Source organism: Hymenobacter ruricola, assembly GCF_015694525.1.
Lineage (GTDB): Bacteria > Bacteroidota > Bacteroidia > Cytophagales > Hymenobacteraceae > Hymenobacter > Hymenobacter ruricola.
Genome location: NZ_JADQDM010000010.1, coordinates 115,344 through 157,995, shown reverse-complemented (window position 1 = coordinate 157,995; position 42,652 = coordinate 115,344). Strand labels below are relative to the sequence as shown.

Below are 42,652 nucleotides of genomic sequence, written 5' to 3'. Positions count from 1 at the left end.
ACGCCCCGCTCTTTTTTGCTGTCATTACAGAAGAAATATACGTCCTTCTTCTGTCCATCATTCCTAGACCACCTCAACCATTCCCCCATAGGTGGGGTCGGTGTTGTAGAAGTTGGTGGCGTGTACGTTGATGCGTTTGGGGAAAAATACGGCCTGCATTTTAAGTGGGTTCCCGCTGGGCAGAGACATCTGGTAGTAAAAGTTCGACAAGGTGTGGTCCAACGCTCCCGGTTGAAAGCTTGCGGCGTTGCTATAAAAATCAGTGTTCACATTTTTGGGAAAGCTCAGGCCGGGAGGATGGATGCCATCTTCTTGTGGCCATGGGTTACTACCATTAAGGTCATAATAATCAGGTGACTGTATGTTGACATCATTATCAAATCCAGCAAAAATGACCAAGACTTTCAAGACTCCCCGTGGTGTGAGGGCACCGCCATAAGTGCTGGATTTTGCCGGAGTGCCGCCGGGAGGAATAGCACTGACTTGAGAGGTCCTTGTTCCGCCACCGGCCGGCGCGCCGGTAAGCATACTGCCCGCCGGTGGCAGCGTTGGGTAACAGTTAGTGTAATGTGGGCCGGGAAGCCCATCACCGGGTTCCTGCGCTTGGACGCTGGCATTAGGTAGCAGGCCCGTCAAGAGCAGCACCAGTGGGGAAAAAAACCGGGTAAAGTGCCTCATAGTCGTGTGGGGTTTGAAGGTGGATGAAACAGGAGAACCTATTTTATTTCTAGGCGCAGGGTCTGGGCGGTGCGGCGCAGTGGGTCGGCGACGCGCAGCAGGTAGAGGCCGGCGGGCAAGCCGCTTAGGGAAAGGCGGGCGCGGGGCCCGCCAGCGAGCGCGCCGGTTCTCACTTGGCGGCCCAGCATATCGAAGAGCATCCAACTGCCACCGAGCGGGCGGGCATCCCCGGCCTCCAACGTTACCTCGCCGGCGGTGGGGTTGGGGTAGGCCGTGAGGCGGGCCGCTACCTCGGCGGGGGCGCGGGTGGGCAGCAGGCGGTCCCAGTTGCGGTAAGCAAAGAAGATTTGGTCGCCCCCGCCGACGGTGCCCTGGTCGGTGCCGGCGGCCACCACGTAGTGCCCGGCCGGGGTCAGGGCCAGGCCGGCCACGTTCTCGTCGCTTCGCAGGCTCACCAGCAGTGTGTCGCGCAGGCGGTTGCCGTTGCGGTCGACCAGCACCAACGACAGGTCGTTGTCGTGGCCGTTGTAGCGCGTGCCGGCGGCCAGGTAATTGCCATTGGGCAACTCCACGAGGCGGCTCAAGCCCAGGCCGACGCCGGCTAGCTGGTAGGACCGGCTCCAGAGGCTGTCGCCCTGCACGGTGAGCTCGGTGATGCTGCCGCCGATGCCCAGCAGGTTGCCCCGGGAATTGAGTTGCAGCCGGCCGGGGAAGAAGCGCCCCCGCAGGCGCTCGAATTGGTACACCCCCTGCTCATTGACCGTGATGTATTTGGTGCGCTGGGCGGGAAACGTGTTCGGCGCGGAAATGACCAGGTAGCCGTTGGGTACGGCCACCAGGTTTTGCAGCGACCCCTGGACGGTGGGGCTGTAGGTAACGACCGCGGCCAGGAGCAAGGCGCCGGCAGGAGAGTACTTGAATAACGTGGGCAGGGCAGCCATATCACCGACGGCCACATAAGAACCGTCGTTGCCCAGCACCAGGGTGGCCAGGGCGCTGGCGTTGGCACCAGAGCTGCGCACGGTGCGGGTCCAGAGCGTGTCGCCGGTGGCGGTAAGCTTGACCAGCAGCCCTTGGTTTACCGAAAAGCCACTGACCGGAAAGGTAACGGCCGAGACGACGAGGTTGCCGGCCGCGTCGACAATCAGGCCCCGGGGGTAGAGGACCTGGACCTGGCGGAAGTTCCAGCGCTTGGTCCAGACGGTGTCGCCCTGGTAGGTGAGCTTGCTCAGGTACAGGCTTTGGTCGGGCAAGGAGGTTTGGTTGCCCGACTTGCCCGCCGTGACGAAGCCCCCGGCCACGGGCACCATGTACTCGGCCGTTTCGTCGTTGCCGGCCGTGCCCACCGTGCGCTGCCACAGGAACTGCGCCCGCGCCGGGGCCGCGCCCAGCAAGGCGGTCAGCAGCAAACAAAAGGAAAGTAGTTTTTTCATGGGGTCGGAAGTGAATGGAGGGAAACAGCAGGATTAGGCGATTTCAATGCGCAGTGTCTGGGTGGTGTGGCGCTGGGAATCGGTGACGCGCAGCAGGTAAAGACCAGTAGAGCGAACGGCTAGCGCGAGGCGGGCGCGGGCCTGCCCCGGCAACTGACCGGTTTGCACCGGGCGGCCCAGCACATCATAGAGCACCCAGGCGCCGGTGAGAAGGTGGGCGTCGCCCGCTTCGAGGGTGAGCTCGCCGGCGGTGGGGTTGGGGTAGGCGGCGAGGCGGGCGGCCACCTCAGTTGGGGCTCGGGTAGGGAGCAGGCGGTCCCAGTTGCGGTAAGCGAAAAAGAGTTGGTCGCCCCCGCCGACGGTGCCCCGGTCGGTGCCGGCGGCCACCACGTAGTGCCCGGCCGGCGTGAGGGCCAGGCCGGCCACGTTTTCGTCGCTTTGCAGGCTCACCAGCAGCGTGTCGCGCAGGCGCACCCCGTTGCGGTCGGTCAGCACCAGGGCCAGGTCGTTGTCGTGGCCGTTGTAGCGCGTGCCGGCGGCCAGGTAGTTGCCGTTGGGCAACTCCACCAGGCGGCTCAGGCCCAGGCCGACGCCGAACTGCTGGTAAGACCGGCTCCAGAGGCTGTCGCCCTGCACGGTGAGTTCGGTGATGCTGCCGCCGATGCCCAGCAGGTTGCCCCGGGAATTGAGTTGCAGCCGGCCGGGGAAGAAGCGCCCCCGCAGGCGCTCGAATTGGTACACCCCCTGCTCATTGACGGTGATGTACTTGGTGCGCTGGGCGGGAAACGTGTTCGGCGCGGAAATGACCAGGTAGCCGTTGGGCACGGCCACCAGGTTTTGCAGCGACCCTTGGACGGTGGGGCTGTACGTGAGGACCTGGGCCAGCAGCAGGGCCCCGGTGGGGGAGTACTTGAACAAGGTGGGCAGCGTGGCCAAATCGCCGATGGCCACGTAGGAGCCGTCGTTGCCCAGCACCAGGGTGGCCAGACCGCTCACGTTGGTGCCGCTGCTGGCCACGGTGCGGGTCCAGAGCGTGTCACCGCTGGGCGTAAGCTTGACCAACAGCCCTTGGCGCGGGAGAGAGGAATTGGGCGGAAAGGTAATGGCCGACACGACGAGGTTGCCGGCCGCGTCCACAATCAAGCCTTCGGGGTAGAAGACTTTGACCTGGCGGAAGTTCCAGCGCTTGGTCCAGACGGTGTCGCCCTGGTAAGTGAGCTTGCTCAGGTAGAGGCTTTGGTCGGGCACGGTGGTCTGGTTGCCGGACTTGCCCGCCGTGACGAAGCCCCCGGCCACGGGCACCATGAACTCGGCCGTTTCGTCGTTGCCGGCCGTGCCCACCGTGCGCTGCCACAGGAATTGCGCCCGCGCCGCGGGAGCCGCGCCCAGCAACAGGCAACCACTGAGGAAAAAGAGCAACAGGTGATAAGGATGTTTCATAAAAAGGGGAAAAGGTGAAGCAGCGACGAGCAACGCCCGCCGAAAACGAACGGATGCCAACACCGGAGGGCCGCCAATGGCAGCCCCGGGAAGCGAAAGCAAAGCCCAAAAAGAAAACGTTACGGGTCGGAAGCCGACAAGCAGCGTGCAAACGAAGGTGCACGAACGCTAAGTGCTCGGCCAAAAGGCGCCGAGAGCCGAGAGTTCGGTAGAAAACTCGGGATGGCCAGGGCGGTGGAAGGCGCCCGGGCCGGCCGCAACGGAAAGACGCTGGCCAGCAGGCCAAATATATCCCAAAAGAGCTGATATATGCTATGATGAAATAAAAACTTCACAAAGAGTTTTTCGCCTCCCCTAATGCCGAAAAAAAGCGCTACCATTACGGGCCGTCCGCTACTCGTCCGGTGTCACTTTCTTACCTCTACACGTTATGGATGCCCGCGAAGAGAAACAATACGCCATGACCACCGTGCTGGTCCAGTTCCTGGCCGATAACGCCGAGGCCATTGGTGCCAGCGAAGTGGCCGCCGACATCCCGCCGGCCTACCAGCGCCTGACGGCCGCCGTGGGCGCCGCCCCCGTCAACACCAAACCTACCACCGCCCAGGCCACCAGCGCCCGCACCGCCCTGCGCAAGGCCCTGCCCGTGGTGCTGGGCCCCCTCACCAGCATCGCCACCAAAACCAACGACCCCGCCCTGCGCGCCCGCGCCACCCTCAACGACGGCCAGCTGCGCAAAATGCGGCCCGAAGAGCTGCGCGACGTGGCCGGGGCCCTGCTCGACACCGCCGACGCCCGCGCCACCGAACTGAAACCCTAAGGCCTCGGCCCGGCGCTGCTGGAGCAGCTGCGGGGCCTGCACACCGCCTTTGCCGGCACCGTGCGCGGCACCAGCACCCTCATCGACCAGCGCAGCCAGGGCAACGAAGCCGCTTCCGACCTGCTGAGCGAGCTGATGCAGCAGATTTACGAACTCGACAAACCCATGGCCGTGTTTCGCCTGCTGCACCCCACCCTCCATTCGGCCTACAAAAAGGCCCGCCGCGTGGGCCGCGTCGGCCGCAAAAACAAAGGCGGCGACCCCGGCGCCATATCTGCCGCCTAAAGCCCGCCCGTTTGGGCAAGCCCAGTAGCAAGAAGCCCCGGCCGCAACGGCAGCCGGGGCTTTTTTCAGATTTCGCTACTTTTGAGAAATCCCTATTGCCCGCAGTTGACGCCAACGGATGCTCTGTTTTGCTCAGCGCAGTGCTTTTAGGCTGCCCCACGATGAAAATAGAACGATTAGAGTTGCACAATTTTCGGTTTTTTGCCAAGGGCACCTTCTCGTTTCCCGCCCCGTTCACAGTACTGATTGGCGAAAACGGACGCGGCAAATCGGCCTTGTTGCACGGGCTTCGCATCGCGGCAGGTGCTTGGCTGTTGGGCTTTAAGGAAACCGAGCGGCTACACATCGAGCCGGAAGACATTCGGCGAGTGGAAACGGATACGCGGTTCGTGCCGCAGTTTCCGGCGGTGGTACGGGCCACGGGGATAGTAGAGAACCAACTGGTGACGTGGGCCCGGCAGCGCAACGATTTTAAAGGCGGCCTGGGCCGCACCGGCTGGGCCGAAGCCAAATCCCTCATCGACTTGGCCCGGCACAGCGACGAGCAAACCAACGCGGCCCGTCAGGAAATTGCCTTGCCGGTACTGGTATACTTCAGCACGGCCCGGCTGTGGGTGGGGGCCAAGAAGGCAGTGGCGCTGAAAACCAAGGGCTCTAAAATCCAGGATGGCTACGCCCAAGCCCTCACGCCCGACCACAAGCGTAGCGGGCCTGCCAGCCGCACGGTAGCCTTGGGCTGGATGAAGAAGATGTATCTGAAAATGCTGGAGGAGCAAGCCGCCAGTTTTCAGACCCTCAATTATGAAGGCCCTGCCAGCCTTTCAGAATTAGAGAAGATGAAACAACTTTTTGGGCATTCTGCCGCCGCTGTGCTGCTTGGCGCCGTGTTCCAGGCCATTACTACGTGCGTGCCTGACTGGACTTACCTGAGTTGGGATTTGGAAAACGACGACCTCTCCGGCCTCTACCGCCGCCCGGATGCTGAGCCCGAGCGCGTGCCGCTTTACTATTTGAGCGACGGCTTGCGCACGATGGCCGGCATGGTGGCCGAAATTGCTTACCGCTGTGCCATCCTCAACGGGCATTTGGGGGCCGCTGCCATCCGCGAAAGCAGGGGAGTGGTGCTCATCGATGAGCTGGACATGCACCTGCACCCCAACTGGCAGCGCCATGTGGTGCGTGACCTGAAACTCGCCTTTCCGAACTTGCAATTCGTGGTGACCACACACTCGCCGTTTATCGTGCAGTCACTCGACAGCCTGGAACTCATCAACCTAGACCATCCCAGCGATGTGCAGCCCAAAGACCTGCGATTGGAAGAAGTAGCGACCGAAGTGATGAACGTGGACAGCGCCTTGAGCATTGAAAATGAACAGGCCGAGCAGCAAGCATTAGGGTATTTGCAGCGCCTGCACGCCGCTGACCAAGCCACCAGCGTCGAGTTGGCTACCTTAGAAGAAGCCGTTGCTAACCCAGGGCTGCGCGCCATTCTGCGCATGGAGCGTTTGCTGAAGGAAGCCAAGTCATAACCGCTCAGATAAATATGCGTCCTGTAGAGCGCGGCCCCATCCCCGTCCTGGCCGATGGCACCACCAAAACGGTTAAAGATTACAAAGACTGGCGTTTTGATTTAATTAATCAAATCGGGAAGTATTGTAGCTATTGCAATATGCCCTTGTACGACAGCCCCCAGGTGGAGCACGTCGCTCCGAAGTCGCCAGTCCCCGGGCTGGCATTGGCATGGGATAACATGCTGCTAGCTTGTGGGGCCTGCAATTCCATTAAGAACGATAGGTCGTGCTCGTCTGCCACGCACTTTCTGCCCGATTACCACAACACGCATTTAGCCTTTGCGCAGGCAGTGCGTTCCCACCGCAAGTTGCCGGCAAGCAGCGCTGCGGTCGTCGTGCCACGCCCCGGATTGCCTGCGCTCAAGTTTCCCAAGGCCAGTGCCACAATCGCGTTATGCGGCTTGGCCCGTGTCGAACAAACCGCCACACAGATGCGGCGGGCCTCCGATTTGCGATGGCTCTACCGATTTGAAGCGTGTGAGTTAGCTACTCGCTACCGCGCCGCGTGGGATGCACTGCCTGCCGCTTTCGAAGCTCAATTTCTCGCCTGCTTGCACGACTTGGCGCGGGCGATTGGTTTCTTTTCGGTGTGGTTTGACTCCTTTTATGACGTGGTGCCTGTCAAGCAGATGCTCATTGGAGCCTTTCCCCACACGGCGAATTGCTTCCCTGCCCCTAGCTACGACCCCGTCGTACGGGTAACCGGCGACTTGTAGCCGCTGCTACTTCAGCGCCTCAAACGTGTACTGCGCGTCGGCCCAAAAGGCGTCGAGGGCGATGATGCGGGGCTTGAAAAACGAAATCAGCTTCGGCCAGTCGTCGCGGTTGAACACATTTACCGGGCTGAGGTCGGTGTAGATGCAGCTCAGCGGCAGGCCCTGCGCGTCAATCATGTCCGGGTCCCACACCCATTCCTCGCCCAGCGTTTCGTGCAGCACGGTTTTCAACTCCCGAAACTGCTCAAAAAACAGCTCCCGAATGCCTGCGTCCGGGTGGTTCATCTCAATGGCAACGTAGGCGCGGCGGTTGTCGGCCTGCATCCGGAAATACAGGTGCTTGATGCCCGTTTTGTAGTTAATCCAGTTGGTCGTTTCGCCTTCGGCCGAGGGCACCGGAGCCATGTATTGCCCAAAAGCCGTCCAGAAGGCCTGGCGCAGCTGGGTGGCTTCCGCTTTGCTATACATTGGATTTGATTATGAATTAAAAATTATGAATTATGAATTCGATGGCAGGGCCGCTAGCCCCAATTCATAATTCATAATTACTAATTCATAATTATAAGGGCGTTGCCCACCAGCCGGCTTCGTTGCTCTGGATGGCCACGCCGCCCGCGTTGTGGTAGTATTCCTGCACGCACTCCTTGAAGCCGGGGTTGTTGGTGCTGGCAAAGCACACGGCGTGGTCGGCGGTGGGCAGCGGGCCGGTGTGCACGGCAAACACGCTGCCGCGCTCGGCCTTGGTGATGATGAGGTAAGTCGTGTCGTTGAGCTTGCCCAGGCTCGCGTCGAACACCTGCCCGTAGGCGTTGTCCGGCGTCACTTCCACCCGGTAGGCGGCGTTGCCGGCCGGGTGCTGCAGGATGCCGGCCTGCCCGTTTTTGTCGCAGCTCAGCAGCCCCAGCGCGCTCGCCGAAGCAACGATGACAGTGGCCAGTCGGCACAGAAAGTAAGGAGTGCGTTTCATAAGCAGTAAAGCAAAAGGTGACTACCCGGCCCGGGCCCCGCCGCCCGGCCACGAATGGGCCGCACCGGCCGCCCATCCGAAATTTCAGGTCCAAGATAATCTGTTTTTACTTCCATTTCATGAAGTGGCCAAAAAAAGCGGGCCGGCCGGGGCCCACCCCAGCCGGCCCGAAGCCTCTTCAATGGCCGGTAAGGCCGTATTTTTCCGCTTATTGCTGCGCGGCGGCCACCTTGCTTTGCAGGAAGCCCACCAGCACCTCCAGCCCTTTCTCGAAGTGGCGGTTGTTGGGAATCACGATGTCGGCGTAGTGCTTGTAGGGGGCAATGAACCGCTCGTAGGTAGGCGCCACGTGGTGGGTGTAGCGGTACAGCACGTCGGCCAGGTCGTAGCCCCGCTCGTCGCGGTCGCGGATGATGCGGCGGTGCAGCTTCACGTGCTCCTGGGCGTCGATGTATACCTTGAGGTCGAGCAGCTCGGCAATTTCCTTGAAGTGAAACACGAAAATGCCCTCCACCACCACAATGGGCGCCGGCCGAAACACGAGCTCTTTGGGTGTGGCCGCGGCGTTGTTGAAGGTGTATTCCTTGCGGCGCACCTCGTGGCCCTGGCTGATGCGCAGCACGTCGTCGGCATAGGCCACGGCGTCGATGCTGGCGGGCAGGTCAAAGTTTTCCACGCCCTGGTCGTCGCGCAGTTGCTTTTCGCGCGGGTGGTAGTAGTTGTCCTGCGAAATCAGGCAAATCTGCTCTTCGGGGAAGGCGGCCAGGAGCCGGCGCAAAAACGTGGTTTTACCAGAAGCGCTGCCGCCGGTGATGCCAATTAGATACGGGGTGTGCATAGCAGGCAAAGGTAACGCGTGGCGCAATGAGGAACGAAAATAAAGAACGTCATGCTGAGCGCAGCCGAAGCATCTCGCGTGCCGCCACCAATCAGTTAGCATTGCGGTAGAGATGCTTCGGCTGCGCTCAGCATGACGTTCTTTTTCCTCTATTTATAGATTAAGCGGAGCGTAAAAACGCCAACAGCCCCGCCACGGCCCGCGCCCGGTGGCTGATGCGGTTTTTCTCGGCCCCGCTCATTTCGGCGAAGGTCCGTCCGTCGCCTTCGGCCGGCACAAACACCGGGTCGTAGCCAAAGCCGCCCGCGCCGCGGGCCTCCTCCGTGATGTGGCCCCGCACCTCGCCCGCAAACTCGTGCACGCGGCCATCGGCCCGGGCCAGGGCCACCACCGTGCGGAACCGCGCCGAGCGGTCGGCGGCGCCGCGCAGCTCCTGCAGCAGCTTGGCCACGTTGTCTTCGGCCCGGCGCTGGGGCCCGGCGTAGCGCGCCGAGTACACGCCCGGCTCGCCGTTGAGGGCGGTCACCTCCAGCCCGGTATCATCGGCGAAGCAGGCCACGCCGTAGTGCTGGCGCACGTATTCGGCCTTCTGGCGGGCGTTGCCTTCCAGCGTGTCCTGGGTTTCGGGCAGCTCTTCGGCGCAGTCAATGTCGGCCAGGCTCAGCAGCGTGAGGCCGGCCGGCAGCAGCGGCCGGATTTCAGCGAGCTTGTGGGCGTTATTGGAGGCGAAGCAGAGTTGGGTGAGCACAGGGGCTGGAAAAATTAGGTGGAAAAAAGAACGTCATGCTGAGCGCAGCCGAAGCATCTCTACCGCGCAAGTAAATAAATTACTCGTGCACGCGAGATGCTTCGGCTGCGCTCAGCATGACGTTCAGATATACGTTCTAAAAAACAGTTGCCTACCGAAACATCGACTTGATGGTGCCCCAGGAGCGCTGCACGGCGCTGGGCGTGCCGGCCAGCACCGTGAGGTAGCTCTGGTCGCCGTTGGGGCCGTGCACCGTGAGGCGGTACGTGAAGGGCCCCCCGGCCGAAGGCGTGGGCGTGCCGGGCGTGCTGCCGGGCACCGTGCGAAACACGTTGGCGTCGTAGTACTGGTAGCGGCGCTGCCCGTTGGGCACCACGCTCGCCACGGTGGAGTAGCCGGTGTCGGTGGCCGATTTGCGGGCCAGCTCGAAGCCGGTGACGTCGGCTTCGGTGCTCACTTCCCAATCCACGCGCACCCGCGTGTTTTCGTAGGCGGCGCTGAAGGTGAGGAGCGACGCGGCCACGGCCCACACGGCGCTGCACAGCACCAGCAGCAGAGCTGCGGGGCCGGAGCGGCGGAACAGACGGCGAACGAGTACGGGTTTCAGCACGCGCGACGGGCCAGCCCCGAAGGAGGGCCGGATTCAAATGTACAAACCTTTTCAGAAAGTCAACAGGCTCAGTCGCACGGCTTGGCAAAGCCGGGCCGCCGGAAAATGTTGGCGCCGGGGTTGGGTATTTCCGAGCTAAGCCGTACTTTTGCAGTCCCTTCCGCAAAATCGGCAGGGTTCAACCGGTAAAACCGACCCCTCGATATGAAAAAGGACACCCACCCCGAGTACCAGGAAGTCGTATTCCAGGACTCTTCTTCGGATTTCAAGTTCATCACCCGCTCCACGATGAAGCCGACCGACACCATTACGATGGAAGACGGCAAGACGTACCCGCTGGTGAAAATTGAAGTGAGCTCGGCCTCGCACCCCTTCTACACCGGCAAAAACATGTTCATCGACACGGCCGGCCGCGTGGAGAAATTCCGCAGCCGCTACGCCAAGAAAGAGCAGAACAGCGCCAACAAAGAATAGCTTTCTTTTGAGCTGTTAGCCTTTAGCTAATAGCCGTTAGCTTTTTGAAAACTCCTTCCGGTGCCGCCGGGAGGAGTTTTTTTATGCCAGCTGCGAAAGCGGCGGCTGTAAATTTGCCTCTTACAAAAGCTAACAGCTAGCAGCTATTAGCTAACAGCTAAAACAATGCGCGTTCTGCTTTTCGACGACCCGGCCATTCGGCCGCACCTGCTGCCTTTCACCTTCACGCGGCCCGTGGCGGCGCTGCGCTGCGGCATCCTCACGCTGGCCGAAAAGTGGCAGCGCCGCCTGGGCGTAGAGGCCGTGGGCTACCTCACGCAGCCTTACCTGCAAGCCAAGTTTCCGGCGGGCGACGTGAGCGGCGCGGCGCTCATCGTCAACGGCGCGGTGTGCCCCGACGACCTGCTGACCCGGCAGGTGCAGGCCCTGCGGCCCGGCCAGGCCCTGTATTGCGACGAACTGCTGGTAGCGGCCCACGTGGCCGATGCCTCGCTGGTGGCCGAGCTCATTCAGGACGGCATCCCCGAAACCCGGCAGGTGGCCGAGCCCGTGACGGTGATTGACCGGCCGTGGCAGCTGTTTCTGCGCAACGGCGTGGAAATCCGCCGCGACTTTGCGCTGCTGACCCAGGGCCGCACTTCGCAGCCCGTCGGCGACGCGCACACCATCGTGTACGGGGCCGAAAACATCTTCATTGAGCCCGGAGTGAAAATCCGGGCCGCCATTCTCAATGCCGAGGACGGCCCCATTTACCTGGGCAAAAATTCGCAGGTGCACGAAGGCGCTGTCATTAGAGGCCCGCTGGCCTTGTGCGAGGGCTCGCACATCAACGCCGGCGCCAAAATGCGTGGCGACAATACGGTGGGTCCTTTCTCGAAAGTGGGCGGCGAAGTGGGCAACAGCATCCTGCTGGGCTACAGCAACAAGGGCCACGACGGCTACCTGGGCAACTCCGTCATCGGCGAGTGGTGCAATCTGGGGGCCGACACCAACACCTCCAACCTCAAAAACAACTACGCGCCCGTCAAAATTTGGAGCCACGCCGCGAGCCGCTTCGTGGACACCGGCCAGACCTTCTGCGGCCTGATGATGGGCGACCACAGCAAGTGCGGCATCAACACCATGTTCAATACCGGCACGGTGGTGGGCGTGGGGGCCAACATTTTCGGGGCCGGCTTCCCGCGCACGTTCATCCCAAGCTTCAGCTGGGGCGGCGCGGCGGGCTTTGAAACCTTCAAGCTGCACAAAGTAGCGGAAGTGGCCGAGCGCGTGATGGCCCGCCGCAACCTGCTGTATGATGCCGTGGAGCAAGGTATTATGAAGGAGGTGTTTGCGGCGACGGAGGGGGACCGGATTTGGGAGAAGGCGAAGTAGAATGAAGCCGTACCGCGTCGAATATGTGCAATTAGCGGGTTGGGAAGCCGACGAGGTAGGACTATGGGTGACTGAAAACGACGAATGGCTACTGCTCCGCTACATTCCAAACGATTATAGGATTGACGGCTACGTGTTAGTAGTGAAGGAGCACATCGTATCGCGCAAGCCGCACCGCGACCGAAAGCAAGTAGAACAGGTGCTAAAGCTGAAAGGCATTCGGCCCGAAGTGCCGCCAGAGTTTACTTTTTTAGGATTGGTGGAAATGATACGCTGGGTGGAGCAGCATTATGGCTTAGTGGAATTTACAGACGAAGAAGAATGCAGCTTTTTTGGCTGGGTGAATGAAGCCGACGCGGTGCATTTGTGGATGAACACACTCTCGCCAAACTGTACGGTGCGCGTGCGCGATAACGGCAACCCGCCTTTCGTGCTTTCAGAAATTCAACTCGTCCGCTTCGATTCCGATTATTTCAATTCCCTCAAGCTGCTCTGGCAACACAAGTCGCGTCAGAAACTTTTGAAACCAAGCGACAATTAAACGCCCGTGCTTTTCAACGACATTCCCAACCAGTCCGCCGTCAAAGCCCTGCTGCGCCAATCCGTGCAGCGGCAGCACGTGGCGCACGCCCAACTGTTCCGGGGTAGCGAGGGCGGCGCGGCGCTGGCCCTGGCCCTCGCCTACGCCCAGTACCTGAACTGCGAAGACCGCGCCCCCGGCGCCGACGACAGCTGCGGCCACTGCCCGGCCTGCACCAAAACCGCCAAGCTGGCCCACCCCGACCTGAACTTCATCATGCCCGTGACCACCACCAAAACGGTGGCCAAGGACGCGGTGAGCAGCAAATTCATGGCCGAGTGGCGCACCTTCGTGCTCGACAACCCCTACCAGGGCCTCAACGACTGGATGCAGCACATCGGGGCCGAAAACAAGCAGGGCAACATCAGCAAGGACGAAGCCGTGCAAATCCTGAAGCTGGTGAGCCTGAAAGCCTTCGAGGCGCGCTTCAAAATCGTTATTCTCTGGCTGCCCGAGCTCATGCACCCCGCCGCCGCCAACGCCGTGCTCAAACTGCTGGAAGAGCCGCCGCCCGCCACCATTTTCCTGCTGGTGAGCCACGCGCCCGAGCAGCTGCTGCCCACCATTATGAGCCGGGTGCAGCCGGTGGTGGTGCGCCCGTTTTCCGAAGACGACATCACGGCTTACTTGCACGCCCACTACAAAGTGCCCGAAGCCAAGGCCCGCCAGGTTGCCCAACTGGCCGAGGGCAGCCTCGGCGCCGCCCTGGCCAGCCGCGACGCCAACGCCGACCACGACTACTTCGAGTTCTTCGTGAAATGGATGCGCCTGTCCTACAGCCAAAAGGCGGCCGACATCCTCAAGCAAAGCGAGGAATTTCAGAAGCTGGGCCGCGAAAGCCAGAAAGAGATGCTGAGCTACTCGCTGGGCCTCGTGCGCAAGGTGCTGCTGTTCGGCATCGACCCGAAATTTGTGCCGCACCTGCCCGCCGGCGAACAGGATTTTGTGACGAAGTTTTCCAAGCTGGTCACGCCGCGCAACGCCGACCTGCTCAGCAAAGAGCTGACCGACGCGCATTACCACATCGAGCGGAACGCCAACCCGCGCATGGTGTTTGTGGATAGCTCGCTTCGGATGGGCGGCCAGCTCCGCTTGGCGCAAGGATAAGGATAGGCGGCTGGTCTGTTAAATGTTAAATGATAATTGTTAAATGAAAATCCGCCTCGCCACCCGCGCCAGCCGCCTTGCCCTTTGGCAAACCGAACACGTGGCCGCGCTGCTGCAACAAGCCGGTTTCGACACCGAAATCGTGCCCATGCAAACCACCGGCGACGCCGTGCAGGACCGCAGCCTGGCCAAAATCGGCTCGAAAGGCGTGTTCACCGAAGAACTGGAAAACAGCCTGCTCCGCGGCGAAACCCACCTGGCCGTGCACTCGGCCAAGGACGTGCAAAGCAGCATCCCGCGCGAGCTGGAGCTGCTGGCTTTCCTGGAACGCGAGCAGGTGAACGACGTGGTACTCAGCTTCAACGAACATTTTTCGCTCGACAAGCCCGGCATTGTGCTCGGCACCAGCAGCACGCGTCGCAAGGCCCAGCTGCGCCGTTTCTATCCCCACGCCGAAACGGCCGAAGCCCGCGGCAACCTCCAAACCCGCCTGCGCAAGCTCGAAGAAGGCCAGTTCGACGCCCTGGTGCTGGCCTACGCCGGCGTGCACCGCATGGGCTACGAGCACCTGGTGCGCCACACGCTGCCCGCCACGCAATTCGTGCCCGCCACCGGCCAGGGCAGCATCGCCGTGGAGTGCGCCGCCGCGCTCAACGACGACCTCAAGGCCCGCCTCAAAGCCGCCCTCGACCACCCCGCCACCCACACCTGCCTGCTGGCCGAGCGCGCCTTCCTGCACACCATGGAAGGCGGCTGCAGCATTCCCTCCTTTGCGTTGGCCACGCTGGAAAACGGCCGCCTGCGCCTGCACGGCGGCCTCATCAGCTTGAGCGGCGAAGAATACGTGGAGGAAATCCAGACCGCCGACTCGTCCGCCGAGGCGCACGCCCTGGGCGTGGCCGTGGCCGATGCCGTGCTGGCCCGCGGTGGCCGCGAAATCCTGGCCAGCATCCGCGAGCACCGCGGGTAGCCGGGGCGTAGCGGCCGCCGGCTGCCGCAGAATATTAGTTTTGCTCACCGTTTTGCTTCTTCCATTCTCACTCATGAAACATCCTTTTCACCGCATTGCGGCGGTTCTGTTGGTTCTGCTCTGGGCGTTCGGCCCCGTTATGGCTGCCGCCAAGCCCGGTAAGCCAAAAAAGAGCAGCAAAGACGAAGTCGTGACCGTTACCACGCCGCAGGGCGTCATCCGCCTCATCCTGTTTGATGACACGCCGCTGCACAAAGCCAACTTTCTGCAAAAGGCCAAGAGCGGCTTCTACGACGGCACCACCTTCCACCGCGTCATCGATAACTTCATGATTCAGGGCGGCGACGCCAATACCAAAGACGCCGACCCCAGCAACGACGGCCTGGGCCAGCCCAACGACCCCACCATCCCGGCCGAGCTTGCGCCCGGCCACCTGCACGCGTACGGGGCGGTGGCCGCTGCCCGCATGGGAGGCCCCGCCGGCACGCCCAGCAGCCATTCCCAGTTTTACCTCGTCGAAAACCACGAGGGCAGTCATTTCCTCGATGGCCAGTACACCGTTTTTGGCCAGGTAATTCAGGGCCTCGACGTTATCGACAAGATTGCCAAACTGCCCAAAGACGCCCGTGACCGGCCCACCGCCGACGTGAAAATGACCATGAAGGTGGAAAAGCTCAAGCGCAAAAAAATTACTAAGCTCTACGGCTACAAGTACGAGTAATCCGGTTGCCGTTCGATAGTCAGCGTATGAAAATCCTCGTCACCGGTTCCAATGGCCTGCTGGGGCAGAAGCTCGTGTCCCTGCTGCGCCAACAGCCCGAAACCAAGCTCGTGGCTACCTCCCGCGGCCCCAACAAGCTCGCTGGCCTATACCCCGACCTGCATTTCGTGCCGCTCGACGTAACCGATGCCGCCCAGGTGCGCCAGGTGCTGGCGCAGGAGCGGCCCACCCATCTCATCCACACCGCCGCCCTGACCAACGTGGACGAGTGCGAGCTGAACCACGAAGCCTGCTGGCAGCAAAACGTGACGGCCGTAGCTCATCTGGTGGAAGCCTGCGCCGCGCTCGACGTTCACCTCACCCACCTCAGCACCGACTTCATATTCAGCGGCGAAACCGGGCCATTGGCCGAAGACGCCCCGCCCGCGCCGGTCAATTTCTACGGCCAGAGCAAGCTGGCAGCCGAGCAGCTGGTGCAGGCCAGCCCCGGTCGCTGGGCCATTGCCCGCACGGTGCTGGTGTACGGCGTGGCCCACGAGTACGGCCGCACCAACATCGTGCTCTGGGTGCGCGATTCCCTGCGCGCCGGCAAAACCATCAAAGTCGTGTCGGACCAGTGGCGCACGCCCACGCTGGCCGAAGACCTGGCCCAGGGCTGCTGGCTGCTGGCCCGGAACTCCGCACAAGGCATCTACCACATCAGCAGCGACGAAATGCTCACGCCCTACGCCATGGCGCTACAGGTAGCCGACTTTTTTGAGCTCGATAGCACCCTGATTGAGGAAGCCAACGCCAGCACGTTTACGCAGCCGGCCCGGCGCCCCGCCCGCACCGGCTTCATCATTAGCAAAGCCCGGCGCGACCTCGGCTACCATCCGCATTCCTTCGCCGAAGGCATTGAGCTGGTCGGCCGCCAAAGCGACGAGCTGCACGGATAAAAAAAACCCGCCGGGGTAGACGGCGGGTTAAGACTCGACGGGGGTAGCCAGCGAGCAATAAGGTAGAAATAAGATAGAAGAGTAGCGTTTTATACCAAATTCGAATGTCTGAATAAGTTGCGGGTAGTCGACTGAATGAGCTGAGTAGGAGCTAAAGCGGAAAGAAGGAATCAGGACTGCGGCCAAACGCCAACCAACAAGCCGCCTACGAGCACGGCCGTGCGCCCCAGCAGGGCCGCTTCGCCCAGTGCGCGGGGCACCACCATGCCATCGGGCGTCACGAAGTCGATGCCCACCGAAACAGGGCGGGCCGAATGCGACGGCGACTTGGGCCGGCGGGGGGCACTCAACGAAGGATAAATGAGCAGGTACATAGGCAAGGGAGTGGGTAGAAAAACGAGGAGTAGTTGCCGGGGATAAAATGAATGTTCCCAAAAGCAATACAATGTTACAGCCCGATTTTACCCAAAAAAAGGACACTACGCATCGGATTGAGACATCGGGAATGCGTCTTTTTTAATCAAAAAACACAGAGAATAATAAAAAATGTTATAGTTGTACTACACCGGTGTTTTCGCTAAACACCTTTACACATTTGAAATTCAAGCGTTTAAAAGGTTGTTTTCTTCGCAAAAACATTGGTCATTTTCTCCAAAAAAACACGGATTTGTGACTTCGATAATGGCAGGCTTTCGCCAGTTGTTACGCCGTTTTTTATCGGCAGAAAAATGAGCCTCTGAAAGCCTACAGCCTCAGATACGCCGCCACCGGGCAAGTGCGTTAAGGCTTAAAATGCTTATCACCAACATAATGGTCGGGAAAGCGAGTAGCCACCACGCACTGGGCTCCTGCCGAAACGACGCCATCAGGCGCCCCCAGCTGGCTATTTCCGGCGGCAAGCCGACGCCCAGAAACGACAGCGTGCTTTCTAGGCTTAGCAGCGAAACCAGACTAAGCGGAAAGTTTGACTCTAACGGCTTGATGGCATGAGGCATAGCGTGTCTCAGCCAGATGCGCCATTCTGGCACGCCCGCCGCACGGGCCGCTTCGGCGAAAGGCAGCGCCCGCACGCGTAGCATTTGGGCGCGCACCAGCCGGGCGGGGGTGGGCCAGGCCGTAAGCGTGAGCAGCACGAGCAGGCCCGTGGCCGAAACGCCGCCCGCGCTGGCTGCCATCGCCACTACCAGCACCAGGCGCGGGATAGAGTCCAGGGCCGTGGCCGCTCCCATCACCAGCGCATCCAGGGGCAGGCGAGGACCAGGAGTTGGTCGATTTCGCTTGCTCATGAGGAGGCGGGCGCCAGCCAGTGCCGCTACCAGCGGCCCCAGCCAGGGCGCCGGCAACCGCAGCACCCACCACGCGCCCCCTGCCGCCAGCACCCAGTAGGCCGTCTCCACCCGCCGCCGATTGCCCCAAAAGCCGGCCGCTCCCCCCGCCAGTGCCCCAATGCATGCTGCCAATAAGGCCGCCGGCAGCGTGAGCAAAACGGCTGTGCGCGTGCCAAACACCAGCAGGCTGAGCACGTCGCGCCCTTGCACATCCGTACCCAGCCAATGCCGGCCGGGACCCAGCGGGGCCTGGGCCACGTGCGCCAGGTCGGGCACGGTGGGCAGGTAGGGCAGCGGCAACGCGGGGGCCACCGCCGCCACTGCCACTAGCAGGCCCAGCCACGCAAAAGCCCACTTTTGCGTCCAGGAGAAGGAAAAAGTGGTTAGGACTGCCAACGGATGCGGGGGTCGACCCAGAAATACAGCATATCGGTCAGGAGCAAGGACAGCAACCGCGCGGCCCCGGTCAGTAGTACCCCACCCATCAGCACGGGGTAGTCGCGGGCGGCGGCGGCCTCGGCCAGCAGGCGGCCCATGCCTGGTAGCGCAAAGGCCACTTCCACCACCACGGCGCCAGCCACGAGGGCGGGCAGCAATTCGGCCAACTGGGCCAGCGAAGGCAGCAAGGCATTGCGCAGGGCGTGGTGCCGAATGACGGCGCGCCCGGCCAGCCCTTTGGCACGGGCCGTGGTGGCGTAGCCGGACCCAAGCTCATGCGCCAGAGACGCTTCCAGCTGCAGCGTGAGCCCGGGCAAGGCGCTCAGGGTGAGAGCAGCCACTGGCAAGGCCAGGTGCCAGAGGTAATCGGCCAGCTGGCTGCCGACGTCCAGGTCGGCATCGGTGGACTGGTCGAGGCCGTAGGCCGGAAACCAAGCCAGCACGGCCGGGTTGGCAAACAGCAGCAGCAGCACCAGCGCAATCACAAAAAGGGGCAACGCGTGCACGCCAACCAGCGCGCCCCGAACGGGGCCCAGCCAGGCCGGACGGGCCGCCAGGCGCTGGGCCAGCCACAGCGCCAGCACCGCCGCCAGCAGGGCCGCGCTGCCGGTGAGCGGCACCGTAAAAAGCAGGGCGCGCCCCAGCCGGGCGGTTACGGCCTCTCCGGTGCGAAAAGACGTGCCGAACTGGCCATGCGCCACGCCACGCAGCCACTGGTGGTACTGATTATTTGTCCCGTTCCAGTGCCATTGGCCCTCTACAGCGTGCGCGGGCACATGCCTGCCCACGTAAAAAAGCGGCACGTCGAGCCCGAGGCGGCGCCGCGTGGCCCACTCCTGGGCTTGCCGGGCGGCGGGCGTGCCCGCGCCGGTGCGCAGGTCTGCGGCTTCGGGCTGGGCTAGTTGCAGCGCGGTGTTCACGTCGTGGCGGCTCAGTAAAAACACCCCCGACGCCAAAGCCCACACGGCGAGCGCAGTTCGAAGCAGGCGCCAGAACAGTAGCCGGGCCATGAGCTATTGCGGCGTGGTGGGCCCCGCCGCCCAGTCCATGGCCGTGGCCGTAAACCCCGGTTTGATGCTGGACGGGTGCAAGCCGGTGAGCTGCTTGCTTGCCGCGATGTGGCTCGATAAAAAGAAGAGCGGAACGATGGGGGCTTGCTGCTGCATCAGTGCCTGAAAGCGGCGCAACAGCACCGCCCGGCGCTGCTGGGTATTGGCCGCCGCAATGGCTTCGATGAGCCGGTCGCTTTCGGGCGTGCTGAAGCCGGTGGCATTGCCCGCGCCTACGCTCTGCGAGTGAAGAAGAGACGTAAAATTGAAGATGAAAGGATTGCCGCGCAGGCTCCGCACATACACATCAAAATCGCCGTTTCGCAGGGCCATGCTGAAAGCCCCGGATTCGGTGGGCAGCAGCGCCACCGGCACCCCGATGCTGGCGGCGGCCGCCTGAAACTGCAGCGCAATTGTGGCGAAAAGCTGCTCATCGGCCCGGTACCGCACCACCAGCCGCAGTTCCTGGGTGCCGCCCTGCGGGAGCTGTCGGCGCCAGCCGGCTTCAGGCCTGGCCGCGCGCTGCCAGCCCGCCCGGCGCAATAGCCTCACGGCGCCAGCCGGGTCGAACGGCACCGGCGTCAGGCTGTCGTTATAGTTCAGGCGGTCGGAAGGGCTGATGAGGCCCACCGTGCGCTGCCCCTGTCTCAACTCATTGGCTTTCAACACGCCGGCCGCGTCGAGGCACCGGCTCAATGCCTGGCGGGTAAGGGCATCAGCGAGGACTGCGTGGCGGGTGTTGAAGCCCACCGTGGTTACATCGTAAGACGCCGTGGCGTAAAAATTCAAGGTAGCGCGGGCCGCCGGGGAGGTGCGCAGGCGCGTAAATTCGCGGGTTGGCATTTGCGGAAACACGTCGAGGTCGCCCCGCTGCAGGGCCAAAGAGGCCGTAGCGGCGTCCGGAATGATGACGTATTGGAGCCGGGCCGGGCGGGCCTCCAGCAGCACCGGGCGCGGGCGCACGCGGTCGGCCCACCAGTGGGGCTTGCGGCGGAAGCGGAGGTAACGGTCCTTTTCCCACTTCACCAGGCGGTAGGGGCCGCAGCCGGGGAGGCGCTCGGGCGTTTGGCCCGGGGCCGCCGCCGCGTAGCGTTGCGCCAGGGCCTGCAGCACGGCATTGGGCAGCGCGGTGGCCGGGCGGTGCTGCAAGTCGGCCAGCGAAAAGCGCCGCATCTCACCGCCAGGGTCCAGGCTGGCTTCGGGAAGCACAAAAAAATCTCCGGAAGCCTGCACGTATTCCACTGCCTGGCCGGTGCAGACGAGGCTGAAACGCCGCGGGTTGTTGGGGTCGAGAAGAATTTCCCGGATAAATCGGTACTCGCTGCTGGGAGTCTCGTTGGGCAAGCCCGGGCAAAACATCAGTTTGAGAGTGAAGGCCACGTCGGTGGCCAGCACCGGGCGGCCGTTGTCCCAGGTGGCTTCGGGCCGAAGGCTGTAGTGCAACCGCATCAGCGAGTCGCCGAGGAACTGCACCGTCGGTAGGGCTTCGGCTAGCACCGGGGCAAACTGGTGGGTGACCAGGTCCGCCTGGAGTAGGCTGCAGTTTAATAAATAATTGGCGTCGACGGCGGTCTGGTTTGCCAACTGCAAGGGGTCCAGATTTTCCGGGTCGTGGGCCCAGCGGATTTTAATAGCCGCGGCTTCGCGGCGATTCGCTTTGCAACCCTGTAAGAGCAAGGCGAGTGCAAGACAGAGCAGAACTCCGGCCGAGGAATTTTGCCTCACGCGATACATTCAGACTATACTAGCCATGCTACAGTGAGCCGGCAAGATAGGCACTAAACAGCGTTGTGAAACTAAGCAACAATGTCGCCGGCCCAGCCGCCGGAGCCACCAAGGGCAACAATATCGCCAGCCCAGCCACCGCTGCCACCAAGAGCGGCAATGTCGCCGGCCCAGCCGCCCGAACCGCCTAGAGTAGCAATATCGCCGGCCCAACCGCCCGAACCGCCCAGGGAGGCGATATCACCAGCCCAACCGCCACTGCCACCGAGAGCAGCAATATCTCCAGCCCAGCCGCCGCTGCCACCAAGGGCAACGATGTCGCCGGCCCAGCCGCCCGAACCGCCCAGCGAGGCGATGTCACCAGCCCAGCCACCGCTGCCACCGAGGGTAGCGAAGTCGCCGGCCCAACCGCCCGAACCGCCAAAAGAAGTGGTATCACCGTCCCAGTCGGTGCTGTCGCCCGGCGAAACAATATTGCCGGCCCAGGCGCCCGTGCTGCCCAGCGTAGATACCGAGGCTACACTTGCCTCAATGGCTGCGGCAGGGGCTTGGAGAGTGGCCGTTTGCGGGGTGGCAGACCAGAAGCTGGCAACTTGAAACAGGGCGATGGCGAGGAAATTCAACACGGTGGTAATGGATTAAAAAGGTGTGTCAGATGTTTGAGTGACACAAAGTTGAGGTGGTCCACTACCGTAAAAAAGGACAATATTGCCCTAAATGTGACTTGTGTTTAAGTAATAAGCAAAATAATTATAATGAGAAAAAAAATTGGGACTCGTCTTATCAGGATTTAAATAAAGTTTTTTTCGAAGGCATTTCAGAAAAAATGCCCAATTTGTGACGTCGAACGCCTTAAATCTTCACAAAAAATCACGATACAAATGTTGCCGGGCGGTTGGCAATGAAAAAAGGAAAGAATCCCTGTAATTGTGACGTCGGTTTTCGAGGGGTGTTTTTTGGCAAAAGGCTTGTAATGCATCATAGAGGCCCTTTTTAGATGAATGAAATTGCGAATTTGGCGCGAATTGTGACATCTAGAAGCTTGTCTTCTTTACCGGTTTTGGACCTGCACAGCCGCCAGCCGAACAAGGAAAATCAATTTGTGGCCACGCTGGCCAAGACGCCCGACGCCACCCAACTGCAGGTGGTGAAGGCGCTTTATGGCCGGGCGACGACCGCCAACGTGCGTGCTTTGCAAAAACTGCAGTCGCGGGTGCGGGGCAAGCTGCTCAATCAACTGTATTTCCTGGACCACTCGGACGCTCGCCACCTGGTGTCGCGGCGCTACGAGCTCGAATGCCTGGACATGCTGCACAAGGTAAGTATTCTATACGCCGAGCGCGAGTACAAGCTGTCGGAAAGGCTGTTGCAGCGCTGCCTGCTGCTGGCCCGGAAGGGCGAGTTTACGCAGTACGAGGTGCAGTGCGTCCGCATGCTGCGCAACCTATATGCCGAGCAGCGGCAGACGGTGCAGTATAACAAGATAATCAAAGTACTGGCCCGGGCGCAGCAGGTGCTGGCCTGGGAAGACGAGGCCGAGCAGCTCTACACCGACACCAAGCTGGCCCTGAACTCGACGGTGGCTGCGCGTCGCAAGGTGCTGCTGCTCATGCCCGACCGCCTGGCCCACCTCGACGGCCTGCACCGCAAGGCCCAGAGCTTTGGGACGTATAATGCCATGTACCGCGCGCGAGTGGCCTACGAAGAGCTGCAGGGCAACTACCAGGAGATTATCCGGGTGACGGCGGCGGCGTCGCGGCGCCTGCGCGACGGCAAGCTCAACGCGCGGCGGTTCGACATCCGCTTCAACCACTTCATGAGCATTTACGCTTACCTACGCAGCCGCCAGGCGGTGCAGGGCCTGCGGCTGGCCGAAGAATACAACCGGGATTTTCACCCGTCGTCCAACAACTGGTTTTATTTTCAGGAGCACCACGTGCTGCTGGCCCTGCACGCTCAGCGCTACGAGCGGGCCCAGCAGCTGATGGAAATCATTACCAAAAACCCGGCGTACACCATTCAGCGCGACTCGGCCCTGCAGCGCTGGGACCTGTACCGGGCCTACATCGACTTTGTGCTGCCGCCGCAGCGGCCTTCCACGGCCCGGCAGCGCCAGATGGCCCAGTGGGTGCTGCAACTGCCCGAGTACAGCCGCGACAAGCGCGGGCACAACGTGGCCATCCTGGTGCTGCAGTTGCTGCACTTCCTGCGCGAGCGCAACCTGGAAGCCGTGCTGCTGCGCCTCGAACGCCTGCGCAAGTACCAGCAGCGGCACCTCTACGAGCCCACCACGGTGCGCAGCCGGCTGTTTCTGCGGTTGCTGCAGGTGATTGTGGACAAGAACTTCGATGCCCGCAAGGCGTCGGAGCGGGGCAAGGCGCTGCTGCAACAGCTGCAGGACACGGCCCCGCCCGGCGAAGCTTTCGCCGAAGTCGAAATCATTCCCTACGAACACCTGTGGGCCTTGGTGCTGGGCCTGCTGCGCGAGGGAGCCCCGATTTCAAACGAAGCAGAAGCATAAAAAGAGAAGCGGGACTACTTGGCGCGGGCTCTCCCGGCCGATTAGTCCCGCTTCTCTTTTAATAGCCACTGCTACGGCTCAACCACGATTTCGCGCGCGACGCAGTGGCTGCTGATGCAGGCCTGGGAGCCGTAGCCGCGCATGCTGAAGCGCACGGCGTAGGTGCCCGCGCGGCGGAACACGTGCTGGGCGGTGCGGCCCTGCTGCACGGTGCCGTCGCGAAAGTCCCACACGTACTGCACGTTATTGCAGGAAAGAAGCTGGGCTTCGGGCGAGGCGAAGGACACGGGCTGACCCACGCGCACGCGGGCGGGCGCAGCGGTGAAATCGACCACGTCCTGCTGCACGAGGTTGACGGGGATGTATTTCTGGCCGCGGCGCACTTCGCCGGTTTTGTCCACGATGACGTCGAGCTGCACCACGTAATTCTTGCGTTCCTTATAACAGTGCGTTATCAGGGGGCCGGTGAGGGTGGTGCCGTCGCCCATCTGCCACTGGTAGGTGAAAGGGCCGGCGGCTTCGTCCACGGACGGGCGCCCGTCGAGGTCGACGCAGAGCATACGCGGCAGCGGCGGGCCGCAGCTCACGCTGGTGGTGTCGCCGGCCTGCTGGGCCCGCGCTCCAAACCCGGCCAGGCCCAGCAGCGAAACCAGGGCCGCCGTGCGGCGGAAAGCTCTCGGAAAGAAACGCATGGTCAGGAAAACAGGGTTAAAACTTATTGAGGCGCTGCATGACCTCGCGCAGATAGGTTTGGCCCACCGGAATGTGCTTGTTTTCGACCACCAGCGAGTTGTCTTCCAGCGCCTGAATGTGGTTGACGTTGACGATGAACGAGCGGTGCACGCGCACAAAGCGGCGGCTGGGAAATTTCTCCTCCACGGCCTTCATGGTGCTGTACACGATGAGCTTGCTGCTGCCCGTGATGATGTGCACGTAGTCGCCGAGCGCCTCCACGTAGCGCACCTCCTCAAAGGTGACGCGCACGAGCTTGCTGTCCACCTTCACGAAGGTAAATTCGGCGTTGGGGCCCGAGGCCTGGATGGCGTCGGCCTCGGCGGCGGGCTGGCGCTCGGCCATTTCCAGCGCCTTTTGGGCGGCTTGCAGAAAGCGGGCGTAGCTCACGGGCTTCACCAGGTAGTCGACCACGGCGTGCTCAAAGGCCTGCACCGCATAGTCTTTGCTGCTGGTGATGAGCACCACCAGCGGCGGGTGTTGCAGGGTGCCCAGCAACTCGATGCCCGACATCAGGGGCATTTCCACGTCCAGAAAGAGCAGGTCGACGGGCTGCGTGCGCAACGATTCGGCGGCTTCGACGGGGTTGGTGAAGCTGCCCACGGCGGTGAGGAAAGGCGTGTTGGTGATGCAGTTGAGCACCACTTGCACCGAAAGCGGGTCGTCGTCGACAACCAGGCAACGCAGGTTCGTAGTAGACATAAAGAAGAAAACAGGGGGCTTGGGTTGACGAAAGTAAGCTCTGCGGTTGATTTTTAAGTTGATGCCCGGGCTTCCAGCTGCGGGTACAGCTCGGCCAGCTGCTGGCGGACGGAAGCCACCAGCGGCGCGCAGTAGGGGCAGTCGGGGTGGCGCGCGGCGCGTTCCAGCTCATCGAGCTGGGTGTGCAGCACCGGCACGCCGAAGTAGGCCACCTGGCCTTTCAGCTTGTGGGCGGTGCGGGCCAGGGCAGCGGGGTCGTGGGGGCAGGTGGCCGCCAGCACGGCTTCCAGCGCCGGCGCCTCGGCCAAGAAAGTGGCCACAATCTGGCGCAGGAAGCCTTCGTTGCCGCCGGCCAGCTCTTCCAACAGGTGCCAGTCGGGTTTTAGGGTAGGAGGGTGCGGGGGGAGGAGGGTAGGAGTTGTTTCCAATGAATCAGTACCCTTATGCCCTTCTACCCCCGTACCCTCTTGCCCTAAAGCTCGCCCCGTGAAGTGCGCCAGGCGCGCGTAGAGTACGGCCGGCTCAAAGGGTTTGGCCAGCGTGTCGTTCATGCCGGCGGCCAGGGCCAGCACCCGGTCTTCGGGTAGCACGGAGGCGGTGAGGCCGATGATGGGGAACTGGCCGGCGTCGGGGAAGAGGGCGCGGAGGCGGCGGGCGGCCTCGTAGCCGTCCATTTCGGGCATTTGCACGTCCATCAGCACGGCGTCGAAGGCGTGCGGCGCGGCGCTGGCGGCTTCTACGGCCAGGCGACCGTTTTCGGCGATGACGACTTGCACGTTCCAGGCTTCCAAAGTCTTGCGGGCTACGAGCTGGTTGAGGGCGTTGTCTTCGGCCACCAGCACGTGCAGGGCGGGCTCGAAGGGCGTGAGCAGGCCGGCGTGGGCATCGGGCTGGGCGGCACTGGCATCGGCCACTTCGTAGGGCAGCTCGAAGAAAAACTCCGAGCCCTGGCCTTCTTCGCTGCGCACGCCAAGCTGGCCGCCGTGCAGCTGCACGAGGTTGCGGGCAATGCTCAAACCCAGGCCGGTGCCGCCGAATTCGCGCGTGGTGGAGGTATTGGCCTGCGAGAAATCCTCGAAAATGGCCCCCAGCTTATCGGCCGGAATGCCAATGCCGGTGTCGCGCACGGCGAAGCGAATGAGCGAATGCTCATCCGACTCGTTTCCTGACACCACTTTGGCCGTCACCGTGACGCTGCCCTGGCGGGTGAATTTGATGGCGTTGCCGACCAGGTTAACCAGAATCTGGTTCAGGCGCACCGGGTCGCCGAGCACGGCGGCGGGCACGTTGTCGGCCACGTTAATATGCAGCGCCAGCCCTTTGCTTTCGGTGGCAAACTTGAACATGGCCCCGAGGCGGCGCACGGCTTCGGGCAGGCGAAAGGGCACCTGCTCCAGCGACAGCTTGCCGGCTTCCATCTTGGAGCTGTCGAGGATGTCGTTGATGATAACGAGCAGGTTTTGCGACGACGACTCAATGGCCGTGAGGTACTCGCCCTGCTCCTGGGTGGGCCGGGTGGCCTGCAGCAGGTTGGTAAGGCCGATGACGGCGTTCATCGGCGTGCGGATTTCGTGGCTCATGTTGGCCAGAAACTGCGCCTTGGCCCGCCGCGAGGCTTCGGCCGCGTCGCGGGCTACCACCAAATCGGCGTTGATGTCTTCGATGTGGGCCTTTTGCCGGCGCAGCTCGGCGGTGCGCTCGCGCACGGTGCGCTCCAGCACGTATTGCGTGCGGCGCAGGCTGCGCTCCCGGAATCGGACCAAGCCAAAAACCAGCCCGCCCGCGCTCAGCACCGCAAAAGCGGCAAACCACCACGTGCGCCAAAACGGCGTGGCAATGCTGAAACCCGACGTGGCCACCCGGCTCCAGGGGCCGCTGCTGCCGCGCCGCACCCGCGCCTGCAACTCGTAGCGGCCCGCGTCGAGGCCCGGAAACTGGGCTTCGCCGGCGCGGCTGGGGCGGCTCCATTCATCGGACAGGCCGCGCAGGCGAAACTGGTACATCAAGGGCTCGCCGGCGGTGAGGCTGATGCCTTCGAAGGCAAACGCGACCCGGTGGCGGGTGGCCGAAAGCTGGCCCAGCGCCTGCACGGGCCGGGCTTCGCCGTCTACTTCGGCCCCGATGAGGGCGAGGCCCGGCGGCGGAGCGGCAAGCTGCCGCAGGCCCGCCGTGAGGTCGAGGCGGAGCAGGCCGGCGCGGGTGTTCAGCCAGGCCACGGTGCCGCTGCCGGGGTGGTGAGCCAGGGCCGCCGGGCCCAGGCAGTCGCGCACCAGCAGGTTGTCGGGCGCCGCCAAGGAAGAAAACCGCTGGGTGCGGGCGTGCAGCACCGTGAGCCCCTGCCGGTGCACCAGCAGCAGGCGCGGGCCCGTGGCGTCGCCGGGCAGCGGCAGCAGGCCGTAGATGTATGGCGAAGGCAAGCCCTGGGTCGCGCCCAGCTGCTGCCAGCGGCCCGAGGGCTCGTGGCAGAGCAGGCCCTGGCCTTCGGTGGCCACCCACAGGCGGCCGTCGGCGTCTTCGGCGAAGCTGCTGGCATCGAGGCCGGCGGGGGTGAGGCGGAAGTAGTCGAATTGGCCGCTGCCGGGCTCATAATAAGCCAGGCCGGTGCCGTGGGTGCCCACCCACACACGGCCGGTGTGGTCGGCCAGCAGGGCCGTAATGGTGTTGTGGAGCAGGCCATCGGCGGTGGTGAAGTGGCGCAAAGGCTGCGCCGGGCCGGCCGGTAGCAGGTAGAGGCCATCGGCGGCGGTGCCCACCCACAGGCCGGTACCGGGCGCGTAAGCCAGGGCCGTGACTTCAAAATCGCTGCCGCCCGACAAGCCCGGCACTGCCTCGCCCGGTTGGCCGGGCGTAGGCACCAGGTAAAGCCCCGCGGCAGTACCCAGCCAAAAGCCGCCCCCCAGCCGCGCCGGGCGCGGCAGCAGGGCTTTCACCGGCTCGCCGGGCAGGGGCGGAATCAAGCCATTGCTGCCCGTGAAGGGGGCTACGCTGTTGGGTTGCAGCTGGAAGAAGCGGTTGCCGCCGAAGGTACCCCAGGCTTCGCTGCGGCGCTTGAGCGGCACCGTGGCCAGGGCCGGAACTTGCCCGCGGGCACCGGCGGGCTGCGGCTCCAGGCGCAGGTGGCGGTCGGAATGCCGCCAGAGGCCCTGGCCGGCGGTGCCCAACCAGGTGTTGCCCTCGCGGTCGTGCAGCAGGCAAATGGCCTCGGTTCCTTCGGGCAGTTCGATGCGGTAGCGGCGCAGGTAGCGGCCGATGGCGGCGGTGTCGACGGGCGGGGGGCCGTCGGCGCGCAGGCCCAGGGCCCTGGGCACAGCGGCCGGCTTAGCGGGCGCAAAGGGGCCCGCCGCGTTGTTTTTAACCGAAACGCCGCCCTGGTAGTGGCCCACCCAGAGGCGGCCGGTGGCGGGCTCTTCGCGCAGCGACACCACGAAATCCTCGGCCAGCCCGTCTTTTTTGGTGAAGGTGACGAAGCGGGTGCCGTCGTAGCGAATCAGGCCCTCGCCGGTGCCCAGCCAGAGGTAGCCCTGCCGGTCCTGTAGCAGCGCGTACACAAACGGCGTCGGCAAGCCCTCGGCCGGCCCAAACTGCTGCAAAAACACCCGCTGCGCCTGCGCCGGCCGCGTGAGCAGCAGCAGGCCGCCCAGCATGGCCAGCAACAGCAGCCCCAGCCGGCGGCGGTACACAAAGCGGAGAAGTGGTTTCACGCCGGAAATGAAGCCTGTCGCAGCAGGCAGTTTGATTGACGCTGCAAGGTAGAGCGGACGGGCGAGCGCCGGCCCACGCTTCCGATTAGCCGGAGCGGCGCCTCGGCGAAGCCTCGGTTTCGCTCGGTTGTTGGGGGCGGGCACCGGCCCCGTTGCGGCGGCCGGAGGGTCCGATTTCGGACCGTTGAGGTGTGAAACCAACCTTCAAAAGGTCGAAATCGACCCTAAAAGAAGCGGTTTCACACCTCTGAGCCCCAAAACCGGGCCTCAAAGGTCCGGTTTCGGGGCTCAGAGGTCCGGTTTCGACCTGCGGAGTACCAAAACCGAACCTTTTACTGCCATAATCGGACCTCCGAGGAGGGATTATGGCAGTTTTTGCTGTCAATATGGCAGGGTAGGGAGGCGTTTTCGGCTCCCCGCGGTTGCGCCTGGGTGGTGGCCTGGGCCGTTACTTCGCCGTCACCTTAAACTCGGTGCGGCGGTTGAGCTGGCGGTTGCCTTTGCTGGTGTTGGGCACTTCGGGGCGGGTTTCGCCGTAGCCCATGGCCGTGAGGCGGGCCGCCGCAATGCCGTGCTGCGTGAGGTAGGTCACCACGGCCTGGGCGCGGCGCTGGCTGAGGTCCTGGTTCATGGCGGCTTCGCCCACGTCGTCGGTGTGGCCGGCCATTTCCAGCTTCAGGGCCGGGGTTTCGGTGAGAAGCTTTTGCAGGCGCTCCAGCTCGGCGGTGCTTTCGGGGCGCAGGGTGGCCTTGCCGGTGTCGAAGAAAATGTTGCGTAGCACGATGGTGGTGCCCACTTCCAGCTTCTTCAGCGGAATGTCCTTGACGACTTCGGCGTAGGCCGCGCCGGCGGGCAGGTCGAAGTTTTCGGAATGAAACAAATAGCCGTCCTGCCGCACCACAATGCCGTAGTTGGTGCCCGAGGGCAGGCTCACTAGGTAGCGGCCCGAGGTGGCGTTGCTGCGGAACGTGGCAATGGTCTGGCCGCTGGCGTTGTCGACGAGGTCAATGGCGGCGTCGAGCGGCTGCTTGGTGGCGTCGTCGGTCACGGTGCCTTTCAGGATGGTGACCTGGGCGGTGGCCACGGCCACGGCGGGCGCCAGCACGGTCTGCTTCACCGGGTTCAGGCGGGAGGCCAGCAACTGGTCTTCTTCGCTGAGCACGGGCTGCTTCTCGGGGCCCAGGAAGGTGATGCGGTAGATGTCCTTCGCGCCCAGGCCGCCCGGCCGGTCGCTGCTGTAGTAGCCGTGCCGCCCCGAAGCCGACGTCACAAAAAACACGTCGTCGTCGGGCGTGTTAATGGGCCAGCCCAGGTTTTCGGGCTCGCCCCACTTGCCGTTCTCAAACACCGACTTAAAGATGTCGTAGCCGCCCATCGAGTTGTGGCCTTCCGAGGAAAAATACAGCGTCTTGCCATCGGGCGCCATGAATACGCCTTCCTCGCCGTAGCTGGTGTTGATGGCCGAGCCCAGGTTCACGGGCTGGGTGCGGCCTTCCATGTCCACTTTGTAAATGTCGGAGCCGCCCAGGCTGCCCTCCACCCGGTCGCTCACAAAATACAGCCAGCGCCCATCGGGCGAGTAGCTGGCCGAGGTTTCGTGGCTTTTGGTGTTGATGCGCGAGCCCAGCTGCCGGGGCTTGCTCCAGGCGCTGCCGCCGAGGTTGGCTTCCAGCAAATCGCCGCCGTTGGTGCCCACGTACACCAGCATGCGCTGGCCGTCGGGGGCCAGGCCCACGGTGGCGTTGTGGTCGTCGGTGTTCACGGGCGTGCCCAGGTTGGTGGCGCGGCTCCATTTTTTGCCCTGCCAGGAGGCCTGGTAGATGTCTTCAAAATAGCCGTTGCCCTCGGGGTCCTTCTTGCCGCCCGTCGAGCCTGCCCGGCGTGAGGTGATGAGGATGGTCGACTCATCGGCCGACACCACCGGGCCGTAGTCCGAATCGGCCGAATTCAGTTCCGGCCCCGCATTGTCAATAAACACGCGGGTGGGGTGGGCGGCCAGCTGCTGGCCGTTGCGGCACTGCTGCAGGTAGCGCTGCAAATCATTCGCCGTCAGGGTTTCGGCGTCGCCGTTGCGGGTGTTGCTGCCCACGGGCTGGGCCTGCTGGTATTCGGCCATGGCCTCGCGCCACTTGCCGCTCAGGTGCAGGGCGCGGGCCAGCAGGTAGTGGGTGCGGGCATCGGCCGTGGCGTCGAGCTTGGCCGCCTTTTGCAGGTAGGGCAGGGCCGCAGTTTTGGTGGGCGAGTGCAGGTAGCAGTCGCCGATTTTCACGTTCAGGCCCGCATTGTTGGGGTTGAATTGCTGGGCGGCCAGGAAGTGGGGCAGCGCGGCGGCGTACCGCGGCGGGTCGGCGCGGTACTCGTCGTCGCCGGCTTTCAGCTCGCGGTTGGCGTCGCGCAGGCCTTCCTTGTTGTCGCCAAAGTTGTCTTTGGTGAAGGCGATGCTTTGGGCGGCCGCGGGCAGGGCGGCGCTGAGCAGGAGCAGGCAGAGGAGGCGAATAGAAAAGGACATTGTGCAAAGATTTATATGGCCGTCATGCAGAGCGCAGCGAAGCATCTTTACCGCGCAGCGCATTCCTATTGTCATAATTACTGGTAGCGGGCAAGATGCTTCGCTGCGCTCTGCATGACGTGCGGTTACTCCGCCGCCTCGCCGGCGCAGCCCGCGGCGGCCGCATAGTTGTTGCCCACCGTCAGGCCCAGCGCGGCGGCTTTGCGCCAGTCCTGGCAGGCTTCGTCGGCTTGGCGGAGCATTTCGCGGGCGTGGCCGCGGTTGAGGTAGGCTTCGGCGTAATCGGCTTTCAGCTTGATGGCTTCGCTGGCGTCGGCGGCAGCTTCGGCGTATTTCTCCAGCTTGAGCTGGGCGGCGGCGCGGTTATTCCAGGCGAAAGCGTAGTGGGCGTCGAGCTTGATGGCCTGCGTGAAATCGGCAATGGCGCCGACGTAGTCCTTGCTTTCGAAGCGGGCATTGCCGCGGTTGTTGAAGGCCAACGCGTTGTCGCTCTTTTTGGCCAGGTACGCGTCGTAGTCTTTCAGGGCCTGGGGCAGCTGGCCGGTGTGGCGCTCGGTGGTGGCGCGGTTGAGCAAGGCCGGCAGCAGGTCGGGCTGCAGGCTCAGGGCCTGGGTGTAGTCCTGGTTCGCCGCGGCGTAGTTGCCAAGCTTCTGCTGGGCGCTGGCGCGGTCGTGGTAGGCGTAGGCCAGCTTGGGGTCGGCCTTGAGGGCGCCGTCGAAGTCGTCGCGGGCGGCCTGGTAGTCGCCTTTCTCGAAGCGCAGCACGCCGCGGTTGTACCAGGCCGGCGCGTAGTCGGGCTTGGCCTTCACGGCTTCCGAATAATCAGCTTCGGCCTCCTGGAGGTGGTTTTGGGCCTCGTGGGCGCGGGCCCGGCCGAAGTAGCCAGCGTAGTTGCCGGGCTCCAGCTTCAGGGCCTGCTCGTAGTCGGCCAGGGCCTGCGGGTAGTCTTTTAGCTCCAGCCGGGTGGCGGCGCGGTTGGTATAAGCCGCCGCAAAATCGGGCTTGGCGGCAATGGCTTGGTCGAAGCTGCGCAGCGCCGCCGGGTAGCTCTGGGCCTGGAAGCTGGCCAGGCCGCTGTTGTAAGCTTTCTCAGCCAGCTGCGGGCCGGGCAGCGTGCTGGCCCGCACGGAATCGACCTGCGCCCAGGCCGCAACGGGCGCCGCCAGCAACACGAAAAAAAGTAGAGCTTTTTGTACCATAGCCAGAAGATAAGTCGAAAGCAAAGCGTATATAGCGAAGATATTGGATTTTTTGCTTTCAGCGTCATCTGCGATAATAAAATTTGCGCCGCCAGTGTTGCCGGCCACGCTCCGCTGGGCCCAATAATTTTAATCAACTGCATCCCGCCGGTTATTTCCCGGCAGTGTGTAGATTTGGGCATAAACTTTAGGGGTGCTTCGCTTCGGCGCGGCTGAGATAATACCCTTGGAACCTGATTCCGGCTAATACCGGCGAAGGGAAAAGTACCGGTGCCCAGGCTGCCTTTTCGGCGGTTGTCACCCCTATTGTTTATGGATTGATTTCACTGCCAACTCACCCGGTTGCCATGGTCTGCTACGTAAACAATTCGCCCCAGGAAACGGCCGATACCCAGACGCTTACCCAGCTCCTCGCCGACCTGGCGTTAGCCGGGCAGCGCGGCCTGGCCGTGGCCGTGAATGACGAAGTGGTGCCCCGCGCCGCCTGGGCCGCGCATGAGCTGCACGAGCATGACCGGGTCACGATTATTCGCGCCACGCAGGGCGGGTGAGACATCGTTGATATTGGGGCTGTCATCCTGAGCGTAGCGAAGGAACTTTTCACCACTGCGCCGTTGGGCATCCCCAAAATTTCTGACGTGATAAGGTCCTTCGCTGCGCTCAGGATGACAGACAATTTAAAAGCCAAACCAGCATCATCTCACCGCCACACTTTCGATAATAGATGAAAAAGAAAGACCAGGCCCCGCACCAGACGCTGGTGGAGCGCCAGCCCCTCACCGGCTCCCGCAAAATCTACGTGCCCGGCAAGCTGCACCCCAACCTCCGGGTGGCCATGCGCGAAATCGCCCTGGCTGACACCGAGCGCAAGTTCGATTTCGGCTTCCCCTCCGAGCAGAACGCGCCCGTGACGGTGTACGACACCAGCGGCCCCTACACCGACCCCAACGTTGAAATCGACCTGAAAAAAGGACTGCCCCGCCTGCGCGAGCAGTGGATTCTCGACCGCGGCGATGTGGAGCGCCTCACCGGCACCACGTCCGACTACGGCCAGCAGCGCGCCGCCGACGCCAGCCTCGACCACCTGCGCTTCGAGCACATCGCGGCGCCGCTGCGCGCCAAGCCGGGCCACAACGTGAGCCAGATGCACTACGCCAAACAGGGCATCATCACGCCCGAAATGGAGTACATCGCCATCCGCGAAAACCAGCGCTTCGACGAACTGCCCGCCGACGACCCACTGCGCACGCAGCACCGCGGCCACAGCTTCGGCGCCAACACGCCCGAGGGCCACATCACGGCCGAATTTGTGCGCCAGGAAGTGGCCGCCGGCCGCGCCGTGATTCCCTCCAACATCAACCACCCGGAGAGCGAGCCCATGATTATTGGCCGCAATTTTCTGGTGAAAATTAATACTAACATCGGCAACTCGGCCGTGACTTCATCCATTGAGGAAGAGGTAGATAAGGCCGTGTGGAGCTGCCGCTGGGGTGGCGACACGCTGATGGACCTCAGCACCGGCAAAAACATCCACGAAACCCGCGAGTGGATTATCCGCAACTGCCCGGTGCCGGTGGGTACGGTGCCGATTTATCAGGCGCTCGAAAAGGTGAACGGCAAGGCCGAAGACCTGACCTGGGAGCTGTTCCGCGACACGCTCATCGAGCAAGCCGAGCAGGGCGTCGACTACTTCACCATCCACGCGGGCGTGCTGCTGCGCTACGTGCCGATGACCGCCAAGCGCGTGACCGGTATCGTGTCGCGCGGCGGTTCCATCATGGCCAAATGGTGCCTGGCGCACCACCAGGAGAGCTTCCTTTACACGCATTTCGAGGAAATTTGCGAAATCATGAAGGCCTACGACGTGGCTTTCTCACTAGGCGACGGCCTGCGCCCCGGCTCCATTGCCGATGCCAACGACGAAGCCCAGTTCGCCGAGCTGGAAACCCTGGGCGAGCTCACCAAAATTGCCTGGGCCCACGACGTGCAGGTGATGATTGAGGGCCCCGGCCACGTGCCCATGCACCTCATCAAGGAGAACATGGACAAGCAGCTGAAGGAGTGCCACGAGGCGCCCTTCTACACGCTGGGGCCGCTCACGACGGATATCGCGCCCGGCTACGACCACATTACTTCGGCCATCGGCGCGGCCATGATTGGCTGGTTTGGCACCGCCATGCTGTGCTACGTGACGCCCAAAGAGCACCTCGGCTTGCCCAACAAGCAGGATGTGAAAGACGGCGTTATTGCCTACAAAATCGCGGCCCACGCCGCCGATTTGGCTAAAGGCCACCCCGGTGCGCAGTACCGCGACAATGCCCTGAGCAAGGCCCGCTTCGAATTCCGCTGGGAAGACCAGTTCAACCTGTCGCTTGACCCCGACACCGCCCGCGAATACCACGACGAAACCCTGCCCGCCGAAGGCGCCAAAGTGGCCCACTTCTGCTCGATGTGCGGCCCGCATTTCTGCTCGATGAAAATCACGCAGGAAGTGCGCGACTACGCGGCCAAGCAGGACCTGACCGCCAGCGAGGTGCTGGCCCAGGGCCTGGTGGAAAAGTCGCGTGAATTTGTGGAAAAAGGCAGCGAGATTTACCTGTAGAGACGCAATATTCTGCGTCTCGTCGCTGAACGGCCGGTGCCGCGCCGTTCGGGTTTCGTTACAGCGTCCTCGTTCAACGACGAGACGCAATATTTTGCGCCTCTACACCGCTCAAACCCATGCCCACTAAGCGCCCTCTCGCCCTTAGCATTGCCGGTTTCGACCCCAGCGCCGGGGCCGGCCTGCTGGCCGATGTGAAAACGCTGGAAATGAACGGCGTGTACGGCTTGGGAGTGTGCACGGCGCTCACGCTGCAAAACGACGTCTCGTTTGAGCGGGTGAACTGGGTGCCGGCGGCCGAAATCCGGGAGCAGATTCGCATTCTGTTTGCCCGCTTCAAAGTCGACTTCATCAAAATCGGCCTGGTGGAAAGCCTGCCGCAACTGCTGGAGCTGGTGGGCTGGCTGAAGGTGCAAAACCCCAAGCTGCAAATTGTGTGGGACCCGGTGCTGAAAGCCTCGGCCGGCTACGAGTTCCACCGCAAAACCGACCGCAACCTGCTGCAGGCCTTGTGCGCCGAAATGGCCCTCGTGACGCCCAACAAGCCCGAAATGCTGCGCATGTGGCCCGACGAAGCCGCCGCCGACATCGCGGCGCAGGTGGTGAGCTCCTTCTGCCCGGTGCTGCTGAAAGGCGGGCACGACGAAGGCGCGCAGGCCATCGACGTGCTGTTTGCCAACGGCCAATGGCATTCCTTTACGTCGCCGCGGCTGCCGCACGGCGAGAAGCACGGCAGCGGCTGCGTGCTCTCGGCCGCGTTGCTGGCCAACCTGGCCAAAGGCAAAACGCTGGTGGATGCCTGCCGGGCCGCCAAGGACTACACCACGGCCTTTTTGGCCAGCAACGACACGCTGCTGGGGTACCATTCTTAAATGTGAGACGTGAGACGTGAGACGTGAGACATGAGACAATAAGCCAAGATTAAAGGCGTCTGTCTCACTTCTCACTATCTCATTTCTCCAATCCTTAAACACCATGCATATCAACGCGCTACATTACATCGCGTCCACTCCCGAAGCGGCCGAGCTGGCCTGCCAGGGCGGGGTGCGCTGGGTGCAGCTACGGGTGAAAAACCAGCCTGATGCCATCTGGAAGCAGTTGGCGCTGGACACGCAGGCGGTGTGTCGCCGCTACGGCGCCACGCTGCTCATCAACGATAACCCACGCCTGGCGCAGGAAATCGGGGCCGATGGCGTGCACGTGGGCGCCAACGATATGCCGCCCGCCGAAGCCCGCGAGATGCTGGGCCCGAATTTCGTCATCGGCGGCACGGCCAACACGTTTGCCGATGTGCAGCGCTTGGCCGCGGCCGGCGTCGACTACGTGGGCCTGGGGCCGTTTCGCTTCACCAGCACCAAGGAAAACCTGAGCCCGATTCTGGGCCTGGCGGGCTACGCCGAAATCATGCGGCAGTGCCGGGCGGTGGGCATTACGGTGCCGGTCATCGGCATCGGCGGCATCACGCTCGGCGACGTGGAAAGCTTGCTGGCAACGGGGCTGCACGGAGTGGCCGTGTCGGGCGCTATCGGCAACGTTGCCGACCCAACCGGAGAAGCCCAGCTGTTTGTCAAAGAGTTATCAACCGTAAATCCTATTTAATTATTATGTTAAATAAAAATCTGGTTATTGCTGACCGCACCTTTAGCTCCCGACTGTTCACCGGCACGGGCAAATTTAGCTCGTCGGTACTAATGGAAAAAGCGCTTTTGGCGTCGGGCTCCGAGTTGGTGACGGTGGCGCTGAAAAGGGTGGACGTGGCCGATGCCGAGGACGACATTTTGCGGCACCTGTCGCACCCGCAGTTCAGCTTGCTGCCCAATACCTCCGGCGTGCGCACGGCCAGGGAAGCGGTTTTTGCCGCCCAGCTGGCCCGCGAGGCGCTGGAAACGAACTGGCTCAAGCTCGAAATTCACCCCGACCCCAAGTACCTGCTGCCCGACCCCATCGAAACCCTGAAAGCCGCCGAGGAACTGGTGAAGCTGGGTTTCGTGGTGCTGCCCTACATCCACGCCGACCCGGTGCTGTGCAAGCGCCTGGAGGAAGTGGGCGTGGCGTCGGTGATGCCCCTGGGCTCGCCCATCGGCTCGAACAAAGGCCTGCTGACGCGCGAATTCCTGGAAATCATCATCGGCCAGAGCAAGGTGCCAGTGGTGGTGGATGCCGGCATTGGCGCGCCCTCGCACGCGGCGGCGGCCCTGGAAATGGGCGCCGACGCGGTGCTGGTGAACACGGCCATTGCCGTGGCCGGCAACCCGGTGGCCATGGCCACGGCTTTCAAAATGGCGGTGGAGGCGGGGCGTATGGCCTATGAAGCGCGGCTGGCCGCGCCGGTGGCGCACGCTGAGGCGGTGGCCAGCTCGCCGCTCACGGCGTTTCTGGATATGTGATGGTCAGAGTGAATGTGCTTATAAAGAACGTCATGCCGAGCGCAGCGAAGCATGACGTTTTAATTTGAAAAGTTATCAGAATGAGCTTCCGTCCGATATTCGAGGCCCACCCCTGGGGCGAGGTAAAAGCCAGCATCTACGCCAAAACGGCGGCCGATGTGGAGCGTGCCCTGGCCGCGCCGCGCCGCACGCTGGAAGACTTCAAGGCGCTGATTTCGCCGGCCGCCGGGCCCTATCTGGAGCAGATGGCGCAGCTTAGCCAGCAGCTCACGCGCAAGCGCTTTGGCAACACGGTGCAGCTGTACGCGCCGCTGTACCTGAGCAACGAGTGCCAGAACATCTGCACTTACTGTGGCTTTAGCCTCGATAACAAAATTGCGCGGCGCACGCTGAGCAGCGTGGAAATGCTGCAGGAGGCCGCTGTGCTCAACGATTGGGGCTATGAGCACGTGCTGCTGGTGACGGGCGAAGCCAACCAAACCGTGGGCGTGGATTACCTGGAAAAGGCCCTGCGCACGCTGCGGCCGCACTTTGCACACCTGTCCATGGAAGTGCAGCCGCTGGACCAGGAAGACTACGAGCGCCTCATTCCGGAAGGCCTGAACACGGTGCTGGTGTACCAGGAAACTTACCACCGCGACGACTACAAAAAGCACCATCCCAAAGGCAAGAAGTCGAACTTCAACTACCGCCTCGACACGCCCGACCGGCTGGGCCGGGCCGGCATCCACAAAATGGGGCTGGGCGTGCTCATTGGGCTGGAAGACTGGCGCACGGACTGCTTCTACACCGCGTTGCACCTCGATTACCTGGAAAAAACGTACTGGCAGACCAAGTACAGCCTGTCTTTCCCGCGCCTGCGGCCGGCGGAAGGGCTGTTGCAGCCCAAGGTGGAAATGAGCGACCGGGAACTGGTGCAGCTCATTTGCGCCTACCGTTTGCTGAACGAGGAAGTGGAGCTGTCGATTTCGACCCGCGAAAGCCCGGTTTTCCGCGACCACGTGGTGAAGCTGGGCATCACCAGCATCAGCGCGGGCTCGAAGACCAACCCGGGCGGCTACGCGGTGGCGCCGGAGTCGCTGGAGCAGTTCGAGATTTCGGACGAGCGCAGCCCCGCCGAAATAGCGGCCATGCTGCGCCGGCAGGGCTACGAGCCCGTATGGAAAGACTGGGACGCTACGCTGGTGGGGCTGGCGCGGTAATGAATCAGGAGCTCGTTATGCAGAGCGCCAGCGAAGCATCTTTGCCGCAGCCACTAATCCTTTTCGTTTGACGGTTGGTTTACCTGTGGCGGTAAAGATGCTTCGCAGCGCTCTGCATGACGTCAATTCTTAACACTATGTACCCCGCCGACCTCGCCCTTTCCCCCGCCGAAACCAATCGCTACAGCCGCCACCTGCTGCTGCCCGAAATCGGCGCGGCCGGCCAGCAGCGCATGAAGGCCGCCCGGGTGCTGGTGGTGGGCTGCGGCGGCCTGGGCTGCCCCGTGCTGCAATACCTGGCCGCCGCCGGCGTGGGCACGCTGGGCCTGCTGGATTTTGATACGGTGGACGACTCCAACCTGCAGCGCCAGGTGCTGTACGCCACCGCCGACGTGGGCCGGCCCAAAGCCGTGGCGGCCGCCGAAAAGCTGCGCGCCCAGAACCCGTTCATTGAGCTGCGCACGCACCAAATGCACCTCTCCGCCGCGAATGCGCTGCAGTTGTTTGCGGCTTACGATATCGTGGTGGACTGCTCCGACAATTTCGCTACGCGCTACCTCGTGAACGATGCCTGCGTTATCACGGGCAAGCCGCTGGTGTTCGGTGCCATCTTTAAGTTTGAAGGGCAGGTGTCGGTGTTCAACTACCAGAACGGCCCCACCTACCGCTGCCTCTACCCCGAGCCGCCCGCCCCCGGCGAGGCGCCCAGCTGCGCCGAAATCGGCGTGTTGGGCGTGCTGCCGGGCCTGGTAGGCACCATGCAGGCCACCGAGGCGCTGAAAATCATCCTGGAGCTGGGCGAGGTGCTGAGCGGCCGCCTGCTGATGGTGGACGCGCTGGGCATGCGCTTCCAAACCATTCGTTTCCGGGCCGTGGCGGCCAATCAGCAGCTCACCGGGCTGGCTCGCGACTACGCCGCATTTTGCGGGGAATTGCCCCTGGAAGCCGCCCCGCAGCGGGCCCCCGAAATCAGCGCCGACGAGCTGAAAGCCTGGCAGCAAAGCGGCCGGCCGCTGCAATTGCTGGACGTGCGCGAGCCCCGCGAGGCCGCCCGGCGCAGCATCGGTGGGCGGCTGATGCCGCTGGGGCAGCTGGGCGAGAAGCTGGCGGAACTGACGCCCGGGGTGCCGGTGGTGGTGCATTGCGCCAGCGGCGTGCGCAGCCAAAAAGCCGCACAGAAGCTACTGGCGCGGGGTTTTGGCGAAGTGTATTCCTTGCGCAACGGCTTAGCCGATTACTGATTGCAGGGTCCGGAAGGCCGCCACGGGGTCGGGGCTTTGCCACACGGCGCCCAGCACGGCAGCGCCCGCAAAACCGGCCTGCTGCGCGGCGGCCAGATTGGTCGATTCGATGCCGCCCAGAGCCAGCACCTGCGGCCGGTAGCCGGGGCGCTGCCGCAGCTTCTGCAGCGTGGCGGCTACCTCGCCTAAGTCAAAAGCGGCCCCGTAACTTTTTTTGCTAATGCTATCGAAAATCGGGCTCAGGAACACGTAGTCGTACCGCCGCCGGTGCTGTTTAATTTCGGCCAGACTGTGGAAAGAGGTGGAAATGGTTTGGCCGGCGCGCAGCCTGGGCAAGCTGTGCGCCGACCGGCTGGCCGCCGTGAGGTGCGCCCCGCCCAGAGCCAACTCTTTCACCAGCGCATGATGCCCGTGCAGCACCAGCCGCGCACGATACTGGCCGGGGATTTCGGCCACGTACGCCGCGGTTTCGGCGGCGCCCCACCCGGGCTTGCGCACGTGAAATCGGGCCAGGCCGGCGGCCAGCATTTTGGTGGCCAGCTGCGTTTCGAACGCAACCGAATGGGGCGGGGAAATGACGACGAGCTGCACGGAGGGCGCTACCGGGCGGCGCCGGGCTAGTGGGCCAGCAGGTGCCGGATGTGGTCGAGCCGGGCCTGTTTGGGCGCCGCGCGCCGGCCAATGGCGGTGGGCGTCCAGAAATGGTGACTGCTCAAAAAGCCGGCCTGCAGTTGAAACCAAGCGTGCTCATCGGCGATGAGCTGGCGGGCGGTGAGCTCGTGAAAAAGGCTGGTGGAAATAGGCTCAAAGTCGTCGCGGCCCAGGTAGTCGAGGTCGGCGTCGCAAATAATTTCGGCCAGGTGGCCGTGGGGCTCCTGCGGGTATTTGGTGGCCAGTATCAGGGCGCAAATCTGCTCAATTTGCCCGGTGGTGTAGCCGAAGCCGGGCAGCGTGGCCCGGGCCAGCTCGCTGCCCTGCGCCTCGTGCCCCTGGTAGGTGGTCAGAAAGCCGGCGTCGTGGTAGAGGGCGGCGGTGTGCAGCAGGGCCAGCGCCTCGGGGTCGGTCACGCCCTCGGCAGCGGCTAGCTCCTGGGTTACCTGAGCCACGTCGAGGGTGTGGTGCAGGCCGTGGTAGTAGAGCGTGGGCGAGAGGCCGCGCCGCAGCTCGTTCACGATAAATTCTTCGGCGGCCTGGGTGTTCATGCGGCAGGGCCGGGGCCGGGTAGCCCGCGGGAAAGCAAAGCAACTACGTAAAAGCCGGACCCGGAAATCAATTGCCTGGCAACCCCTGAAGGCGTCTGAAAATCCGGCGCCAGGCTTGGGCGGATGCGCGGAATTTCTTCATCTTTGCGGCCCCTTCACGGCTTGGCGCCGCTGGGTGTAGCTTTGGGGTTTGAGCCGTTGGCATCGGGGCAACGGCGGCCGGTTTTGCCCGTCATTTTCCTCTCGGCCTTTATGCTGGTTGCTGCTCATGAAATGGATTTTTACGGTGCTGGCGGCGTGGGTGCTGAGCGGGGCCGTGCAGGCGCAGCAGCGCTACTGGGACGCCGATTATGACTCGCTGGCCCGCGCCCTGTCCCGGCAGCCGGCCGACTCGGCCCGGCTGCGCACGCTGGTGCACCTGCTCGACCTGCACCCCACCAACGCCGCCGCCCTGCCCTTGCTCGACCAGCTGCTGGCCCTCAACCAGCGCCGACCCGCCCTGCAGGCTGGCCCCTACCGCCAGCTGCGCGCCGGCCTGCTGCTGCGGCAGCGCGGCGATGACGCCGCCGCGCTCGACAGCGTCAAAGCCGCCATCAGCGGGTTCGACCGCCTCGACCGGCCCGTGCCGTGGCTGCTGATGGATGCGGTGACGTTTTACAACCGCCTCAACCAAATGGCCGAGCGCCGGCGCTACTACGACCAGAAGCTGACCTACTACCAGCTGCGCGGCGCGGCCGAAAACATGGCCGCCTGCTACGTGTCGCAGGGCGCGTACTACCGCCGCGTGGGCGACTACAACCGGGCCATCAACCACACGCTGCGGGCGGCCGACGTGGCGCTGGGCTTCAGCCGCAAGCTGCACATCAACGAACTGATAGTGACCGGCGGCCTGTACGCCGACTGGGGCAACCACGCCAAGGCCGTGCAGTACCTGAGCCAGGCCCAGGCCCTGCCCGAGTTTCGGCGGGTGCAGGGCACCAACCGGGTGTTCACGTTTCTGGCGCTGTCGCGGCTGCGGGCGCAGCAGGGGCAGTACCCGGAGGCGCTGCGCTCGGCCGATTCGGCCCTGGCCGCGCACGTGGCGGAGCCCTACGAGCGGCAGTTGGACCGCGCCTGTGCCCTGGTGCAAAAAGCGGCCGTGCTGCTCCAGATGCGCACGCCGGCCCCGGCCGGGCCCCTGCTCCGGCGGGCCCAGCAGCTCGACGACTCATTGGATTTGCCGGCTTCGGGCGGCCCGGGCGAGTTTGAGCTGGATGCCACTTGGGCCCGCTACCACGCCGCTCTGGGCCACCACCAGCAGGCCGAGCACCATTGGCGGCGAGCCTACCAGAAAGCCACCGCCGCCAAGCTCGACAAGCTACGCCCCCGCTACCTGCAGGAGCTGGCCGCTTTTTACGACGCGCGCGGCCAGTTGGTGGAAGCCCAGCGCTATTCCCGCGCCTACATTGCCCTGGTCGATACCCTCGACGCGGCGCAGGCGGCGTTTCGGGTGGCGCAGTACGAAAACGAGCGGGTGGAGCAAGCCAAAAACGCCCAGATAAACGACCTGCGCCAGGCCCAGGCCGTGCAGGCCGAACGCCTGCGCCTCGGCGGCTGGCTGCTGCTGGGCGCCCTGCTGGCGGTGGCGCTGGTGTCGGGGCTGGGCGCGTTCAGCTACCGCCAGCTGCGCGTGAACCGCCGCACGCTCGACCAGCTGCGCCAAACGCAGTCGCAGCTGGTGCAGGCCGAGAAAATGGCGTTTCTGGGCGAGCTCACGGCCGGCATCGCCCACGAGCTGCAAAACCCGCTCAACTTCATGAAAAACTTTGCCGAAGTCAGCACTGACCTCGTGGAGGACATGCACG

The 42,652-nt window shown here is 63.3% G+C and carries 40 protein-coding genes and 1 riboswitch (1 of these 41 running past the window's edge); of the genes, 20 read left to right on the top strand and 20 right to left on the bottom strand.

Translation table 11 applies throughout. The annotated features are described in order from the left end of the window. Positions 1–63: 63 nt before the first annotated feature. Genes I2H31_RS17845 through I2H31_RS17835 form a run of 3 tightly spaced genes read right to left on the bottom strand, consistent with a single transcriptional unit; the run spans position 64 to position 3,551 of the window. A complete protein-coding gene (locus I2H31_RS17845) occupies positions 64–678 on the bottom strand; it encodes a hypothetical protein (RefSeq protein ID WP_196294417.1) in 615 nt (204 codons plus the stop codon). A gap of 38 nt (positions 679–716) precedes the next feature. Then, positions 717–2,111, bottom strand: coding sequence for a T9SS type A sorting domain-containing protein (locus I2H31_RS17840; RefSeq protein ID WP_196294416.1), 1,395 nt, complete (start codon positions 2,109–2,111; stop codon positions 717–719). A gap of 33 nt (positions 2,112–2,144) precedes the next feature. After that, on the bottom strand, positions 2,145–3,551 hold the full coding sequence (locus I2H31_RS17835; RefSeq protein ID WP_196294415.1) for a T9SS type A sorting domain-containing protein: 1,407 nt from the start codon (positions 3,549–3,551) through the stop codon (positions 2,145–2,147). Between the two features lie 430 nt (positions 3,552–3,981). Between I2H31_RS17835 and I2H31_RS17830 the strand changes: the two genes are divergently transcribed. From I2H31_RS17830 to I2H31_RS17815, 4 genes are all read left to right on the top strand, one after another. Beyond that, positions 3,982–4,371, top strand: a complete 390-nt coding sequence (locus I2H31_RS17830) for a hypothetical protein (RefSeq protein ID WP_196294414.1) — start codon at positions 3,982–3,984, stop codon at positions 4,369–4,371. A 60-nt stretch (positions 4,372–4,431) separates the two neighbouring features. Next, the gene (locus I2H31_RS17825; RefSeq protein ID WP_196294413.1) at positions 4,432–4,656 is read left to right on the top strand and encodes a hypothetical protein; all 225 of its coding nucleotides are present in this window, start codon (positions 4,432–4,434) and stop codon (positions 4,654–4,656) included. A gap of 161 nt (positions 4,657–4,817) precedes the next feature. After that, positions 4,818–6,185, top strand: a complete 1,368-nt coding sequence (locus tag I2H31_RS17820) for an AAA family ATPase (protein WP_196294412.1) — start codon at positions 4,818–4,820, stop codon at positions 6,183–6,185. A gap of 14 nt (positions 6,186–6,199) precedes the next feature. Then, on the top strand, positions 6,200–6,943 hold the full coding sequence (locus tag I2H31_RS17815; protein WP_196294411.1) for an HNH endonuclease signature motif containing protein: 744 nt from the start codon (positions 6,200–6,202) through the stop codon (positions 6,941–6,943). A 6-nt stretch (positions 6,944–6,949) separates the two neighbouring features. On the opposite strand, the gene I2H31_RS17810 is transcribed toward I2H31_RS17815, so the two are convergent. The 5 genes from I2H31_RS17810 to I2H31_RS17790 all read right to left on the bottom strand — a co-directional run bounded on the left by I2H31_RS17810 (position 6,950) and on the right by I2H31_RS17790 (position 10,106). Beyond that, on the bottom strand, positions 6,950–7,411 hold the full coding sequence (locus tag I2H31_RS17810) for a DUF4268 domain-containing protein (RefSeq protein ID WP_196294410.1): 462 nt from the start codon (positions 7,409–7,411) through the stop codon (positions 6,950–6,952). 91 nt (positions 7,412–7,502) lie between these two features. After that, entirely contained in the window at positions 7,503–7,910 is a 408-nt protein-coding gene (locus I2H31_RS17805) for a hypothetical protein (RefSeq protein ID WP_196294409.1), read from the bottom strand. Positions 7,911–8,118: 208 nt separating this feature from the next. After that, the gene (locus tag I2H31_RS17800) at positions 8,119–8,748 is read right to left on the bottom strand and encodes a uridine kinase family protein (protein ID WP_196294408.1); all 630 of its coding nucleotides are present in this window, start codon (positions 8,746–8,748) and stop codon (positions 8,119–8,121) included. A 160-nt stretch (positions 8,749–8,908) separates the two neighbouring features. After that, positions 8,909–9,496 (bottom strand): RdgB/HAM1 family non-canonical purine NTP pyrophosphatase, encoded by a 588-nt coding sequence (gene rdgB, locus I2H31_RS17795; protein WP_196294407.1) that lies wholly within the window; start codon positions 9,494–9,496, stop codon positions 8,909–8,911. Between the two features lie 151 nt (positions 9,497–9,647). Next, positions 9,648–10,106: a hypothetical protein gene (locus I2H31_RS17790; protein WP_196294406.1), complete on the bottom strand. Its 459-nt coding sequence runs from the start codon at positions 10,104–10,106 to the stop codon at positions 9,648–9,650. 204 nt (positions 10,107–10,310) lie between these two features. Between I2H31_RS17790 and I2H31_RS17785 the strand changes: the two genes are divergently transcribed. The 7 genes from I2H31_RS17785 (at position 10,311) to I2H31_RS17755 (ending at position 16,270) form a co-directional block, all read left to right on the top strand. Next, positions 10,311–10,580: a type B 50S ribosomal protein L31 gene (locus I2H31_RS17785; RefSeq protein ID WP_196294405.1), complete on the top strand. Its 270-nt coding sequence runs from the start codon at positions 10,311–10,313 to the stop codon at positions 10,578–10,580. Between the two features lie 165 nt (positions 10,581–10,745). Beyond that, positions 10,746–11,954 carry a GlmU family protein gene (locus I2H31_RS17780; protein WP_196294404.1) on the top strand — a complete coding sequence of 403 codons (1,209 nt, stop codon included), beginning with the start codon at positions 10,746–10,748 and terminating at the stop codon, positions 11,952–11,954. 1 nt (position 11,955) lies between these two features. Next, positions 11,956–12,495: a hypothetical protein gene (locus I2H31_RS17775; protein ID WP_196294403.1), complete on the top strand. Its 540-nt coding sequence runs from the start codon at positions 11,956–11,958 to the stop codon at positions 12,493–12,495. Positions 12,496–12,501: 6 nt separating this feature from the next. Next, complete coding sequence (locus I2H31_RS17770; RefSeq protein ID WP_196294402.1) at positions 12,502–13,641, top strand: DNA polymerase III subunit; 1,140 nt, start codon at positions 12,502–12,504, stop codon at positions 13,639–13,641. A 43-nt stretch (positions 13,642–13,684) separates the two neighbouring features. Then, a complete protein-coding gene (gene hemC, locus I2H31_RS17765) occupies positions 13,685–14,611 on the top strand; it encodes a hydroxymethylbilane synthase (protein ID WP_196294401.1) in 927 nt (308 codons plus the stop codon). Positions 14,612–14,684: 73 nt separating this feature from the next. After that, positions 14,685–15,332 carry a peptidylprolyl isomerase gene (locus I2H31_RS17760; protein WP_196294400.1) on the top strand — a complete coding sequence of 216 codons (648 nt, stop codon included), beginning with the start codon at positions 14,685–14,687 and terminating at the stop codon, positions 15,330–15,332. Between the two features lie 26 nt (positions 15,333–15,358). Next, on the top strand, positions 15,359–16,270 hold the full coding sequence (locus tag I2H31_RS17755; protein WP_196294399.1) for an SDR family oxidoreductase: 912 nt from the start codon (positions 15,359–15,361) through the stop codon (positions 16,268–16,270). Positions 16,271–16,440: 170 nt separating this feature from the next. On the opposite strand, the gene I2H31_RS17750 is transcribed toward I2H31_RS17755, so the two are convergent. The 5 genes from I2H31_RS17750 to I2H31_RS17730 all read right to left on the bottom strand — a co-directional run bounded on the left by I2H31_RS17750 (position 16,441) and on the right by I2H31_RS17730 (position 21,436). Further along, positions 16,441–16,644 (bottom strand): hypothetical protein, encoded by a 204-nt coding sequence (locus I2H31_RS17750; RefSeq protein ID WP_196294398.1) that lies wholly within the window; start codon positions 16,642–16,644, stop codon positions 16,441–16,443. A 378-nt stretch (positions 16,645–17,022) separates the two neighbouring features. After that, positions 17,023–17,994, bottom strand: a complete 972-nt coding sequence (locus I2H31_RS17745) for an ABC transporter permease subunit (RefSeq protein ID WP_196294397.1) — start codon at positions 17,992–17,994, stop codon at positions 17,023–17,025. Then, positions 17,982–19,046, bottom strand: a complete 1,065-nt coding sequence (locus I2H31_RS17740) for an ABC transporter permease (RefSeq protein WP_196294396.1) — start codon at positions 19,044–19,046, stop codon at positions 17,982–17,984. The genes I2H31_RS17745 and I2H31_RS17740 overlap by 13 nt, the downstream gene beginning before the upstream one ends. Positions 19,047–19,049: 3 nt before the next feature. Continuing rightward, positions 19,050–20,669, bottom strand: a complete 1,620-nt coding sequence (locus tag I2H31_RS17735; protein ID WP_196294395.1) for an ABC transporter substrate-binding protein — start codon at positions 20,667–20,669, stop codon at positions 19,050–19,052. Positions 20,670–20,881: 212 nt separating this feature from the next. Then, positions 20,882–21,436 (bottom strand): hypothetical protein, encoded by a 555-nt coding sequence (locus I2H31_RS17730; protein WP_196294394.1) that lies wholly within the window; start codon positions 21,434–21,436, stop codon positions 20,882–20,884. Positions 21,437–21,870: 434 nt separating this feature from the next. On the opposite strand from I2H31_RS17730, the gene I2H31_RS17725 reads away from it, so the two are divergent. Then, positions 21,871–23,331, top strand: coding sequence for a hypothetical protein (locus I2H31_RS17725; protein ID WP_196294393.1), 1,461 nt, complete (start codon positions 21,871–21,873; stop codon positions 23,329–23,331). A 71-nt stretch (positions 23,332–23,402) separates the two neighbouring features. Here I2H31_RS17725 and I2H31_RS17720 read toward each other — a convergent pair whose 3' ends face one another. The 5 genes from I2H31_RS17720 to I2H31_RS17700 form a co-directional block, all read right to left on the bottom strand. Next, the gene (locus tag I2H31_RS17720; RefSeq protein ID WP_196294392.1) at positions 23,403–24,023 is read right to left on the bottom strand and encodes a PKD domain-containing protein; all 621 of its coding nucleotides are present in this window, start codon (positions 24,021–24,023) and stop codon (positions 23,403–23,405) included. Between the two features lie 16 nt (positions 24,024–24,039). Next, positions 24,040–24,765, bottom strand: coding sequence for a LytR/AlgR family response regulator transcription factor (locus I2H31_RS17715; RefSeq protein ID WP_196294391.1), 726 nt, complete (start codon positions 24,763–24,765; stop codon positions 24,040–24,042). Positions 24,766–24,818: 53 nt separating this feature from the next. Continuing rightward, the gene (locus tag I2H31_RS17710) at positions 24,819–28,466 is read right to left on the bottom strand and encodes a hybrid sensor histidine kinase/response regulator (RefSeq protein WP_196294390.1); all 3,648 of its coding nucleotides are present in this window, start codon (positions 28,464–28,466) and stop codon (positions 24,819–24,821) included. 448 nt (positions 28,467–28,914) lie between these two features. Beyond that, on the bottom strand, positions 28,915–30,975 hold the full coding sequence (locus I2H31_RS17705) for an OmpA family protein (RefSeq protein ID WP_196294389.1): 2,061 nt from the start codon (positions 30,973–30,975) through the stop codon (positions 28,915–28,917). A gap of 125 nt (positions 30,976–31,100) precedes the next feature. Beyond that, a complete protein-coding gene (locus I2H31_RS17700; protein WP_196294388.1) occupies positions 31,101–32,174 on the bottom strand; it encodes a tetratricopeptide repeat protein in 1,074 nt (357 codons plus the stop codon). Between the two features lie 179 nt (positions 32,175–32,353). Then, positions 32,354–32,452: riboswitch (TPP riboswitch) on the top strand. 69 nt (positions 32,453–32,521) lie between these two features. On the opposite strand from I2H31_RS17700, the gene thiS reads away from it, so the two are divergent. The 7 genes from thiS (at position 32,522) to moeB (ending at position 39,606) form a co-directional block, all read left to right on the top strand. Beyond that, positions 32,522–32,725 carry a sulfur carrier protein ThiS gene (gene thiS, locus I2H31_RS17695; protein WP_196294387.1) on the top strand — a complete coding sequence of 68 codons (204 nt, stop codon included), beginning with the start codon at positions 32,522–32,524 and terminating at the stop codon, positions 32,723–32,725. Between the two features lie 173 nt (positions 32,726–32,898). Continuing rightward, on the top strand, positions 32,899–34,776 hold the full coding sequence (gene thiC, locus I2H31_RS17690; protein WP_196294386.1) for a phosphomethylpyrimidine synthase ThiC: 1,878 nt from the start codon (positions 32,899–32,901) through the stop codon (positions 34,774–34,776). 119 nt (positions 34,777–34,895) lie between these two features. Beyond that, positions 34,896–35,648: a bifunctional hydroxymethylpyrimidine kinase/phosphomethylpyrimidine kinase gene (gene thiD / locus I2H31_RS17685; protein WP_196294385.1), complete on the top strand. Its 753-nt coding sequence runs from the start codon at positions 34,896–34,898 to the stop codon at positions 35,646–35,648. Between the two features lie 103 nt (positions 35,649–35,751). Then, positions 35,752–36,375, top strand: a complete 624-nt coding sequence (locus tag I2H31_RS17680) for a thiamine phosphate synthase (RefSeq protein WP_196294384.1) — start codon at positions 35,752–35,754, stop codon at positions 36,373–36,375. A gap of 5 nt (positions 36,376–36,380) precedes the next feature. After that, entirely contained in the window at positions 36,381–37,163 is a 783-nt protein-coding gene (locus I2H31_RS17675) for a thiazole synthase (protein WP_196294383.1), read from the top strand. 80 nt (positions 37,164–37,243) lie between these two features. After that, a complete protein-coding gene (gene thiH, locus I2H31_RS17670; RefSeq protein WP_196294382.1) occupies positions 37,244–38,365 on the top strand; it encodes a 2-iminoacetate synthase ThiH in 1,122 nt (373 codons plus the stop codon). Positions 38,366–38,502: 137 nt separating this feature from the next. After that, complete coding sequence (gene moeB, locus I2H31_RS17665; RefSeq protein ID WP_196294381.1) at positions 38,503–39,606, top strand: molybdopterin-synthase adenylyltransferase MoeB; 1,104 nt, start codon at positions 38,503–38,505, stop codon at positions 39,604–39,606. Here moeB and I2H31_RS17660 read toward each other — a convergent pair. Both I2H31_RS17660 and I2H31_RS17655 read right to left on the bottom strand, forming a co-directional pair. After that, the gene (locus I2H31_RS17660; protein WP_196294380.1) at positions 39,592–40,197 is read right to left on the bottom strand and encodes a thiamine phosphate synthase; all 606 of its coding nucleotides are present in this window, start codon (positions 40,195–40,197) and stop codon (positions 39,592–39,594) included. The two genes, moeB and I2H31_RS17660, sit on opposite strands and share 15 nt — an antisense overlap. Before the next feature lie 26 nt (positions 40,198–40,223). Then, complete coding sequence (locus I2H31_RS17655; RefSeq protein ID WP_196294379.1) at positions 40,224–40,808, bottom strand: HD domain-containing protein; 585 nt, start codon at positions 40,806–40,808, stop codon at positions 40,224–40,226. A gap of 268 nt (positions 40,809–41,076) precedes the next feature. On the opposite strand from I2H31_RS17655, the gene I2H31_RS17650 reads away from it, so the two are divergent. Next, positions 41,077–42,652, top strand: partial view of a sensor histidine kinase gene (locus tag I2H31_RS17650; RefSeq protein ID WP_196294378.1) — the 5' portion only. 632 nt of this gene lie beyond the right edge of the window; only the first 1,576 of its 2,208 coding nucleotides appear in the window; it begins with the start codon at positions 41,077–41,079; the stop codon falls past the right edge of the window.

Coding starts and splice junctions, on each gene's coding strand:
- I2H31_RS17845 (WP_196294417.1), bottom strand. CDS start 678: ATGAGGCACTTTACCCGGTTTTTTTCCCCACTGGTGCTGCTCTTGACG.
- I2H31_RS17840 (WP_196294416.1), bottom strand. CDS start 2,111: ATGAAAAAACTACTTTCCTTTTGTTTGCTGCTGACCGCCTTGCTGGGC.
- I2H31_RS17835 (WP_196294415.1), bottom strand. CDS start 3,551: ATGAAACATCCTTATCACCTGTTGCTCTTTTTCCTCAGTGGTTGCCTG.
- I2H31_RS17830 (WP_196294414.1), top strand. CDS start 3,982: ATGGATGCCCGCGAAGAGAAACAATACGCCATGACCACCGTGCTGGTC.
- I2H31_RS17820 (WP_196294412.1), top strand. CDS start 4,818: ATGAAAATAGAACGATTAGAGTTGCACAATTTTCGGTTTTTTGCCAAG.
- I2H31_RS17815 (WP_196294411.1), top strand. CDS start 6,200: ATGCGTCCTGTAGAGCGCGGCCCCATCCCCGTCCTGGCCGATGGCACC.
- I2H31_RS17810 (WP_196294410.1), bottom strand. CDS start 7,411: ATGTATAGCAAAGCGGAAGCCACCCAGCTGCGCCAGGCCTTCTGGACG.
- I2H31_RS17805 (WP_196294409.1), bottom strand. CDS start 7,910: ATGAAACGCACTCCTTACTTTCTGTGCCGACTGGCCACTGTCATCGTT.
- I2H31_RS17800 (WP_196294408.1), bottom strand. CDS start 8,748: ATGCACACCCCGTATCTAATTGGCATCACCGGCGGCAGCGCTTCTGGT.
- I2H31_RS17785 (WP_196294405.1), top strand. CDS start 10,311: ATGAAAAAGGACACCCACCCCGAGTACCAGGAAGTCGTATTCCAGGAC.
- I2H31_RS17780 (WP_196294404.1), top strand. CDS start 10,746: ATGCGCGTTCTGCTTTTCGACGACCCGGCCATTCGGCCGCACCTGCTG.
- I2H31_RS17775 (WP_196294403.1), top strand. CDS start 11,956: ATGAAGCCGTACCGCGTCGAATATGTGCAATTAGCGGGTTGGGAAGCC.
- hemC (WP_196294401.1), top strand. CDS start 13,685: ATGAAAATCCGCCTCGCCACCCGCGCCAGCCGCCTTGCCCTTTGGCAA.
- I2H31_RS17760 (WP_196294400.1), top strand. CDS start 14,685: ATGAAACATCCTTTTCACCGCATTGCGGCGGTTCTGTTGGTTCTGCTC.
- I2H31_RS17755 (WP_196294399.1), top strand. CDS start 15,359: ATGAAAATCCTCGTCACCGGTTCCAATGGCCTGCTGGGGCAGAAGCTC.
- I2H31_RS17750 (WP_196294398.1), bottom strand. CDS start 16,644: ATGTACCTGCTCATTTATCCTTCGTTGAGTGCCCCCCGCCGGCCCAAG.
- I2H31_RS17740 (WP_196294396.1), bottom strand. CDS start 19,046: ATGGCCCGGCTACTGTTCTGGCGCCTGCTTCGAACTGCGCTCGCCGTG.
- I2H31_RS17720 (WP_196294392.1), bottom strand. CDS start 24,023: ATGCGTTTCTTTCCGAGAGCTTTCCGCCGCACGGCGGCCCTGGTTTCG.
- I2H31_RS17715 (WP_196294391.1), bottom strand. CDS start 24,765: ATGTCTACTACGAACCTGCGTTGCCTGGTTGTCGACGACGACCCGCTT.
- I2H31_RS17705 (WP_196294389.1), bottom strand. CDS start 30,975: ATGTCCTTTTCTATTCGCCTCCTCTGCCTGCTCCTGCTCAGCGCCGCC.
- I2H31_RS17700 (WP_196294388.1), bottom strand. CDS start 32,174: ATGGTACAAAAAGCTCTACTTTTTTTCGTGTTGCTGGCGGCGCCCGTT.
- thiS (WP_196294387.1), top strand. CDS start 32,522: ATGGTCTGCTACGTAAACAATTCGCCCCAGGAAACGGCCGATACCCAG.
- thiC (WP_196294386.1), top strand. CDS start 32,899: ATGAAAAAGAAAGACCAGGCCCCGCACCAGACGCTGGTGGAGCGCCAG.
- thiD (WP_196294385.1), top strand. CDS start 34,896: ATGCCCACTAAGCGCCCTCTCGCCCTTAGCATTGCCGGTTTCGACCCC.
- I2H31_RS17680 (WP_196294384.1), top strand. CDS start 35,752: ATGCATATCAACGCGCTACATTACATCGCGTCCACTCCCGAAGCGGCC.
- I2H31_RS17675 (WP_196294383.1), top strand. CDS start 36,381: ATGTTAAATAAAAATCTGGTTATTGCTGACCGCACCTTTAGCTCCCGA.
- thiH (WP_196294382.1), top strand. CDS start 37,244: ATGAGCTTCCGTCCGATATTCGAGGCCCACCCCTGGGGCGAGGTAAAA.
- moeB (WP_196294381.1), top strand. CDS start 38,503: ATGTACCCCGCCGACCTCGCCCTTTCCCCCGCCGAAACCAATCGCTAC.
- I2H31_RS17655 (WP_196294379.1), bottom strand. CDS start 40,808: ATGAACACCCAGGCCGCCGAAGAATTTATCGTGAACGAGCTGCGGCGC.